General features: G+C 38.4%; 34 protein-coding genes and 1 tRNA gene. 19 read left to right on the plus strand and 16 right to left on the minus strand.

Annotation, left to right across the window (positions count from 1 at the left end):
• Positions 1-104 precede the first annotated feature (104 nt).
• From ilvB to DKM50_08010, 6 genes are all read left to right on the plus strand, one after another.
• Entirely contained in the window at positions 105-1,781 is a 1,677-nt protein-coding gene (ilvB, locus tag DKM50_07985) for a biosynthetic-type acetolactate synthase large subunit (protein ID PZM79634.1), read from the plus strand.
• A complete protein-coding gene (locus DKM50_07990; GenBank protein ID PZM79635.1) occupies positions 1,771-2,061 on the plus strand; it encodes an acetolactate synthase isozyme 1 small subunit in 291 nt (96 codons plus the stop codon). The genes ilvB and DKM50_07990 overlap by 11 nt, the downstream gene beginning before the upstream one ends.
• A 256-nt stretch (positions 2,062-2,317) precedes the next feature.
• On the plus strand, positions 2,318-3,184 hold the full coding sequence (gene prmA, locus DKM50_07995; GenBank protein PZM79636.1) for a 50S ribosomal protein L11 methyltransferase: 867 nt from the start codon (positions 2,318-2,320) through the stop codon (positions 3,182-3,184).
• A 233-nt stretch (positions 3,185-3,417) separates the two neighbouring features.
• Complete coding sequence (locus DKM50_08000; GenBank protein ID PZM79637.1) at positions 3,418-5,841, plus strand: ATP-dependent protease; 2,424 nt, start codon at positions 3,418-3,420, stop codon at positions 5,839-5,841.
• 211 nt (positions 5,842-6,052) lie between these two features.
• Positions 6,053-7,630 (plus strand): hypothetical protein, encoded by a 1,578-nt coding sequence (locus DKM50_08005; GenBank protein PZM79638.1) that lies wholly within the window; start codon positions 6,053-6,055, stop codon positions 7,628-7,630.
• A gap of 14 nt (positions 7,631-7,644) precedes the next feature.
• The gene (locus DKM50_08010) at positions 7,645-8,151 is read left to right on the plus strand and encodes a cysteine methyltransferase (GenBank protein ID PZM79639.1); all 507 of its coding nucleotides are present in this window, start codon (positions 7,645-7,647) and stop codon (positions 8,149-8,151) included.
• A 10-nt stretch (positions 8,152-8,161) separates the two neighbouring features.
• Here the strand turns inward: DKM50_08010 and DKM50_08015 are convergent, their stop codons facing one another.
• Entirely contained in the window at positions 8,162-9,013 is an 852-nt protein-coding gene (locus DKM50_08015) for a hypothetical protein (GenBank protein ID PZM79640.1), read from the minus strand.
• Positions 9,014-9,157: 144 nt separating this feature from the next.
• Positions 9,158-10,093, minus strand: a complete 936-nt coding sequence (locus tag DKM50_08020; protein ID PZM79641.1) for a hypothetical protein — start codon at positions 10,091-10,093, stop codon at positions 9,158-9,160.
• A gap of 344 nt (positions 10,094-10,437) precedes the next feature.
• On the opposite strand from DKM50_08020, the gene DKM50_08025 reads away from it, so the two are divergent.
• From DKM50_08025 to DKM50_08060, 8 genes are all read left to right on the plus strand, one after another.
• Positions 10,438-11,247, plus strand: a complete 810-nt coding sequence (locus DKM50_08025; GenBank protein PZM79642.1) for a TlyA family rRNA (cytidine-2'-O)-methyltransferase — start codon at positions 10,438-10,440, stop codon at positions 11,245-11,247.
• 74 nt (positions 11,248-11,321) lie between these two features.
• Positions 11,322-11,786 carry a hypothetical protein gene (locus DKM50_08030; protein ID PZM79643.1) on the plus strand — a complete coding sequence of 155 codons (465 nt, stop codon included), beginning with the start codon at positions 11,322-11,324 and terminating at the stop codon, positions 11,784-11,786.
• Positions 11,773-12,444 (plus strand): hypothetical protein, encoded by a 672-nt coding sequence (locus DKM50_08035; protein PZM79644.1) that lies wholly within the window; start codon positions 11,773-11,775, stop codon positions 12,442-12,444. Before DKM50_08030 ends, DKM50_08035 begins: the two co-directional genes overlap by 14 nt.
• The gene (locus tag DKM50_08040) at positions 12,402-13,277 is read left to right on the plus strand and encodes an NAD(+) kinase (protein PZM79645.1); all 876 of its coding nucleotides are present in this window, start codon (positions 12,402-12,404) and stop codon (positions 13,275-13,277) included. The genes DKM50_08035 and DKM50_08040 overlap by 43 nt, the downstream gene beginning before the upstream one ends.
• Positions 13,256-14,971, plus strand: a complete 1,716-nt coding sequence (recN, locus tag DKM50_08045) for a DNA repair protein RecN (GenBank protein PZM79646.1) — start codon at positions 13,256-13,258, stop codon at positions 14,969-14,971. Before DKM50_08040 ends, recN begins: the two co-directional genes overlap by 22 nt.
• 4 nt (positions 14,972-14,975) lie before the next feature.
• Positions 14,976-15,947, plus strand: coding sequence for a serine/threonine protein kinase (locus tag DKM50_08050; protein PZM79647.1), 972 nt, complete (start codon positions 14,976-14,978; stop codon positions 15,945-15,947).
• Positions 15,948-16,170: 223 nt separating this feature from the next.
• Complete coding sequence (locus tag DKM50_08055) at positions 16,171-16,923, plus strand: hypothetical protein (GenBank protein ID PZM79648.1); 753 nt, start codon at positions 16,171-16,173, stop codon at positions 16,921-16,923.
• Complete coding sequence (locus DKM50_08060; protein PZM79649.1) at positions 16,924-19,164, plus strand: hypothetical protein; 2,241 nt, start codon at positions 16,924-16,926, stop codon at positions 19,162-19,164.
• Between the two features lie 172 nt (positions 19,165-19,336).
• Here the strand turns inward: DKM50_08060 and DKM50_08065 are convergent.
• From DKM50_08065 to DKM50_08115, 11 genes are all read right to left on the minus strand, one after another.
• Positions 19,337-19,411 (minus strand) — tRNA-Glu (locus DKM50_08065).
• A 51-nt stretch (positions 19,412-19,462) separates the two neighbouring features.
• Positions 19,463-20,464, minus strand: coding sequence for a class II fructose-1,6-bisphosphate aldolase (locus DKM50_08070; protein ID PZM79650.1), 1,002 nt, complete (start codon positions 20,462-20,464; stop codon positions 19,463-19,465).
• A 147-nt stretch (positions 20,465-20,611) separates the two neighbouring features.
• Positions 20,612-21,367: a triose-phosphate isomerase gene (locus tag DKM50_08075; GenBank protein ID PZM79651.1), complete on the minus strand. Its 756-nt coding sequence runs from the start codon at positions 21,365-21,367 to the stop codon at positions 20,612-20,614.
• A 33-nt stretch (positions 21,368-21,400) separates the two neighbouring features.
• A complete protein-coding gene (locus DKM50_08080; GenBank protein PZM79652.1) occupies positions 21,401-23,419 on the minus strand; it encodes a hypothetical protein in 2,019 nt (672 codons plus the stop codon).
• Between the two features lie 135 nt (positions 23,420-23,554).
• A complete protein-coding gene (groL, locus tag DKM50_08085; protein PZM79653.1) occupies positions 23,555-25,210 on the minus strand; it encodes a chaperonin GroEL in 1,656 nt (551 codons plus the stop codon).
• 42 nt (positions 25,211-25,252) lie between these two features.
• On the minus strand, positions 25,253-25,534 hold the full coding sequence (locus tag DKM50_08090; GenBank protein ID PZM79654.1) for a co-chaperone GroES: 282 nt from the start codon (positions 25,532-25,534) through the stop codon (positions 25,253-25,255).
• A 490-nt stretch (positions 25,535-26,024) separates the two neighbouring features.
• On the minus strand, positions 26,025-26,612 hold the full coding sequence (locus DKM50_08095; GenBank protein ID PZM79655.1) for a hypothetical protein: 588 nt from the start codon (positions 26,610-26,612) through the stop codon (positions 26,025-26,027).
• Between the two features lie 105 nt (positions 26,613-26,717).
• The gene (locus tag DKM50_08100) at positions 26,718-27,347 is read right to left on the minus strand and encodes a hypothetical protein (protein PZM79656.1); all 630 of its coding nucleotides are present in this window, start codon (positions 27,345-27,347) and stop codon (positions 26,718-26,720) included.
• The gene (locus DKM50_08105; GenBank protein ID PZM79657.1) at positions 27,332-29,143 is read right to left on the minus strand and encodes a TIGR03960 family B12-binding radical SAM protein; all 1,812 of its coding nucleotides are present in this window, start codon (positions 29,141-29,143) and stop codon (positions 27,332-27,334) included. Before DKM50_08105 ends, DKM50_08100 begins: the two co-directional genes overlap by 16 nt.
• Positions 29,144-29,146: 3 nt before the next feature.
• Positions 29,147-30,361 (minus strand): hypothetical protein, encoded by a 1,215-nt coding sequence (locus DKM50_08110; protein PZM79658.1) that lies wholly within the window; start codon positions 30,359-30,361, stop codon positions 29,147-29,149.
• A gap of 13 nt (positions 30,362-30,374) precedes the next feature.
• Positions 30,375-33,539 carry a hypothetical protein gene (locus tag DKM50_08115; GenBank protein PZM79659.1) on the minus strand — a complete coding sequence of 1,055 codons (3,165 nt, stop codon included), beginning with the start codon at positions 33,537-33,539 and terminating at the stop codon, positions 30,375-30,377.
• A gap of 421 nt (positions 33,540-33,960) precedes the next feature.
• On the opposite strand from DKM50_08115, the gene DKM50_08120 reads away from it, so the two are divergent.
• The 3 genes from DKM50_08120 to DKM50_08130 all read left to right on the plus strand — a co-directional run bounded on the left by DKM50_08120 (position 33,961) and on the right by DKM50_08130 (position 36,412).
• Positions 33,961-34,932, plus strand: coding sequence for an ROK family protein (locus DKM50_08120; protein PZM79660.1), 972 nt, complete (start codon positions 33,961-33,963; stop codon positions 34,930-34,932).
• Positions 34,933-34,974: 42 nt separating this feature from the next.
• On the plus strand, positions 34,975-35,607 hold the full coding sequence (locus DKM50_08125) for an imidazole glycerol phosphate synthase subunit HisH (GenBank protein ID PZM79661.1): 633 nt from the start codon (positions 34,975-34,977) through the stop codon (positions 35,605-35,607).
• A 73-nt stretch (positions 35,608-35,680) separates the two neighbouring features.
• Positions 35,681-36,412: a 1-(5-phosphoribosyl)-5-((5-phosphoribosylamino)methylideneamino)imidazole-4-carboxamide isomerase gene (locus tag DKM50_08130; protein ID PZM79667.1), complete on the plus strand. Its 732-nt coding sequence runs from the start codon at positions 35,681-35,683 to the stop codon at positions 36,410-36,412.
• Between the two features lie 26 nt (positions 36,413-36,438).
• Here DKM50_08130 and DKM50_08135 read toward each other — a convergent pair whose 3' ends face one another.
• Both DKM50_08135 and DKM50_08140 read right to left on the minus strand, forming a co-directional pair.
• Positions 36,439-37,227, minus strand: coding sequence for an adenylyltransferase (locus DKM50_08135; protein PZM79662.1), 789 nt, complete (start codon positions 37,225-37,227; stop codon positions 36,439-36,441).
• 59 nt (positions 37,228-37,286) lie between these two features.
• Positions 37,287-38,516, minus strand: coding sequence for an acetyl-L-homoserine sulfhydrolase (locus DKM50_08140; protein PZM79663.1), 1,230 nt, complete (start codon positions 38,514-38,516; stop codon positions 37,287-37,289).
• Positions 38,517-38,868: 352 nt separating this feature from the next.
• On the opposite strand from DKM50_08140, the gene pdxA reads away from it, so the two are divergent.
• Together pdxA and rsmA are read left to right on the plus strand one after the other, a co-directional pair.
• Positions 38,869-39,870: a 4-hydroxythreonine-4-phosphate dehydrogenase PdxA gene (gene pdxA, locus DKM50_08145; GenBank protein PZM79664.1), complete on the plus strand. Its 1,002-nt coding sequence runs from the start codon at positions 38,869-38,871 to the stop codon at positions 39,868-39,870.
• A 6-nt stretch (positions 39,871-39,876) separates the two neighbouring features.
• Positions 39,877-40,683 (plus strand): ribosomal RNA small subunit methyltransferase A, encoded by an 807-nt coding sequence (gene rsmA, locus DKM50_08150; protein ID PZM79665.1) that lies wholly within the window; start codon positions 39,877-39,879, stop codon positions 40,681-40,683.
• A 47-nt stretch (positions 40,684-40,730) separates the two neighbouring features.
• On the opposite strand, the gene DKM50_08155 is transcribed toward rsmA, so the two are convergent.
• The gene (locus DKM50_08155; GenBank protein PZM79666.1) at positions 40,731-41,636 is read right to left on the minus strand and encodes a hypothetical protein; all 906 of its coding nucleotides are present in this window, start codon (positions 41,634-41,636) and stop codon (positions 40,731-40,733) included.
• Positions 41,637-42,026: the final 390 nt, after the last annotated feature.

The following is a 42,026-nucleotide window of genomic DNA, read 5'->3' on the forward strand; positions in this document are numbered from 1 at the left end:
TATAATATAGGGACTTCTCTTGTTAAATGTTTAGTCTATAGATCAATGCAATATTTGCCGATCTGACTAACCATTCTGAAACGTATTATACGAGGAGAAAACCCATGAAATACTCAGGAGCCGAAATAACAATCAAATTACTAGAACAACAAGGGATTACTACAATTGCCGGAATCCCTGGAGGAACAAACCTGCCACTATACAATGCATTATATAAAAGCAGTATTCGGCATATACTTGCGCGACACGAACAAGGTGCCGGGTATATTGCACAAGGAATTGCCCGGTCATCAGGGAAAACAGCAGTTTGCTTTGCTACATCCGGACCAGGAGCAACAAATCTTCTGACCGCTATTGCTGATGCAAAACTGGATTCTATACCGATAATCGGCATCACAGGGCAAGTTCCGACCTCACTTATCGGTACCGATGCTTTCCAGGAAGTAGATACCTACGGACTTACTTTACCGATCACCAAGCATAACTTTCTGGTCAGATCAGTAAGCGAACTGCTGACGACAATCCCTGAGGCCTTCGAAATCGCCCAAGCCGATCGGCCAGGGCCCGTGGTTATCGATATTCCCAAAGATGTTCAAATGTCAGAAATCGAGATTAATGGCTGGCCAAGTATTTCCTGCGAAAAGAAGCAAAAGTCTATAGACTCCCCTAAGCTTGAACAGATAGCAACAATGATTAACGAATCCAAACGTCCAATTCTTTATATAGGTGGAGGCATAATTCATTCCAGTGCCCATAAAAATCTTTTAGAATTTGCTAATAAAAATTCTATACCTGTAACCTGTACACTTATGGGACTGGGAGCCTTTCCGGCAGACAATTCGCTATACCTTGGCATGCTTGGTATGCACGGCGCACGTCATACTAACTACCTTGTCAAAGAGACCGATCTGCTTCTGGCCTTTGGGGTTAGATTTGATGACAGAGCTACTGGAAATATCAAAAAATTCTGTCCCGAAGCGAACATTATCCATATCGATATCGATCAGTCGGAAATTAACAAAATCAAAGAAACAACACACTCCCTTACAGGAGATATCGATGCCACGATCCAATCCTTGTTACCACTTGTTCACAATGATCGCCGTCACGAATGGATATCCTATGTCGAAAAAATTAAAAATAGAACTCCGGTTAAATTACCACCTGAAGCAGACGAATTCCACCCGATAAATATAATCAAAACTATAGGTAATTTAGCAGAGAGGGACTCTATCATAGTAACTGACGTCGGACAGCATCAAATGTGGGTAGCTCAAACGTATCCCTTCAAGGCTCCCCGTACCCTGCTCACTTCCGGAGGTCTTGGAACAATGGGATTCGGATTACCAACCGCCATCGGTGCTGCCCTGGCTAATCCCGAAAAGCGCATTATCTGCTTCAGCGGTGATGGATCCATTCTCATGAATATCCAGGAACTAGCGACACTCGCTGATCACAACCTTAATGTAACAGTGATCATTATGAATAACGGACACTTGGGACTTGTCCGCCAGCAACAGGAATTATTCTATGAAAAAAATTATATTGCATCAAAATTCCTGTCAAATCCGGATTTTATTACCATTGGTCGTGGATTTGGCATAAAAGGTTATGATTTAAAAGGTTGCCATGATTTGAGAAAGATTTTTGCGCAATCACTCATCGAACCAGGTCCATGTATAGTAAACGCACCAATACATTACTCAGAAAATGTTATGCCGATGGTTCCTCCGGGCGCCGGAAATCATGAAATGATCGGAGGTGAAAGTTATGACTGCTAATATTATTATCGAATTAACTGTCCAGAATCATGCCGGGGTCCTGTCGCATATCACCGGATTGTTCTCCAGACGTGCCTTCAACCTCGAAGGAATTTTATGCGGTCCGGTCGGGGATGGAACAACAAGCAAACTGTACCTGTTGGTAAACAAAGATGCACGGCTCGACCAAATCGTAAACCATCTGAAAAAACTCTACGATGTTATCGAAGTATTGTTAAGGGAAGATTCCGACAATACCCTGCTCAATCAGCTATTTAAATTATTAACTAGCGAAAAGTAGATTATTGTTCCATCTGTAGCTCTTAGTATTTGAGCTACAGATGGTTATAGGAAAGTGGTAAAGTCTATATCCCCATCATCCGTCAACAGGTAAAAATCCGGGTTATAAATTATTGAAAGCGGGAGCAGTGTACTCCAACTTCTCCAATTAACTCAAAGAACTTTTTGATTTATTGAAATACGCATTGTCCGGACAAGATAATCATATATAATAATTATGCTAATTAATACTTTATAAGAAAATAGAGGTACATATAATGTCAGAATTCTATACCGTTACCATTGAGCTTAACCATAGTTTCGAAGAACAAGTGAGTTCCATCCTGGATTTGATATCACCGGAATCCTACGCATACGAATCTCCCTTTCAGAAAGACCGGACATTGGACAGCAGATTCTGTCTCTATTTCGATTCGGAAGAAAAAGCCCGGCAAACAAAAAAAATCCTTAGCCCATTACTAGAACCTATTTCCCCGGAGATGATACTCACAATAGCAGAAGGTGACGATGCCGACTGGCAAAACGAATGGAAAAAATTCTTTCAGCCAATACCAATCGGCGAAAAACTCATAATACTCCCTGCCTGGGAAGAAGTCGATGCTCCTCTGGACAAAGCCGTTGTACTGATCGACCCGGGAATGGCTTTCGGTAATGGTGGTCACGCCACGACAAAAGGCTGTCTCGTCTTTCTCGAAAAACTCATCGAACCGAATATGACCATTCTCGATTTTGGCACTGGATCTGGCATCCTCGCCATTGCGGCACACAAGCTCGGTGCAAATTATGTCGATGCGATTGATAATGATTCTGTAGCGATTGAAATCGCAGCGAAGAACTGTCAACAAAATAGGTGTGAAGATTCCATTCATCTGATGGTCGGAGAATCTGGCATAATTCCGTCCAGACATTATGACCTTATCGTTGCAAACATCACTGCTGATGTGATTATGGAGCATTTCGATAAGCTTATCGACCAGCAGCCAAAACTCCGCCATCTGATCCTCTCAGGCATCATCAAGCATAAGAAACCTGCACTAGACGAATATCTTGCCCAACGAAACATCCACCCATCGGAACTATGGCATGAAAACGGCTGGTTCACATACCTCATTAAAACAAGTTAGTACTAATATTGCAGACAATAAGCTTGGGCTACCTATAGGAAAATAATAATTAATTCCTCTAGCTGTATGCCCCAAGTTATAAAAAAGTATTGCATATAGAGCCCAAAAACCCCGATTGACAACAATATCATAATTAGCTAAAAGAACATTAATTATGTTTAGAGATTAGATACAATTATTTAGTTGTATAAAATTGATACAACTTTAAATATTCACTAATTGGGGGGATCGATATGAATCAAGATAATAATAATAATAATAATAAACGCCTGCTACCCCAGGATCTCATTAAGGAATGTGACCCGAATATATTCGGTTTCGAAACAACTGCTGACACGCAAGGAAATCTGGTAACTATTGGTCAGGACAGGGCACTCAGAGCTATTGACTTTGGCCTAAACATCAAAAATGATAATTTCAACATGTACATTTCCGGAACACCAGGAACAGGAAGGGGTACAACGATAATCGACGAAGTCAACAAACTGGCTGCCAGCGAACCGATTCCCCAGGATATTTGCTATATCAATAATTTTAGAAATCCTGACGAACCAACGTCCCTGGAACTTTCAGCCGGGATAGGGTGTCAGTTTAAAAAAGACATAGAAAAATTAATTGAAAATCTGGGCTCTGAAATTCAACGTGCTTTTACAACAGAACAATACGAAAAAAACAAAGAAAGCATTAAAGACGAACTTGAAAGTGAACGAGCTGAAACAGAAACAGGACTTCAGACTTTTGCAAATGAACGAGAAATGGGAATACAAAGGACTTTGACTGATTTAGTAGTTGTGGCACATCACAACGGTCGTCCGATGACCCTCGAAGAATATGACAAATTACCTCACGAAAAAAAGGAAGAAATTAACAGAAAAAGAAAAGAAGTTACAGAAAAAATTAATGAATACACAAGTAAAGTTAGCAGTTTGCAAAGAGAGTATAAGGAAAAAATAGAGGAACTCAATAAGAAGGTAGTATTGGCTGCTACTGGAGAATTACTCAACGAAATTAAAAATAAATATCAAAGCTATGAAGAAATTATAAAACATATCGATAACATACAAGATGATATTATTGAAAACCTCGATGTGCTCATAAGAGAAGATGAGGCTCAAGCTTCTCCATTTTTCTCAGTTCGTGGATCAAAGGAAGACGTTTATAATAAATACCGGGTTAACCTATTAATTGATAACTGTAATACCAAAGGCGCACCGGTCGTTTTTGAACAGAATCCGACTTACTACAATCTCATCGGATATATCGAATATCGAGTAAGGTTCGGAGCACTCTCCACCGATTTTTCAAAAATAAAAGCTGGCGCTGTTCATAAGGCAAATGGAGGTTATCTGATTGTAGAAGCCTCTCAGTTATTGCGGGATTACTATGCCTGGGATTCTCTAAAAAAAGTTATGAAATATAAGGAGGTAAAAATAGAGGATATTACACAAAGATACGGGTTTTCCCCGACAACCGGACTCAAGCCTCAAGCTGTGCCGGTCAACGTAAAAGTAATAATCATCGGCACGCCCATGATATATCAGCTCTTACATTATTATGACGAAGATTTTGAAAGGCTCTTCAAAGTAAAAGCTGACTTCGACACAGCTACTAAAAAAACAGATGACATCCTGCGGCAATATGCTTCCTTCATTTCTCAAAAATGTAACGATGAAAAGCTGACTCCCTTTAGCAAAAACGCGGTTGCTCAAATAATCAATTACAGCTCAAGACTTGTTTCTCATCAAGAAAAGCTCAGCACTCGGTTTGCAGATATTGTTGACGTTATGAAGTCCGCAGATTACTGGGGACGAAAAGAAAACGCCCAGACTATTGAGGAACAACACGTTAAACAAGCTTTAAAAGAAAAAATATACCGGTCAAACATGATAGAAGAAAAAATTCAGGAAATGATCAGGGAAAACACCATAATGATTGGGGTGGAAGGCACAAAAACCGGTGAAATAAACGGACTATCAGTTCTCAGTGTCGGAGATTATTCCTTTGGTATGCCGTCACGCATTACAGCCAATACCTATCTTGGAGACGGAAGTATTCTGAACATTGAACGCGAGGTAAAAATGAGCGGAAAAATTCATTCAAAAGGAATACTCATACTAAACGGCTACCTTGACCATAAGTATGGACAGGACAAACCATTATCACTCAAAGCAAGCATCTGCTTCGAACAAAGCTACGAAGGGATCGACGGTGATAGCGCATCAAGTACAGAACTTTACTGTATCCTATCAAGTCTTTCTGACTTGCCGCTTAGGCAGGATATCGCAGTTACAGGATCAGTCAATCAAAAAGGAGAAGTCCAGGCTATAGGCGGCGCAAACCAGAAAATAGAAGGATTTTTCGAGATTTGTAAAATTAAAGGGCTTTCTGGAAACCAGGGTGTAATGATCCCAGCCGAAAACATTAAGCATCTAATGCTGAAAGACGAGGTCATTAATGCCGTGAAAGAAAACAAATTCCATATTTATGCGGTACGAACTATCGATGAAGGAATAGAAATTCTAACAGGAAAAGAATCCGGGGTAATGCAAGCAGATGGAAGTTATCCGGAAGGATCGGTTAACCAGCTTGTTAACGCGAAGCTGACCAAATACGCAATGATTACAAAAAGTTTTGGAAAAGACATAAAAGATAGTTAAACTGAGATCCATCGTCACAACAAATGCCTCAAGGTAACCTTCTTGATGAAGGTCAAAAGAATACTGCCGGCAATTTTAATTACGGACAAAATACTTGCCTAATCAAACCGGCTCAGATATCATAAATGAAGGGATATTTCGGAAGAATATCTCCCATCGCTGATGATCGAAATTTCACCGATTAATTAATTCTAATTTCTTGAGGTCACCTATGAACAATAAGATTCCATTCTCTTCGCGGTTAATGATATTCGCATTCTATTTGTTTTCTCTGATGACAATTATCAATTCTTCCCCAACTTTTTCAATGGATAATGAGGATATCAATTTCGCATTAACCTCAGGTGTTAGCTATTCACAGAAAAAAATAGAAACTCTCGACGGACCGGTAATTGCCAACATCCTTACAATTGATCTAAAGAATCCGAATATTTCCGTCAAATCTGCCCTGGGTAGAGATTTTGTTGTGGCTGACGAATACTATAAAGGCAGAGAAAAGCTCGGTGATCTGGCAAGAAGAAAGAACGCTATTGCAGCAATTAACGCCGACTATTTCAGTACTGACGGGGATCCTCTGGGCTTTATGGTCCGCGATGGCGAGCTAATAAGTGAGAGTATGTCCAACAGGGTTGCGTTAGGAATAACCGCGGATGGCCGTATCAAGTTCTCACGAATAGCAACTTCCGGAACGCTAATTGCCAGTGATCAATCTTCATGTCGTCTCGATGGCATTAACCGGATGCTTCCGCCGAATGGTATCGTTATACTTACCCCGGCGTATGGTACGAAACCTATTGTAAACGAACCGGTGTTATTGATGCTCGTGGGAGACATTAACCTTCCGGTAACGTTAGGGAAAGAACTGCAAGGAACAATTAAGTATATTGGATTTTCTGATACCATTAATACTATACCGCAAAATAGCATTGTCCTCGCTGGTAAAGGGCGCGGTGCAAAATGGTTAATAACACATTTGCATGAAGGAGATGGCATAAGATTCCACTACGACGCCAAAACGGTAGCAGCTAATTATCCACGGCCTATGCTCATTACCGATTCAGTGATAGATCCTCCCACCGATAATATTAAAGATGACTGGTCAGATGTCATCCAATCAATCAGCGGAGGTCCATGGCTCGTAAAAAATGGAAGTACACTTATAGACGGAAAAGACCAGGGCTTCAACGAGAATTCTTTCGTTAACGCGAAACATCCCCGCACAGCTATAGGAGTTAACAGCAATGGCGAACTCTTAATTGTGACAGTAGACGGCCGAAAAAAATATAGCGTCGGACTAAGCTTAAAGGAGCTTGCCGAGTACCTGATACAACTTGGCGCAGTTGAAGCTATCAATCTTGATGGTGGCGGATCAACATCAATGGTCGTTAAAGGACTATACGTAAACGGTCCCAGCGAAAACTCCCCTCGACCGATAGCCAATGCCTTGCTGGTTTTCGACAAATCATATTATACTAAGTATCTTTCTAATGACAGCTTCATACCTGATCCGGTCAATCTGCAAATCGGAGAAAATACCCCGTTGACTTTAAGGAACGCAACAGATAAATCAATACCGCTTTGGGGAAGTTATGATGGAAACATATTTATTGACCAGCGCGGAACAGTATATGCCGATCAATTCTGTGGAGGAAATATAGCAGCTATCACAGCAAACAACCACTATAAATATCAATATTTTGTATTTTCAAACCAGACTAATGCTATCCCAAAAAGTATACCGGCATCATCCACGCCCAACATTGCAACTTCACTCTATAACGATAACTAAAAATTTTAGCAATTATGAAAACAACCATTTATTACAATTATTCTAATTTACCACCACTGGGAAATATTTGTCTCGCAGGAACAAATGACCTCCTCTACAAGATCGCTTTGGGAAATAACGCAAATGAAGACGTACAATACTGGTTAAGTTATAATATTTCTGAGCCTGATATCATATTCTCTGACAAATATGGAACACCTTTCTTTGACCAATTAAAAAAGTATTTCGATCACGAGCTCAAACAACCAGAGTATCCATATTTTCTCGAAATGCCTCCGTTTACCCAAAAAGTTCTCCAGGCTGTTGCAAGCATTCCATATGGACAGACTCGAACATACGGAGAGATAGCGCTGATGGCGGATAGTCCAAGAGCCAGTCGAGCCGTTGGAAATGCCTGTCATGCCAATCCTCTCCCGCTTCTTATACCCTGTCATAGAGTAATTTCACAGAAAGATATCGGAGGGTTCGCGCCAGGTATCGGATACAAAAAAACGCTTCTGCAGCTTGAAGCCGGCCATTAGAAAAAGAAGGCTATTTGACGTGGAATATTTCGCTAGGCACGTCATAGGGAGCAGTAGTCACATTAATCTCACTATAACCTTTTGACTGTAATTTGCATTTAATGACGTTACTCGCCAGTTCATGACAATTGCAATCTCTGGATAAATGAGCAAGATGAATATGTTTAGTGCGCCTAAGATGCGGCTCCGGGTGAATAAGCTTAACAAGTGCATCAGCTGCCTGATCGTTAGAAAGATGACCGGTATCACTAAGGTTTCGCTTTATTAGTCCGGCAGGTCGACTCGATATAAGCTGTTGTCCGACATCATGATTTGCCTCGATGACGTAAAGGTCACAGTTATAGTATGGTTCTATCAAATGATGAGGAAAACACCCGATATCGGTAGCAAACCCGACAGTTCTTGTAGTTCCTTTGTCAGTATAGGTAAGCTTAAAACAGGTATGCTCCCCGGCATGGTCAATTCCACTTAACAACCAGCCTCCATGAGGAAAAGGATAGGAATCGACACTAATATCGTCAAAGCGAATAGTCTTTCCGTCATAAAAATTGATTTTTCCCATCAACGCCGCTATACCCTGAAATTCTTTTCTCCGCAAAAGAGCAATCGAAGTACGTTTACTACAAAATATTGGAATATCTGTTTTAGAAATAAAGAGAGGAAGTCCCTTCACGTGATCAGAATGGGCATGAGTTATCAACACTGCTGACAAGCTTTCCAGGGGTATCTGGATTTCATTGAGAGCCTCTTTGATTCGACGGAAACTTATTCCGGCATCGATTAGTATTCTAGTTTTTCTGGTAAACACCAGTGCAGCATTCCCTCGACTGCTACTAGCCAATGTCTTTACAAAGAATCCCATCCTACCCTCGCTCTAATAAGAAATTATTATGAAGATATTTACAGACTACGCCATTAAGCTACCATATCGTTTTATTTTGTGTCAATGGAAACAAATATGCGCCCACATGGACGCTTACAAAAAAAATTGATATCTATAGATAATTTATGATAGGAAGTAACTGTCTTTAATACTCTGGTTAAAAGCTGTCAGACTTTCAGTGGAAGAATTAACCATCCAATTCGCTTCTTTATCGATATTAAATAAGGTTACAATTTTTATTTTATTCATTGATTTGATTGTTTGGAATGCATCTATAACCCATTCTGCTTTATTTCCACCCAGTTCTGCAGTTCCCATGCTCCCGATCATTATAGGCTTTTTAGGATAAGAACTATTCAGGTCATTATAAGTTTCACCGAACAGATCGCCAAAACTACGCCACTCAGACGCCGCATTCTGGGTAGGCCCAAAATTAAGCCCGTCAATAGCAATCCAGTCTACATAATCGTTACCCGGATAATAGTTATGGTAATCATACATAGGATTATCCATTGCCAGATCGCCGGTAACTTCAGGACTCCACACCCACGTGACATTATGAGCACCTTCTTGGTCAAACAATGATCTGATATGTCTGAATGCAGCAACATACCGGGAAGGATCGTTGAAATTATGAGTTCCGTCCCATGGATACCAGAAACCGTTCATTTCCTGTGCCCATCTTAAAAAAAGAGGCTTACCATAGGTTTTAATATCTTGTGCAAAACTAACGAGATACTCGTCATACTTTCCGATAGCTATTTTATCAAGCGTATATTTTGTTGATGAGCGCTCAAAATCCCATGGCTCCCAGGTAAGATGAGGAATAGCGCCGGCAGCGTTAACTTCATTACACCAATGTATTGGAAATTCACTGAGTTTCCCATCTTTTTCCCAGCTTAAATAGGTAACATAGACCGATATATTTTTGCCGAGTAATTGATTAAAGGACGTCATCTCTGCAACTGACGCAAAATATTGTTGTTTCTCAGGTAGTTTGGGACTTATAAAAGCTCCCAAATAACATCCTTGATAATTTCCTTGGAAGATATCTGTCATAGTAAATTCCTCTTGATAGAATATATTAATTATAGCATTAACATCTTAAAATAATAAAGTATAATAAAATTGTTTTTTTGTATTAATACAGCGATTTGATGCTTCTCAAAAACTATTTTGAATTATTCCCACAAAACTTGTTTCTAAAACATAATCTGAATTCCACTGACGTAATAGGGGGAACTTAATATAATATTATAAATTATAACTAAATAGTGTACAATAGGCATAACAATTACAAACCTGCCGATCTAAGTTTGGAATATAAAGATAGTAAGGATGCCCCTTGATTATCAGGTTTTTTGTTTCACAGTCTATTACCAAACTTTGATCAGAAGATTATTATGAATAAAAAAGTTAGAATTGATCATTTACTCGTTGAAAAAGAACTATTCCCGACTAAGCATAAAGCCCAAGCAGCTATCATGTCAGGAAAAATCTTTGTCGACAATAAAAGGATAGATAAATGCGGTACCTTTGTTAAGCCTTCGTCCCCAATCGAGATAACGAAACCGGAATTAACCTACGTAGGAAGAGGCGGCGAAAAGCTGGAAAAGGCTATTCTTACTTTTAACATTGATGTCAGCAGGAAGTCAGCAGCAGATATCGGAGCCTCAACGGGAGGTTTCAGCGACTGCTTACTCCATAACGGATGCGCACTCGTTTATGCGATCGATGTGGGCTACGGACAACTTGATATGGCAATTCGAAAAGACCATCGGGTCATTCCGATCGAACGTACAAATGCCAGACACCTTACCTGGGAAACCTTTCGGGAAATTTCCCTCAAAGCAATAAAAAGCGAAATTAAACAAGGGAAAAATTTAGAAATAACCGAACCAGAGCCTGTTGACCTCATTGTCATGGACGTCTCTTTTATTTCTATCCTAAAAATACTTGAAGCGCTCAAGAATATAATGAAGCCTGAAGCCGACATTGTATCACTCGTCAAACCGCAATTCGAAGCCACCAAAGAACAAGTTGGAAAAGGCGGAGTCATCACTGACCCAAAGGTTCATGGTGAAGTACTTGAGAGAGTAATTAACGGAGCAAAAGAACAAGGATTTGAAACAATTAACTGGTGTGAATCGCCAATTAAAGGTGCTACCGGCAATAAAGAATTCTTCGTTCATTTAAGGCTCAATCAATCTTAATTTTAATCTACAGGTAACAACAGCGCTGTTCAAGCTGCCAGGCAACGGAGTTTAATATCGCTAGGATACTAATCATGGATAAGCTTTCGATCAATATCAATTTAACTATATTAATAATACTTTGTACTGTCATAGTATGTATTATCTACGTCACTGCCAAACTAAGGTCATTAATTCGGTCACACAAATTTTCCCGGCAGAAAATATTATCGCAAAAAGCAGAGATTGCCGGAGCACAGTTGTTACAGGATAAAGGCTTTGAAGTGGTAGAATATCAGTCTGCCAAAAATATATCTATACATGTAAACAATACTGAACATTCATACCGGATTTGCGCAGATTTCCTCGTCCAGAAAGATGAGTACCGGTTTGTTGCTGAGATTAAGAACGGTCTGCAAAATGCAGACATCAGCAATATTCAAACACGCAGGCAATTGCTAGAGTACTATCTTGCTTATGATGTTGATGGTATACTGCTCGTTGATATGCTTAACAGAAATATTAGTTTGATCCAATTTGATTTCGATGCAGATTCTTAACCGTATATATTCATTATTTATAGGTTCAAGGATCATGCTATATACAGCATGTATACAGACCATCGATTGCATTTACGTACTACTCATAAAACCCAAATTTGTCATATACAAAACACTCAGCCTGATTATTGCAATTTTCACCATTCCTTTACTTTGGAGCAAAGAGAAAGATATTGAGACAAACCCTGCATTCACGTACGGTTCAACGCCGGTTTTTTCAGCGTATAATATCCTTAAACAAGCTGGTGCCAAATCCGGCATGACATTCCTTGACCTTGGATCCGGACGGGGAAATCTGGTATTCGTCGCAGCATTAGGGTTTGAAATGAACAGTATCGGGATCGAGATTCAGAATCGGCATTATCGCATATCAAAATTCATTTATAATCTTATGAAAAATTCTAAAGTTACCCTATTAAAGGAAAACTTTCTTACAAGCAAACTTCCAAATGCTGATATAATATTCATTTCAAATACCTGTTTTCCATCTTTTACGGAAATTCTCTTGACAAAAAAATTAGAAAACTTAAAAATAGATACGATACTATTATCAATGTCGGCACCATTACTATCAGAGAAAATTAAGACACAAGCAGTCAGAACATATCTCTTTTCATGGGGAAAAGGTACAGTTTATTTTCAAAGGATAGTCTCATGAATACGATAGCCATATTTTTTAACAACCAGAAAGAAAAAGCTACACAGGCAGCTGAAACGCTTCAAACATGGCTTGAAGAAAATAACTACAAATATATTATTGAAAACGTTACAGCAACAAGCGATAATCGCATAAAAAAAGCAGACTTGATTATATCCCTTGGTGGTGACGGTACTACACTAAGGGCAGCTAGACTTAGCAGTCAGTACAACATCCCGATATTGGGAGTTTCCCTGGGCACATTAGGATTCTTAGCTGAAGTAAGTGTTGATAAGCTCACTGAGGCGATTACCAACATTGCAAATGATAATTACACGATAGATGAGAGATCCATGCTCGTTCTCAAAATATTAGAAAACGGAAAAGAAATCGAGAACGCTTTTGCGCTAAACGAAGTCGTCGTAACTTCTACCCGGACAAGGATGGTCATGCTGGATGTATTCGTCTCAAACAATTATGTTACCTCCTATTCCGCAGATGGATTAATTATCTCAACACCGACAGGGTCAACTGCCTATAACTTGTCTGCGGGAGGGCCAATTCTTTCTCCAAAGCTGGACGCAACTATTATTACGCCTATCTGCGCTCATTCCCTTAATCTAAGATCACTAGTTGTATCTGGGAATGATGAGGTTATAATAAGACCTAGCAACCCTTACCATTTTAGTTCTGCATTAGTCTCACTCGATGGGCAAAAAGATATTAATTTGACGGAATGCAACTATTTATCGATAAAAAAAGCCAAGAAGACCGTCAAATTTATTAGATTTGCTGATTTTTGCTTTTTTGAAGCATTACGATCAAAACTTAAATGGAGCGGCAAAGCACATTAATGCTACAACAATTAATAATTAATAACTATAAGCTTATCGACTCACTCCATATTGATTTCAATAATGGGTTAACCATCCTCACCGGAGAAACAGGTGCCGGAAAATCGATCCTGCTCGATGCAATCAAACTAATACTTGGCGACAGAGGCTCTCCAAGTTTAATTAAGAACAACGAAAGCCCGCTAATTGTTGAAGCACAGTTTTCCACAATTAATAAAGAGGTCATCACTCTACTGGGAACTTATGATATTGAAACAGAAAATAACGAGCTGCATATTTACAGAAAAATCGACAAAGATGGAAAAAATGTTATCCGCATCAACGGACTCCCGGTCAATGTTAAAATACTCAAAGAAATCGGGGAGAACCTTATCGATTTATGCAGTCAGCACCAGCACCAATCATTGTTCTCAAAAAGTAACCATAAGCTTATCCTTGATAACTTCGGAGGACATGAAATCGCATCCCTCAAAGCAGCAGTGGAACAAGAACGCACGCAATATATAATACTAAAAAACAAATACAATGATCTTAACAATAACCTTCAAAATATCGAAAAAGAAAAAGGGTTCATAACCTATCAGATCAACGAAATCGAAGAAGCCGGTCTAAAACCGGATGAAGAAAATTACCTTATTTTAGAAAAGCAGAAACTTGAAAATGCAACCACTCTCTCACAGGAAAGTTCACAAGCCTTAAAAAAACTTTCCGATACAGATGAGTATATAAGAAAATCATTGAGTCACCTTGTAACCTTATCCAAAATTGATGAGAATATAACTTCGGCAAAAAGCCTCTTAGAAACTGCAGTATATTCTATTGAAGAAGTAATCAGAGATCTCAGTGATTATAACGAAAAAATAGAGTACTCTCCAGAAGCACTCATTGAAATCGATGACCGGCTGTTTCTCATTAATAAACTTAAAAGAAAGTACGGTCCTCTATTTTCTGATGTTATGAATACCTACAATCAATTAAAAAGTGATTACGAAAAGTTTACGCTCCCTGAAAACGACCTTGATTACCTGGTTGCCGAACTTAGCAAATTAGAAGCGTCCCTGGCAAAACATGCAACAGAACTCTCCACACAACGAAAAAAGGTTGCAGTCGATATTGAGAAGCTAATTACCCACGAATTAGATAATCTCATGCTCCAGCATTCGACATTTTCTGTTTCTATAATGCACCAGGATGATGAAGACGGTATCAATGTTGGAAGCAGAAAAACAAAACTCTATCCTGATGGAATCGATGATATCGAATTTCTCTTTAGCGCTAACCCCGGGACTCCGCCAGGAGAATTAAAAGACATCGTTTCAGGTGGGGAGCTATCAAGAGTAATGCTTGCTTTAAAAACTATTTTCATTAAATCAGGTACAACACCAACAATAATCTTTGATGAAATTGATACTGGCGTTTCAGGGAACGCAGCAGCTAAAATAGCCCAGAAAATAAAAGAACTATCACGTAATTTCCAAGTCATTTGTGTCACTCATTTAGCAATTATCGCAGCTCAGGGCAATACGCATATATTAGTAAATAAGCTCATCGAAAAAGATCATACAGTTGTAACAACTGAAGTCCTTGAGGAGAAAAACCGGGAAGAAGAAATCGCCAGGCTCCTTGGCGGCACACAATTATCGATTACCTTCAAACACGCACAGGAATTACTAAAAAGCGTAGAAAACTACTAATCCCATGAAAAGCATCTGGAATAATTTGTCTGAAGAAAACATCCTCAATACCGTAGAAGCATTAACTTCCATCCCATTGAACAACTTATGCCTCCAACGAAATAGCTACATAAATCGGGTCTATGAGCTGGAAAAACAAGATCCCAGGGAAAGGCTCATCGTAAAATTTTATAGACCTAATCGATGGACAAAGACTATGATCCTCGAAGAACATAGGTTTGTACAAGAACTTGCGATCAAGGATATTCCGGTCATTCCGCCCTTGATAATCGAAGATAAGACTCTTTTTTCATTTAATAACATTCCGTTTACTATTTTCCCAAAAAAAGGTGGAAGAGCACTGGACGAGCTCGACGATGAAACCTGGATCGCACTCGGAAGACTGATTGCACGCATCCATGTTAGCGGGGCCCAACACAAAAAATCAACTCGTATTACCTGGCGACCATCTGAAGCTACCCAACGCCATCTGGCAATATTACTAGCCCATCCCCATATTCCTGAAGATTTTGTTAATCCGCTAAAAACGATGACAGAATTGTTTATTAAAAAAGCCGATCCGTTATTCAACAAACAAGATTTCATTCTTCTGCATGGAGATTGCCACAAAGGGAATCTTATCCATAGACCAGGAGAAGGAACTTATATTCTTGATTTCGATGATATGTGTTTTGGCCCTCCGATACAGGATCTATGGATGCTCCTCTCAGGACCAATAGAACATGCTCGTCAAGAATTCAATTTAATCTTAGAAGGATATGAAATGTTTCGCGCTTTTCCTTATCAATCCGTTAAAATTGTTCCTTCTCTCCGGGCTATGAGAATCATCCACTTTGCCTCCTGGTGTGCAATCCAAAGCAGCGATCCTGACTTTAATCACCACTTCCCGGAATGGGGTACCCCGAGATATTGGAATGGACTCATAAGAGATCTGCAATCCATAGTGTATTCTGATCTAGAGCAACCAAACATTTAACCCGGATAGCCTTCTATTAATTCCCTGTGTAATCATAATGCACATCTGCTTTCTTTTCATTCAATCAACCTGTTAAGGTACTTTTTGAGTAATCATGATCACATGTTTACCAGACCTGATTTCCGGGTATACTCTGACTAACCTAATAAATACGATTGATTATTACAATAAAATGAAAAAAAAGTTAATACCTTCACATATTAGACAAGAGATGGAGAAATCTATGTCATATTGCTTGACCCCCCATTCCCGTATCAATAACAGAGGCAAATCCGGCACCGAAGAAATGCACATACCACTTTTTGACGTTAACGGATTTGAAAGGGACTTGCCCAGGCTGTATCTTAAATCAACTTCACTTGATGAACTGATAAACAATTTCCAGCTTTTTTATGATACCTATTTCTATCCGGCATCACTGATCAGTCTGGTCCTGATAGATGACCATAATCAACCCGCACAGGTGTTTAATGCCAAAACTTTTACAGACCGTTCAAGGGATCTTGAAGACTGGCAGCTCGATAATCCAAGCAGTATTGCCAGCCATGCCATTTTTCATACAGACCCGGGGACCATTTATAATTTTATTGATGCCAGCAGTGAACGCGTCAATGGTTTTTTTCAAATTCCAGCTGATTTTTTCTCAAAAACCGCCTCTAGAATAGTGGATATTGGCTCAATGCTTAAAAATTGCACCGTCAGATATTCGGATATGCCGAGCATAACTGACTACAACCTGCTTCGTAAGGAAATGTCTGAGTTTATAGACACCCAGGTTTGTTCTGCAATTATAGCTTCTCTTTGGAATGACAAAAAACTTTATGGTGGAATTCTAATAGGCACTGACATTTACCACCTATATACCAGGCAAAAATCCGCCATATTGGGTCCAGAACACCTTATGTTCCTACAGCTGACTTTACAGCACCTTGCAATTTCTCTCGCTAACATCAAAAGTTTGAGTAGGGGAAAATAAATGCAGTTAGAACAAAAAATTATAGCAACAAAAGATAACGTAAACTTTAAAATGTCTGCGGCAGTATATTTTGCAATGGCTACCGGGCACCCTAATCAAATAATGGAACTGATGCTCCCAAAAGAATTTAGCCCGTCAAATATCAAAAACTACCAGAACTCGATTAATAACAACGAGCTGCCCTATATTGTATCCAATGCAAAGAACATAAATGTAATTGCTTTGGATATGGATTTTATGGGCAAGGCAAACCATATTGATGCAATAGGCGCTGAAAAAGTTAAATACAATATTTTGGAAGGTCTTCATAATAAATTCGGCGGGTCTATAATGTTTGCCCAGACCAGTGCCAAGTTCTACGCAATCGTCAGTCTGGATAAACTTCCAGAGCATATCAAGGCTCAGATAACACTATCAGCCGACATTAATAAGGTTATAACACAAGGTGTTAATGAAGTTTTAGGTAACAAAACCGTATTTAATTATTCAGATAAAGAAGGCCGTAACAAAAACATGGCTAATGAGCTTCAAATCCCATTACTTGAGCTTAATCATGCCGCGGTCAGCACACCGGAACAAGGCAAAAATCCAATTGAATTTCTTGATAAATTGATGAAAGAAGCCAAACTTAGCCAACAGGGTGCAAAAACAGTTAACATTAAAGTCCAACCTCAAGATATCAACTCATTCACAGAACCTTACCGTATTGACCTAAGAGTTAAACACAACATTGCTGAACATTTGGAGACGTTTAAAGAAGCACTGCAAAATGCAGAACAAATGTTACCAACGGAATTTGAACAAAAAAAATATGAAGGGTTTACTAACGATACAAGAGAAGTTCTTCGTAATTATAACCTTTCTAAATGGACTCAGTTCAAATTCAACAACGACGAAACATTAGTTTATAACAAACAAGCAGTAATTAAGCTTTTAGACACCCTTAACGCTCTTACCCAGACTAAACTTAAAGATGCTTTAACAATGGAGCAATTAACTCCAGACCAAAAAAAAGATATCATGAATGATCTCAAAAAAGTTGATGGGACCGAACTTAGCTCAGCAGCAAAAACTGTCTTGGGCAAATATACCTATATGATCACAGCAGACGGAGCTGCCATAGGCGCACAGAATTATTCACTGGGCTGGAACAATACTGACAAATTGAATTACACCTTGGTATGCCAACAAATGAATGAAAGGCTGAAAACACTGGGATTTGAAAAAGTAATTGTTGCTGTCACCGGTGGAGATGAATTCTGCTTCCTGGGAATATCAAAAGAGATTCAATCTCCCGAAACCAGAAAAAAAATGGAGCTGGAACTAGCGAGAGTCTACGGAGAAGTACTTTCCAATATTAAATCTTCCATGATAACGGTTACAAAGGAGGATATTGTCCATTCACTACACCCAAACACCGCTATAGCAAATAAGATGTGGGAAATTAATTGCGAATATGCAAAAAAATATGCACAAAGACACAATATCCCTCTTTCAGATCTGCTCCATGACAATTCTATCACTATGAATTCCGGCGCATTCCCAATTCCATATAATAAATGCTACATAAATACCGATGCTTTTAATAGTAATGATCATGGGAAAGAGCTGTTAGGAATTTTACAAAAATACGGTCTGGTACCGGAAAACCCCACCGGTATTTATGAATTAAAGGTTAATTTATCCAAAGAAGAAGTTCCGACGGAATTATTGGACCTATTATTAGCTACAGGTATTATTCGTGTCCGTCAAGGAGTTGACGGATCAGCGTCAGTGAACGGGGAAAACCCAGAGGGATTTGGAACCGCACAGCGTCTAGCCGATGGCGATAATTATACCCAGATAGCCAAAGCCAGAGGACGAAGTGTTTTGCGGCAGGATATAGAAAATGCTATCGACAATAAAAAAGCCACATTAGATTATATAATCAGCACATATTTCAAGCCTACAGCAAACAGCGATATTATCCTGATCAAAGATCGCAATCATGGCAATACAATTAATAGTATTATCAATGATGATAAACTAAAAGGGATGATAACTAAAAGCCAATTAGATAAACTGGTTCAATCATTAAGGAAATCATCAAGTATTATCACCCAGCAGGAATTAAATGCATCAGAAAGCAATAACGGCAGTACTGAACATGATAAACAGGGAATGACTCCAAATAGCATCCCGAACCTTCAAGCTATCCTCTCAAAATATCGGGACTACTTCAAACTGAGCTTCAATGGATAAAATAAACACACAGATTATGCACGTTCTAACATAAAAATCTTTTCATAGTCATCAGGATTTTTCTGAGCTTGTTCAAGGGCTTACACGCAACTTGTTCTATGATGGCGCAAACCTCAGCCATGATTGGGCTGAGGTCGTTTCTATACTGCTTAAAATTGGTGAAAGTGGTGACTGGTACTCCCACGGGGAATCGAACCCCGATTACCGGCTTGAAAAGCCGATGTCCTAACCGTTAGACGATGGGAGCATTAAGGACGAGTATTATATTATCATATCAACAAAAAACTGACAATACTTTTTATGCTCTTCCTGCACTTCCAAGTACATTGGTATTTTTAGCTACAATTAATTTTCTAAGTTCATCCCTTGCAGGTCCAAGATATTTCCTAGGATCGAACTCTTTTGGGTTTGTAGCAAAAACTTCTCGTATTTTTGCAGTAACAACAAGTCTTCCATCGCTATCAATATTAATCTTACAAACTGCAGAGGTCGCTGCCTTCCTTAACTGTTCCTCAGGAATACCGACAGCAGCTTCAAGGTTTCCACCAAATTTGTTAATCATGTCAACATATGCGGGAACGACAGAGCTTGCTCCATGTAATACTATTGGAAAACCTGGAATTCTTTTCTCGATTTCTTCTAAGATATCAAAACGAAGTGGAGGTGGAACGAGTATCCCTTCCGCATTTCGAGTGCACTGTTCAGGCTTGAACTTGTAAGCTCCATGAGAAGTACCGATGGAAATAGCAAGAGAATCAACTCCAGTACGTTTTACGAAGTCTTCTACTTCTGATGGCTGAGTATATATTGACTGCGCAGCAACAACATCATCCTCGATACCGGAAAGCACCCCTAGTTCACCTTCTACAGTTACATCATGAGAATGAGCATATTCCACTACTTTCTTGGTTAATGCAACATTCTCTTCGTATGAATGATGAGAACCATCGATCATTACTGAGGAAAAACCGCTATCAATACAGGATTTACATAACTCAAAGGTATCCCCATGATCTAAATGCAAAGCAACAGGAATATTGGACCCTATTTCTTTTGCCATCTCGACCGAACCCATCGCCATATATCGAAGCAGGGTTTCATTTGCGTATTTCCTTGCACCGCTCGAAACCTGCATAATAACCGGAGACTTAGAATCAACACAACCCATAATTATGGCTTGGAGTTGTTCCATATTGTTGAAGTTGTATGCAGGAATTGCATATTTCCCTTCCATAGCCTTTTTGAACATATCTTTTGTATTAACTAGTCCTAATTCTTTGTAACTTACACTCTTCCCCATATCATTCTCCTTTATAGATTAAATTGTTAACAACCAGTATAATTAACTATCTTATAGAAATCATATTCTTAGTGTTAACCTTAATAATTATTAACGAAATTATTCAAACTAATATTACCTTATTCCAGCTACCATTGGCAATATACGTTATTTTGCACCATTTATTATTCCAACAAAATCTTCAACCTTGAGGCTTGCTCCGCCAACAAGAGCGCCATCAATATCTGGCAATGAAAGAAGCCCTTCAGCATTATCAGGTTTTACGCTTCCCCCATATTGTATGATTACTCCATCTGCGATTTCAGCATTATACATGGACTTAATTTTTGATCGGATATAAGCATGAGTTTCCTGAGCCTGCTCATTAGTCGCAACTTTACCAGTACCAATAGCCCAGACCGGTTCATAGGCAATAACAATTTTTTTCATATCATCCGCACTTATATCGGCTAATCCACCGGTTAACTGTGTATCAAGAACAGTAAATGTTTTATTGTTTTCTCGCTCTTCCAATGTCTCGCCAATACATACTATCGGTTTCAACCCTTTTTTCAGCGCCTGTTTTAGTCTCAGGTTCACGGTCTCATCAGTTTCGCCAAAGTATTGTCGTCGTTCACTGTGTCCAATGATTACAAATTCGACACCGGAAGATAACAACATATCAGCAGAAATCTCACCAGTGAATGCACCGGAATCTTTCCAATAAAGGTTTTGCGCCCCTAATTTAAGCGCAGATCCGGAAACCGCCTTCTTTGCAGATTCCAGACATACAAACGTTGGACAAATAACGATATCACAATTTTCAGTTCCAGTTAGCTTTCCTTTAATACCGTTAATAAGTTCGACGGCCTCATCAATCGTCTTATTCATCTTCCAATTACCTGCTATCATAATTTTTCTCATAGTTATCCCTTCCTTTTAAATATTTATTATTATTTATCCAAATAATGGAGAAATTATCAAAGAAAAAACAAACATTACTTTAATAAGCACATCAATAGATGGCGCGATGGCATCTTTAATCGGTGTACCCAACATACTTGCTATCGTAGAAGATTGGTATGTAGGAGTTCCGACACCGCCAAAATTGCCTGCTTCAATATACTTTTTAACGTTATAGAGCAATCCGCCTGTATTCGTAAAAATGATCACAAGAAGCAACCCGGATACTAACGATCCCAACAGAAACACAAAAAGCATAGCTTTACCATAGACTAACCCAATGACCAAGGGAAACAACAAGGAAAACGCAGAAGGAGCAAAAGTATAGACTTGAGCTTTCCTTAAAACGTTCTTTACAAGACTCTTTATATCGGGAGTTGTCTTATTCTCCATTAAATACGGTATATTTTTTAATTGACCGTATGATTGCTGATATGCCTTGATCGAAGTAGCATTAATTCCTTTTATTATAAAGTATGCAAACAAGTATGGAACGAGTGCGCCGATTATTACAAATACGGCAACATAATCATATCTCATTGAAAAAGAATCTTTTAATTGTAATCCCAAAACCAACAGAATTATAAGTGATGATAAGAAGGATATAATAGAAGAATACCCCAGGCTGACACTATGTGTTGTATCACCAAAACTATCCAGCTTATTGTATTCCCTTACGAGCTCATTAGAGGACTGTCCCATTGAATTCAAAACTTTAGCGTTGTTAATTATAGCTGAATAGACATGCCCTGCAATAATGGTCCCCACAATTGACAGCATCCCGACCCCGGACAAACCGATTGCAAAAGTACCTCCAACCATATTAGCCAGATAGATAACGATCCCTATAGATATGATCGGAATAAACATACTTTTCATTCCAACACGAAACCCGCCTAGAATTGTGTTAACCGGACTATATTGTGATTTTTCTGCAATATCTTTAACCGGTGCATTAGCACTTGAACCATAATATTCAGAGACAATACTAACTATTATTGCACCGATTAAACCCAGAATAACCGACCAGAACACGGAGTACTGATTATTAATTGATATCTTAGTAAGTATTTGCAGCGGGTACATATAATTAACAAGAAAAACCGTTGCCGCGGTTATAATTATAGTTAAATACATTCCCCAGATTATTTTCTGCAGCGGTGTATATGAAAACTGCACAAGACTAAAAGCTATGCCCAAAATTACAGCAAGAATCCCAACACCAAAAAGAATAAATGGGTAATTGATTAACTGTTGAGAAAGAGGCTTCGAAATCTGTTTAAGGGTCGAAAACTGATTAATGACCATTATCGTACCGATAAGAGAAAAAAGATAAGACATTATCATCGATGATATCCGACCACCAACAGAAACAGTACATACCGAGACTCGTTCACCCCAAACAGAAGGATTTCGTTCGTCATTTTCTTTTAATTTATCTGACTCTTTTTTTACAATTTGCGATCCGATTTCAAAGGCTTTTGAAAAAATCCCACCATTGATTTGAGAAAAAACTGCGACCAGACTGCTGCCTAACGCGTAGTGTACCAGGAAGTCTACACCGAAAACACTATAAATGAACAAAACGCCTAGAAAACTTAAGCAAACAGACATAATGCCAACAGTTGCAGCCCCCATGAAAGCTTGATTGAAAATAGTTTTTCCAACCTGCTGCATAATCATTTTTTTCTGTGTGTTTAAAGTAATAAATGTAGCTAAATATATAACAAGAGCAGTAATAATGATACCAGCAATAAAAGCAAACGGAACTTGCCAGGAAATGCTATTATAAAAGCCATAGTAAATGCTTGTGAGTAGCAGAGCAAAAAAAATGCAATAATAGGAAAAAGAATAAACTTGCCAGGTATGGTAAACATTTATTCCGTCTCTTATTAATTCTATTTTATTTAAGAGTGAAACATTTCGTGAATAAGGTTTTGTGCTTGAGAAATAAAAGTAAGCAGCGACAGCCAAACCAATCAGACAACAAGTAAGTGAAAAAATAATTACCATTTATTCCTCCAATTTGTGGAACAGTAAAACTTATAACATATGAACTAAATTACCGTCAAGAATAAAGAAAAAACCACTCACAAAGAAAATCCCCACCCGAAGGTGGGGATTATTAAAATTAATCAGGGGGATGCTTTACATCATACCGCCCATTCCACCCATGCCACCTGGCATGCCGCCCATTCCAGCTTCACCCATAGATGACTTTTCATCTGGTTTTTCAGCTATTAACACTTCAGTCGTTAATAACATAGCAGCAATACTTGCAGCATTTTGAAGAGCAGAACGTGTAACCTTCACAGGATCCACAATTCCAACGCTCTCCATATCGACATACTCAAATGTTTGAGCATTAAAACCGATTCCAGGCTTTTCATTTTTGAGTCTTTCTATAACGACAGATCCTTCATAACCTGCGTTATTTACAATCTGCTTCAAAGGAGCTTCTAGTGATTTTCTAACGATTGAAGCACCGATCTTTTCATCACCTGTTAAGGTTTCTTCAAGCTTTTCAATCGCAGGGATCACATTCACAAGAGTTACACCGCCTCCAGGAACAATACCTTCTTCAACAGCAGCTCTTGTTGCTGATAAAGCATCTTCGATTCTGTGTTTCTTCTCTTTAAGTTCTGTTTCAGTTGCTGCCCCTGCTTTAATAACTGCAACACCGCCAGCTAATTTAGCAAGTCTTTCCTGAAGCTTTTCTTTATCATAATCGGAATCAGATAGCTGTATTTCATTTTTAATCTGAGCGATTCTCTTTTGCAATTCATCTTTCGAACCGGCCCCTTCTACGATTGTGGTTAACTCTTTAGTAATTTTTACTTTTTTTGCTCTGCCTAAGCTTTGAAGTTCTACGCTTTCAAGGGTAAGCCCTTTATCTTCAGTGACCACGATTCCTCCGGTAAGAATTGCAAGGTCCTCAAGCATTTCTTTCCTTCTATCGCCAAATCCTGGAGCTTTTACTGCAACACAGTTAATTGTTCCGCGTAGTTTATTAACAACGATAGTTGCTAAAGCTTCGCCTTCAACATCTTCTGCAATTATTAGCAAAGGTGCTCCGGTTTGAACAACTTTTTCAAGAACTGGAAGAAGATCTTTGATATTCGAAATCTTCTTGTCAGTGAGTAGAATTAAAGCATTATCAAGAATTGCTTCCATTCTGTCTCTATCGGTAATCATGTAAGGAGATGCATATCCTTTGTCAAATTGCATACCTTCAACGATTTCAAGTGAAGTCTCAATACCTTTTGATTCTTCTACAGTGATAACCCCGTCTTTTCCAACTTTGTCCATTGCATCAGCAATGAGTTTACCGATGGTTTCGTCATTGTTAGCTGATATTGCAGCTACCTGAGCAATTGATTCTTTGCTTTCCACTTGTTTTGCTACTTTTTTGATCTCTTTGACTGCTTCTTCTACAGCTTTTTCTATTCCTTTTTTAATTGCCATTGGATGAGCGCCCGATACAACATATTTAAGTCCCTGTTTGAATATTGCCTGACCTAAAATTGTAGCAGTTGTTGTTCCATCTCCGGCAACATCATTAGTTTTTGAAGCTACTTCTTTAAGTAGTTGAGCTCCCATGTTTTCAAACGGATCTTCGAGTTCTATCTCTTTCGCGATAGTTACTCCGTCATTCGTTATTGTTGGTGAACCCCATTTTTTTTCGATAACAACATTGTGGCCACGTGGCCCAAGTGTGATTTTTACAGCATCAGCAACTTTACTGACACCAGCTTCTAAAGCACGCCATGCATTTTCATCAAATATTATTTGTTTTGCTGCCATTACTATCTACCCTCCTTGAGATTTTCTTTTTGGTATAAACAATTATTTCTTAGCTAAAATATCTCTTTCATTCAAAACTATATAATCCTTACCTTCGATAACAACTTCAGTCCCGCCGTATTTTGCATAAAGTACAACGTCCCCTTCAGCTACATCAACCGGTATTCTTTGGCCTTCATCAGTTACTCTACCTGGTCCGACTGCTACTACTTTGCCTTCTTGCGGCTTCTCTTTAGCGCTATCAGGAAGTACAATACCTCCTTTTGTTATTTTCTCTGCTTCTACTGGTTGAATAACAACTCTATCTCCTAAAGGTTTAATCATAAAAACATTCCCTCCTTTCAAAATTATGAATACAAACTTGATCCACTATCTTTAGCACTCTCACAATTAGAGTGCTAACAGGAAATAATACTACAATGAACTAGCCTTTTCATCAATAGGCAATTTTTAAATTTATAGGAACATACAGGATATTTACTCCGAAGACGAATATTTATCAATAAATATGTCAAATTTATCTCTCTATTTCTTTGTTATTCTCTTATATTCTTAAAACTATATTTTATAAAAAGACAAAATTATCCCTTAATTACCATGAAACACCTTAACTACCCTTTTAGAAAAAAAATTAAATAATATCAAATAAATTAAATCTTAGACACATCTATGGAAAAGCTTATCAGATAACAACGAAAGTTATTAATCCGATTATCTTTTGGGATCTTTTTGTTGGTAGTAACATACAAAAAAACATGGCTCTCGAAAAAAGAAACCATGTTTAAATAAAGTATATTATAAAGGGAAATATTTCTTAAGCGACACTATTATTGGAGTCAGAGTTTTCATCGCCTTCAGGAGATAATCCTAATGCTTGATTAAGAATTTTGCTGAGCTCACGAGCCATAACTTTTGGAACTTTAATAGTAAAAAACTCTTCGGCTTCGCTTTTTGCTTCATCTTTTAGCCAATGATTTTTTTCTGACATATATTTAAAGGCAGACTTATTAACTTTTCTTGCTACTTTCCCTGTGCTTTTCGATATGGCTTTTCTCATATCTTCAATTATGTCTTTCTCGTTTTTAATTATTTCTTCGCTATTATCAACCATTTCAGAGGTATCAACATCACTTGCAATGCTATCCTCTTCAACTTTATTTTTTTTGTCAGATTCTTTTTTCAGTATAGTACCGACTTCTACTGCAGATGCAATTAGCAAGCCTTGGGTTGATTCCATTTCCGGCACGTTTTTTATAGTTGAGTTATTGAGTAAGGTCTTATCGTCTAAAATAGCCCCCTCAGCTTGAGGTAAATCTTTTTCCAGTAACTGATCGTTTTTTTTATTGAATCTATCATAATTATTATAATTAACACCAAAAGAATTCATAGGACCTGTCTGCATAATAATCCTCCTCAATTTAAAAACTCCCGATAGTAGTATTGTTCCATCAATAAGCTGATTCTAAACATATTGTTTTCTTATTGAAAAAAGATTAATTATTTGAGGTTAAGCGTGATCAGTATATAATTTTTTTCTGATAATCCTTGTTGGTACAATATTGGGCTGTAATAATGATAAAACTTCGTTTGGCCGGATATTGATCTCATTCCCTGCTTTTACCTCGAAATTAATTGACTCCGGGGAAAAACTGCAATGATAAAGATATTCTTTTAAATCTATTTCCCTGGTCTTTTTCTTTGACTTTTTTTGATATATTAATGTATTTTGAGAAAGCATACTATTTAAATAGCTGCCGTCAACTTCGTCACGGTAATAAGCGACGTATGCCGCAGCAGTAATTTGAGTACTCAAGGAACTAGATTCGATATCAAGAAAACATTTAATAATAGAAATTCCAGTCGGGAGCGCTTGATTTAATTTTGACTTTATAGTTTCAGGCGAAATATGAGCAGAGAGCTCTAACGATGCTAATTCGAGCTCCCCTTCAATACTTACAGGCAGAGGCAAAGCAAAAGACATCTTAATCCTTGGATTAAACCCGGCAGAATATTGCAAAGGAAGATCTGAGCGTCTGAGTGCCCGTTCAAATGTCCGCATCAAGTCCAGATGAGAAATGTAACGCACTTCATAACCTTTAGAAAAAACCAAATTGTACTTCATTAACATACTCCGCATTTCTTACAATTTTGACTGCAAATATCCGTTGTTTCACCACGTGATGATTTCTGTGACTCATTGGCAAGGTGTTTTTTGCTCACTCCTGAACTTATGTGCTCCCATGGCAATATCTCATCGAGGCCTCGTTCCCTATGGGCGTAGAACGAATAATCAATACCTGATTCTTGAAAGGCTTTTGTCCAATTATTAAAATCAAAATGCTCTCGCCAGGCATCAAACTTGCATCCAAGTTTAAAGGCCTTTTCGATTACTTTGGCTAACCGACGATCGCCTCTTGCTAATATTCCTTCAAAAACACTCGTATGAACTTCATGATATTTAAAATCAATTCTCGGATGCCGTAGTTCATTCTTCAGGATTTTCACTTTACGCCATATTTCGTCTTCGGTAATCATAGCAGCCCACTGAAATGGCGTATGGCTTTTTGGAACAAAAAAAGATACATTAACAACGATTCGCTTTAACTTATGACCGGGAATCGTTTTCGAGACATCGATAATCTTACGCGCCAACAGACCGATATCATATATGTCATCATCGGTTTCAAATGGAAGACCAATCATGAAATATAACTTAACTGCTTCTACTCCAACAGAAAAAATAGTACGCACTGCCTGAAGAATTTCTTCTTCCGATAGATTCTTATTAATAATATCCCGTAGTCTCTGACTTCCGGCTTCCGGAGCAATCGTAAATCCGGTTTTTCGGATCATCGTTAACTGCGTTGAAAGGCTTTTGCTAAGATTATCAGCACGAAGCGAAGGAAGAGAAAGCGAAACTTTTTTATTGTCCAGATAACGGGTAAGCTTCACTGCAGCCTCATCTATCGCACTGTAATCAGAACTCGATAAGGAAATAAGAGATAACTCTTCATATCCGGTATTACTCACGAGCTGCTTTGCATATGGAATAACCGCATCAATCGATCTTTCTCTTACAGGTCTTGACGTATAGCCCGCCTGACAAAACCTGCATCCCCGGCTACAGCCCCTCATTATCTCAACAATAGCTCTATCGTGTACAACCTCTACAAAGGGAACTATAGGATTACAAGGATAATTAATGAGGTCCATATTTTCGATATATGTCCGTACTACCTGTTTGCCAGCATTCTCATTGATCGGTTCTATTTCCGAAATTAAACCAGCCTCATCATATGATACGTTATAAAATGATGGAACATATATTCCGTCATATTTCGCTAATGCTTCCAGAATTTCATGTTTCGATTTATTTAATTTTTTTAATTCATTATAGGTCGAGACAATCTTAACAAAAATCTCTTCCCCCTCTCCTATCACAAAAAAATCAAAAAAATCAGCAATCGGCTCAGGGTTAAAAGAACAGGCTCCTCCCCCGAAAATAATCGGGTACGTATCATCTCTATCTTTGGAATAGAATGGGATATTTGAAAGTTCCAGAATATTTAAAACATTAGTATAAATCAATTCTGTCTGCAGGGTTATTGCCAGAAAATCAAAATCCCCGACTGCCCGCTTGGATTCGAGAGAGAATAATGGGATATTCTCATCTCTAAGAAGTTTTTCGCAATCAGCCGCGGGTGAATAAACTCGTTCCATCAATGCGTAATCTAAAGAATTAACAATATGATAGAATATTTGAATTGCCAAATTAGCAGTTCCGATTTCGTAGAGATCAGGATAGCTTATGGCAAGTTTCACGTCAGTTATATCCCAATCTTTGTGGATACTATTCAGTTCATTATTATTATAACGCGCAGGCTTTTCCACAAAAGGAAAAACTTTTTGTTCCAACTTTTCATTTAAAGACATTGATTATTTCTTTCTGATTATTAATTTGGAGGTTGTTTGACTTATATTTTTATTTTTCTCTTGAGCTCTAGCATAAAGGATATTGTTTCCATTATCAAGAGGTATTTGAGCTTCCCATTTTCCAAAATCATCGGCACTAACGCGATCAACCAGAACTTCATTCCGGTATATTGAAATAGTAGCGTTGTCCTGTGCTCTGCCGGATAAAGTATAAAAGGGTTCATCGGTTATAATATAAGGCTTGTTTGTGTCCAAGGTAGGTCTGAATGATTCGCCGCCATGGTAAAAAGAAACTGAAAAATAATGATTATAAGCCGCACCGGGTAACGCAGATAAGTCATCATTATACTCAAAGGCATAATCCAACACTACATTGTCAAAATCAAAGCCGCTCAGCTTGTCAAAGTTGATACCCATACCAAGCATATACGACTTATCTGCAATTCCTGCCTTAAGCAGATATTTATCAATAAATGTATAGCTTGTGCCAAAATAGTTTTTATCCTTTTCAAAATCGCCAAAAATTTTCCATGAAGGAGCAATGCTATACGAAGCGCCAAACCTGTAACGCGATTCAACAACCTCTTCCTCGTTACTTCCGGTCCATTTTAATTTGGATTTGATGATATTAAAACCTACCAATCCGACATCAAGATCATCGAATACAAAACGAGGAATAATGAGTCCCCCATTTACTCCATACCCAAAACGTTGATTGCCATCTACAAACTGATTAATTACTTTTAATCCGGCTCCCAAATAGACCCTTCTTAATATAGTTTCATTGAGCGCAGTTGCCAGACTAATCATAAAAGATCGTTCGCCACTGCTAAAACTAGTTCCAGTCTTGAATATTCTATTTTCTTCAGCAGAAAAATCAGTTTCAGGAATACCATCCATTGAATAACCGGAATATCCTAAGCCGATAACAAAATTATTATATGGAATTGTCCCTCCCAATACGTAATACTGATAATTAGAGAGATAGTTCGAATACATCGTCGTTAACTCTAGGCCCTTAATACTTCCAATAGCTGCAGGATTAGCATAGATGCCAAATATATCTCCGATATCTGAGGTATAGGTCTTCCCCTTTGCAATATTAGATGCCCCTATAATAATCTTGTTTACATCCGGCAATTCTTCTCGCGGACAGGCCACTACATTGTTCATACTCAAAACACAAATAACGATTAATAAAGAAGTTAACTTTTTCACTCAATATCACCTTTTACCATACTGCCAATTTCGTCTTTATCTTGGATTTTATATCTGAACCATTTTCAGCAATTGCATATAAAAGATAAGCACCGGAAGGAATTGAACGATTTGCGCCAACTAATCCATCGTAATCAATAATATTATATCCATAATTAAGGTTATTAACAGTTTTTTCCCAGATGACACCGCCAACTGCATTAACTATATAGAACGTCACATTTGCAGGTGAAAGAAGCGTAAAGCCTATCTTCAATTTAGTTCCGGCCCCAGAATGATAAGGATTCGGGTATACAAGCAAATTACTTATTTTTGGATCAGCATTAGAACCATTACTCACAAGAAAGCTAAAATTAAAATCATCTAACTGATTACCGGCGGTATCTTTAACTTTTAGCTGCAGTATCCCATCCTTATTCCCGATAGTAGAAATAGTTAAGATCCCTGTTGTTTCAGAATATAAAAAATAATTCGTACTGGTCGTATCGTGATTTAGTTCTTCACCATTCAGGATAACTTTAATCAAATTCCCATTAATAGCTTTACCATTATCATTAAATTCTATCTGTAACGAAGAATCATGAAATAAGACTGATTTATCAAAGACTTGAGTGAGAACACCATTAACCAGGCTTTTTATGATTTTAATATAGGCAGGATACGCATAATGTATATCTAGCGGTACCGTAGTATTCCAATGAAAAGCAGTATTTGATGCGGCAGTTAAGGCCCCAACATTATCTTTGTGTCTAGTTATTGTGGAATTAAGCGTTATTACACTGGAGTAATATTTGCAGAAGGCATCGATGATTACATTTCCAGCGGTACGTATTTTAGTAGTGCTTATCTGGAACGATACGGTAGTCGAACTACCGGCATTCAAACTTAAAGGAGCAAATGTGGGAGAGGCCGCATACTCGTAAGAAATATCCTGTCCGGAAATGCTATCCTTATAAAAAACCGGACCAGCCTCATTTATTGTAACAGAAAAAGTGTTATTGTTTTCGATACCGATATTCACATAGTAACTGTGAGAGTTATCAATAACATTTGCAGAAGAATAGACATTTGTAATCTTAACTTTATTATCGATAACGGCAAGTTGAATCGGGCTCTGCGGCCGCGGAAAAATCCCTGATGGAAGAACAAAGCTACTTCCGCTTGAAACAACACTATCTACTTGAAAGTTCATATTTGACTGAGAATCACTCCCAAGCCCAACCACGACAAAATAACGGGTAGGAATATTAGCTTTTAGATTAACACTCGGCAGATTAGTTTTTAGCGTGCTATCGAACTTAATTATCGAGCCTTCCAAAATATCATTTGCATCAAGGACATTGTTGCCATTATCCCGATATAATTTGATGTAAGTAATCCCTTTATTATTATCATAAAAAGCATTCTGATTACTTAACAACTTAACTGCGACATTATTTAAATCTGATTTGCTTTCCAAAGTATACGCAATTAACGGTACTGAATCAGACAATTCAAAAACTTTAGCCGGTGCTATTGATTCAATCTCACTGATAGCTATATTGGTATACTTAACAGGGATAGAAATATTATAGGTATCTTGTTCTCCGCTTAAAAAAACATCCTGGTTTATATAATTCGTTGTTGCCCTCGCATCCTTGATATTAGCAGCCACATCGGAAGACGATGACGGAGCAACAGAAATATCATCACCTAATGAATAAACAAGAAAAAACCGTTCCTGCTTTTCTAATTCATCATCACCATTTGTAGAAGAATAATTTGTTGTCGGGATAAAAAGGTTAAGTCCGGTAACATTAACTCTGTTTGGTAAATTAGATTCACCGTGAACATTCTTTGTCCCTAATTCCCATGCCGTTATCAATTCTTCATTATTTGGACCATTGAAGAAATAATCTCTATCTGTATCTCTATAGAGACTGACAAGGGTTACACCGTTTTTTTGATTTTTTTCTGTGACATAAGGAATACTACCTGAATTTGCAAAGGTTAACTCACTCAATGCCAAAGATATTTCCTGGCCGGAAAGACTAAATCTTGCAACCGGAAAATCATTATCTCCAGCCCCGATATTTCCTGGGGAAAGGATTGAGACAAATTCATCCAATCGCAGACCACCGAGCTTTGCGGCATACCGACTATCATCAGGCTGTACAGGTAGCTGCCCGATCATGCTGACATCGAGTCCACTGGCAACTCCAAGGACTGACAGTGATTTGATTTGAAAAAAAATCTTTTTCCCGTCACCGATACTCGTCTTATTGCCTATATCATAAACAACAAAAAAATTCCGGGTTACACCTTTATCCAGTGTCCCAAAAAGCCCAGTGATTTCAATTGTTGAAGCATTATTAATAATATTGCCATTATCGCCACTTTCTGTACCCGCGATCGGTATATACGCGTCTCCATTACTTTCGTCAGCCTCAAAAACCCCTATATTAGGACCATTGTCTTCGTAAAAATAGATTTTATTTATACCGTCATTAGTCTTATCTTTATCAAAGTTATTTCCATCATTATAGATTTTAAGCTTAAAATCTCCGGTAAAACTCTCACCTCTCGGTTTAATGCTCAGATATGCATAAGGCACCTTCGATTGATTAGGAATTACGATCTTGGGCGTATATGATTTATCAAGCGCCACTTCAATGCCGGATATAGCAAATTGTTTCTCCGGAGGATTGCCGATATTAACGGTATTTCCCTGAGAATCCTGAATAGCTGTTAATTTAAAATTGGCAGTTGACTCTAGTGTGGCATTATTAGCGACAGTATAATAAAAATAAAAAGTCTTTTTATCACCTACTTCAACAAAGGCTATATCTCCAAAAGAAGTGAAGGTACAGCTATTGGCAGGATTAGCATCAAAAGACGTAGAACTAAGAGGCGTGAGGGCTCCGTTATCAACCTGATACTCTAGCTCTACCTTTGAAATTCCAGACGAACTAAAAGCAACAGAGCCATTATTTGTAATTGTAATTGAAGATATTTTAGCATCCTCAAGCGTCCCTTCCAGTGTAAACGTATAAACCAATGCCTTTTGATAGCCTCGGGGAAGCGCATTACTTGCTGTTGCAAAGCCACTAAAATTAGCGCTGACAGTATCAGCGTTTACAGAGAAATGCGCGAATGTAAAAAATACAAATAATAATGAAAATAATTTGATATAACGCATATTATTACCTTTTATAATTATACATAATTTAGAATTGTCTTAATTTTTAAATTTCATCAAAAGATATCAATTTGGAGGCATGTAAATTTTATTATATCATAGAGTATTCTCATTTAACATATCATTATTGGGTTAGCGATGCGATATGTCAGTTATTAATCAGCAAAAACGCTGCACTATTGCGAACGGTTGCAAAAGAAAGAAAAATCACAGAGAATAAAGCCAATTATTGTCCGATAGAAAGCTCTACCCAGTTAGATTAGCAATCACTAAAAAAAATATTGCAAAATATCTAAAGTAATCATACAATTCAGTGTGGATTTATGAATAAATTTTGTGTATTTCTTATCTACGTCCGACATGGTTTAACTCAGCAGATATTTGCTAGAATATTTGACTATTAAAAAGGAGTTTTTTTCTTATGACAGATAAATATATTGTTGGAGTAGACCTTGGTGGCACAAAAATTGCGACTGCGGTAGCGACAAAAGAAGGAAAAGTACTAAATCAACTAAACATCCCAACTCTTGCTGAAAAAGGACCGGATGTTGTTATTTCAAGAATAGTTAATTCTATCGAAAATCTCCTCTCTGACCTTAAGATTGAAAAAAGCCAGATCAGTTCTCTTTGTATCGGAGTTCCGGGTCATGTAAACGCTGAGAAAGGCAAAGTCTATAAAGCTCCGAATCTAGCAGATTGGAATAATATACCACTTAAGAAAATACTAAAAACCCATTTTGATACAAATATTATTATTGAAAATGACGCAAACGCAGCAGCTTTAGGAGAGTTCAAACTGGGCGCAGGCAAAGGCAGCTCCAATATGTTTTTTATTACAATAAGTACAGGCGTCGGAGCAGGAATTATTCTAAATAACAAACTCTATCATGGTTCTAACAATAGCGCAGGTGAAGTAGGTCATATGACCTTCAATCCCGAGGGACCAAGATGCGGATGCGGAAATACAGGCTGCTTTGAGGCGTATGCATCCGGTCCGGCCATGGCAGCCAGGGCTATCGGCAAATTAAAAAAATCAGCAAAGCTAACGGCCGAAGCCAAAATTCTGATTGATCTGGTTGATGGCGAACTTGATAAAATAGACGCAAAAACTTTAAGCGAAGCAGCAAAAAAAGGAGATAAGTTTTCTTTAGAGCAGATAAAAGAGAATGCTTATTATATTGGGATTGGCCTTGTGAACATTATTAATATACTCGATCCGGAATTAATCGTTATAGGCGGCGGCGTATCACAAATAGGTGAAATACTTTTTGATGAAATCAGGAATGCTATAAATAAACGTTGTACGATGAATGTTGATAGCATTGCTCCAGTTGTACCGGCACAACTAGGGACCGATGCAGGAATCCTGGGCGCTATTTCATTAGGGATGTAACATACGGATAAAAATGGAGCGATTAATTAATAAAGGAAGCCGATGAACAAAAACTATATAGCAATAATTGATTATGGGATGGGAAACCTGAGAAGTGTATACAAAGCATTAGAAATCCTGGGGCATCCGGCTATAATAACCGACTCCCCTGAAATAATAGAAAAGTCATCTGGGATCATACTCCCTGGAGTTGGAGCTTTTGGTGCTCTTATGGACAATATGAAAACCAAAGGATTAATAAAACCGCTCCTTGAACAAATCGAAGCTGGCAAGCAATATCTTGGCATATGCGTAGGGTTGCAGATCTTATTTGAAAAAGGCTATGAAAAAGGAACTCACCAGGGCCTGGGAATTTTTCCCGGGGATGTCATACACTTCCACAATTTGCCAGCAAACCTTAAAGTGCCGCACATGGGCTGGAATTCAGTATCACTCAAAAAAGATAATAAACTTTTTTGTGGAATACAAAATGAGGACATGTTCTATTTCGTCCATTCATACCATGCGGCAACATCCAATGAAGATATCATTTCAGCAACAACTAATTACGGCTATGAGTTTGTATCAGGTGTGCATCATGACAACATTCACGGAATACAGTTTCATCCTGAGAAAAGCGGGCGGCTAGGGCAGAGAATCCTCAACAATTTCGCTATTAACTGTTTAATGGGGTAAATAAGAAATGGTTTGCCCGCTCTTTAAAAAAAATAGTATCGATGAAATTAAGAGTACTGAAGGGACCAAAATTATGAATGACTTCGAAATTATTCCGGCGATAGACCTCCTAGATGGCAAATGTGTTCGCCTGATCCAAGGGGATTACGAAAAAAAAACGGTATTTGATAATAACCCGGTAAGTGTCGCGCAAAAATGGGAAAATCAAGGTGCGACAAGAATTCATATCGTCGATCTTGACGGTGCAAAAGCAGGTCATCCTGCTAACACGGAAATTATAAAAAAAATAGCTAACAGCATCAATATACCAGTCCAGGTCGGAGGCGGTATCCGAACAAGAGAAGACATAACAAAAACACTAGATGCCGGGGCTCAAAGAGTAATTCTGGGAACATCACTTATCAAAGACCCGAAATTTGCAAAAAAAGCACTCGAAGAATTCAGCAAGCAGATTATCATAGGTCTCGACACTAGAGACGGAAAAATATCCATTTCAGGATGGACAGACATTACGACAATAAGCGCCCTCCAGGTAGCGCAAACCATGGAAAAATATGGCGCCCAACGAATCATATATACTGACATAGCCAAAGACGGCATGTTGAGCGGTCCTAATTATGAAGCGTTACAAGATCTCGCGCAGCGGCTCTCAATCAAAGTGATCGCTTCCGGTGGAGTAGCCACGATTGAACATATCACAGCGCTTACCAAACTTAATTTGGATAATCTCGAAGGCTGTATAGTGGGAAAAGCCCTTTATACTAACCAGCTCTCGTTACCTGATGCACTTGCAAGCGTACGCTAACCGTCTTATTAAATTTGCCAGCTTTTTTAATAATCGATAAGAGTAGTAATTGTCGGATGCTTGCTGCAAATCGGACAATTCCTATTTCTAGGTACTGAAGCGGACCGGAATCTCATGTCGAGCGCATCAAAAGTCATCAAGGTGTTCGTGAGTAGTTTTCCAACTCCGAGAACATACTTCAAAGCCTCAGTAGCCTGAATTGTACCGAGCATTCCGGCGATTGGCCCGAGAACGCCGGATTCCCTGCAATTAAGTACCGCATCAGGTAACGGTGGATGCAGGAAGACACACCGGTAACAGGTTGTCTCTCCCGGAAGCACTGTCATTGTCTGTCCCTGGAACTGGAGAATACCGCCATGCGAATAAGGCTTTCCTGCGAGAACACAAGCATCGTTTATAAGGAACTTTGAAGGGAAATTATCTGTCCCATCAATGATAAAATCATATTCATTTATAACATCGATAATGTTACTGGAAGTTACTCTAGTATTATATTTTATAACCTTAACATCAGGATTAATTGCCTTGATTGTCTCTTCTGCCGAATCTACTTTTGATCTTCCTATATCAGTAGTTGAATGTATTATCTGACGATGTAAGTTCGAACAATCGACAACGTCGCCATCAACAATCCCTAACGTTCCAACACCAGCCGCTGCCAGATACATCGCGATAGGAGAACCGAGCCCGCCAGTCCCAATAATCAATATCTTGGACGCCAATATCGTTTTCTGACCTTTTACCCCGACATTTGGCAATAAGATATGCCTGCGATAACGTTCTAATTGCTCGTCACTTAAACCTACATCGACCATAACTGCCTCCATCATTACTTCAATAAGCCCCATAAATATCAAATACTTTAATTATCTTCTTAGCAAAGAGCTTGACCTATATCGTAAATAATGTCTTCACGATCTTCAATTCCGATAGATAAGCGAATAACCTTATCATCAATACCCAAAAGTTTCTTTTCTTCATCGGAACAATCAACATAGATAGTTGAATGTGGATGTATTGCCAGAGATGCATTATCACCAAGATTTGTGGCACGCTTAATAATAGTTAGTTTATTCAAAAATTTGAAGCATGCATCTTTACTATCAAGCTCAAAAGTAAAAACAGCGCCAAATAATCCTCGGAATTGCCTCTTCGCCAGTTCGTGGAAGGGTGATGACGTGAGTCCTGGATAATTTACACGGTTAACCTGCTCATGTGACTCAAGGTATCGCGCAACATCAAAAGCATTATTGCAACAGCGTTCAACTCTGAGCGATAAAGTTTCCAGACCAATACTTTGCAAAAAAGCACTCTGTGGAGATAAACAGGATCCCAGGTCTTTATATATCTCCTTCCTTAATTTGGAAATAAAGGCCCATTCCTTTAGCTGACAGAATTTTCCAAGGCCTTGGTATTTCGTCCAATTATAGGTCCCTAGATCAACTATGACTCCGCCGATACTGGTAGCGCCGCCGGAGATGAACTTAGTACTGGAATGGATTACAACATCAACGCCATAATTTTTAGCTTGAAATAAGTATGGCGAGGTAAGAGAGCTATCCGCTATGACAACAAGATTATTGGCATGTGCGATATCCGCAATAGCCTGAATATCCGGAATATTCATTTTAGGATTAGCTATAGTTTCAAAAAAAATAACTTTTGTTTTCTCATCGATCAAAGCTTTGATGCTATCAAGGTCATTGATATCAACAAAACTGGTAGTGATCCCAAGTCGCGGCAAAGTATTCTTAAGCAACGAATATGTTCCCGCAAAAAGTCCGTTTGAGGCAATAATCTTGTCGCCTTGCTGGAGTAAAGCAAAAAAAGTATTGGTAATAGCAGCCATACCTGAAGCAACAGCAATCGAAGCGAATCCGTCCTCAAGCGCAGTCATCTTCAGCTCAAACGCTTCAACAGTGGGATTAGTTACTCGAGTATAAGCGTGTGCCTGTTTCTGACCTCTAAATACAGCTTCTATTTCTTCTGCGCTCTCGAATGCATACGCTGCGCTTGCATATATCGGATATTTAATAGAATTATGAATATCCTTCTTATTTATTTTTCCATGGACCGCTTTCGTATTAAAATTCAGTTCTTTCATATATCGCTCCGTTTAGTAATAGTAGTACATTATTCGAAAGCCCCCGGTCATAAAGTACAAGAACTCTATTTGGTCACTTTGTTTTATTAATGTACTCGAAAAAGCATTCTTGATTATAATAAATATTGGTCCAATAAAGTCACAATTCCATACTATCCCCACCCATTTTGTATGCTATGCCAATATAATACATCACCGGGAATTTCCCATCAATGTATTAAAAGCCATCTTCAAAAAAAAACCTAAAAACAGTTATTATATTTCTGAGTAACTTTTATGCTTAAACATATCAACCATGCAAAATAGAACGAATCATGATAAAATGATCTAAAATTAAGGAATAGAGAGTATTATGACTCAAGCTTCATCGAAAAAAATTATTGGAATAACTATGGGCGACGGCGCTGGAATTGGTCCGGAGGTCATCGTCAAAACCTTTAACCGGGCAGATACCTTCAAAGACTGTATTCCTGTTGTTATTGGCGATTACCAGGTAATCGAGAAGGCAATTGATAAATTCCTCCGCGTACCAATTGCTGTTCATAGTGTAAAATCGATTTATGATATTTCCCAAAAACCTTACGTTCTCAACATCCTCGATCTTGAGAACCTGAAGAACTCTTCCATAGTTTTTGGTCAGATCAACTCCGAAACTGGAAAAGCTTCGGTAGAATACGTCATCAAAGCGATTGAACTTGCCTTAGCAGGTGATATTGACGCCATTGTAACTGCACCGATATCAAAGTACGCAATCCAAAAAGCCGGGTTTAAATATGACGGGCATACAGAGATCCTTGCCGAGAAAACAAAGACAGCCAATTACGCAATGGCCTTCTTCTCCGAAAAAATCAACGTGACCCTCGTCACGACGCATATTCCTTTAATCAAAGTAGCGGAACAGATAAACAAAAATCTGCTATTCGATAAAATATATCTCGCATACAACGCATTATTGAACCTTGGGATCAAAACCCCCAAAATTGCAGTTGCAGGCTTGAACCCGCATGCCGGAGAAAGTGGCCTTTTCGGAAAAGAAGAAGAGGAAAGTATTGTACCGGCAATAAAACAGGCACAGCATCTCGGCATCAAAATTTCCGGTCCTTTTCCAGCCGACACCTTGTTCACTGCCAATAATCTCAAATATTATGATATGTTTATTGCAATGTACCATGATCAGGGATTAATACCCGTCAAAATGCTCGCCTTTGACAGTGCAGTCAATGTAACCTTAGGACTTCCAATCATCAGGACTTCTGTCGATCATGGAACGGCCTTCGATATAGCAGGAAAAGGCATTGCCAATCCGTCAAGCATGATAGAAGCACTCAAATTGGCAACACGGTTTAAAAAGTAGATAACTATGGCATTCGCAAAAAAACGATATGGTCAAAATTTTTTAATAGATAAAAATATTTTAAAGAAAATTGTCACTTCAGCAAAAATATCGCCACAAGAACATGTCATAGAGATTGGTACCGGGAGAGGCGCCCTAACAAGAGAGATTGATAAATTTGCCCATTCCGTAATCAGTTACGAAATTGATAAAGATGTTTATTCCGAAAACAAAATCAGGCTTGTACCGGAGCTCAGGAATACGACACTTATCGAAGGTGACTTCATGTTGTTGCCGTTCCCAATCCCTGAGGAAGACATAAAGTTCAAAGTTATCGCAAATATACCTTACTATATTACCACGCCAATTATAGAAAAATTAATTGACCATAAAGACAAGGTTTCCGACATCTATCTCATGGTTCAAAAAGAGGTAGCAGATAGATTGGTAGCCTCCCCTGGCAATAAAACTTATGGCTCGTTCACAATTTTCGCCGACTACCATTTCGAAGTAAAAAAACTATTTAACGTGAGCAGAAATTGTTTCAGGCCAGTGCCTAATGTCGAGTCAGCTTTCATCCAATTAACTCCCCGTTCTTTGCCGAAAGTCAAAGTCGCCGATGAAACTCTTTTTTTTGACCTCGTCCATGCATCTTTCTGGGGAAGACGAAAAACTATACTCACCGCCGTCAAAAATTATCAAAAAACCGGCAAATTAGCTGAGATTTTTAAGCGGGCCTTGGAAGCTTATGATATTTCTCCGACAATTAGAGGTGAACGGCTTTCTGTTAAAGAATTCGGAATGCTCGCGAACTATATTTCCCAAAATCAATGACAGTGTAGTATCAATCTACTATATTGCAACACTTCAAAATTCACGGATCAGTCTCGCTCCCTTTTGACTTCATTGAACATATCATCTACTTGTTTAAGCAGATGATTAAACAATTCCGTTTTTTTCTCATTCGTCCAGGTAAGCGAAGCCCCTAACTTCAACGCCATTTTAAAATAACTGATATCCAGCTGAGCAGCAACGGATTTCATCGTTGACTCATCAGCCCAGCCCTTTGCCTTAACATCTGATAAAGTTTTATCCAATTCAGCAAATTTATCATCTGGCAGCCCTTTTAATGCTTTTTTGAAGCCTTGCAATTCTGAATCACTGAATTCCTTATCTTTTATATCGGCATCATTGGTGCCGGGAGGTACAGGATCAACGACAGAAGGCGCTTCTTTTTTCTTATCGTCTGTTCTAGCTGGTGATTGTGAAAAAAAGTTAACTATGGACCCTATAACACCATCACCCCACGAAATAGCTTTACGTACAAAGTCAGTTACAGGCTTCAATGTGCTTGCCAGAGTACCTAGAACTGGAGCAACTTTCGATTTTATCTGACCCCAAAGTTTATCAAGGGCCGGTTTGACAACCGGGCTGTTAAGAATGAAAGTGAAAGGTAAAAACATGGCTCGGAGAGCACCTTTTATATACGATGGTTTTGTTGTTTCTTCAGGCTTTTTGGGTTTAGGTTCAGAGGTTGTAATTTGCACTTTAATAGAAGCCGTTTCGTTAATTATAGCCGAGGAGGCATTTTCAGCTTTTGCACAAAATTCATCGACATCCACTGCGGAAATATTAAATGGCCTCCGGTAATAATCCAACATAGACACAATATCCTGCTTATTTATCTGACAAGGGACATTCGCAGTGTCTTTCTTTTCGGATTTTGCTGATACATTTTTCTCAATTTCATCACCTTGTCCGGCTGCTTTGCAATTATAAAGCAACATATTCTTACAAGAGTTATAAGCTCCGCTAATTGTACTCAGGATAAACACCCCCTGCTAATTATTTTATTGATTATATTTATTATTCCTCATCTAACAGGTTTTGAAACAATTTCCCTGCATTACATTTCTTATCGGGATTTATGGAAAATAATTTGCATTTTTATTTTTAAATGTTCCGATATTTTTGCTAAGTGGAAATTTTAAAAGGAATTTCAAGTAAATTCATAATTCATATTTATAGAAGAAATGGCGTGTCAAATCAAATTAAAACCTGACCGAAAATAGCAATCCAGCAGTTCTAATTATGAGTTTTAGCGCTGATAAACATTGAGTTCAGGCAATAAAGTATCCCTATTGGGATGATTATAATAGGGACGAGTCGCTCCCTAT

Source organism: Candidatus Margulisiibacteriota bacterium (genome assembly GCA_003242895.1).
GTDB lineage: Bacteria > Margulisbacteria > Riflemargulisbacteria > GWF2-39-127 > GWF2-39-127 > GWF2-39-127.

Coding starts and splice junctions, on each gene's coding strand:
- recN (PZM79646.1), top strand. CDS start 13,256: ATGGAGCGGCAAAGCACATTAATGCTACAACAATTAATAATTAATAAC.
- DKM50_08050 (PZM79647.1), top strand. CDS start 14,976: ATGAAAAGCATCTGGAATAATTTGTCTGAAGAAAACATCCTCAATACC.
- DKM50_08115 (PZM79659.1), bottom strand. CDS start 33,539: ATGCGTTATATCAAATTATTTTCATTATTATTTGTATTTTTTACATTC.
- DKM50_08090 (PZM79654.1), bottom strand. CDS start 25,534: ATGATTAAACCTTTAGGAGATAGAGTTGTTATTCAACCAGTAGAAGCA.
- DKM50_08120 (PZM79660.1), top strand. CDS start 33,961: ATGACAGATAAATATATTGTTGGAGTAGACCTTGGTGGCACAAAAATT.
- DKM50_08025 (PZM79642.1), top strand. CDS start 10,438: ATGAATAAAAAAGTTAGAATTGATCATTTACTCGTTGAAAAAGAACTA.
- rsmA (PZM79665.1), top strand. CDS start 39,877: ATGGCATTCGCAAAAAAACGATATGGTCAAAATTTTTTAATAGATAAA.
- groL (PZM79653.1), bottom strand. CDS start 25,210: ATGGCAGCAAAACAAATAATATTTGATGAAAATGCATGGCGTGCTTTA.
- DKM50_08095 (PZM79655.1), bottom strand. CDS start 26,612: ATGCAGACAGGTCCTATGAATTCTTTTGGTGTTAATTATAATAATTAT.
- DKM50_08155 (PZM79666.1), bottom strand. CDS start 41,636: ATGTTGCTTTATAATTGCAAAGCAGCCGGACAAGGTGATGAAATTGAG.
- DKM50_07990 (PZM79635.1), top strand. CDS start 1,771: ATGACTGCTAATATTATTATCGAATTAACTGTCCAGAATCATGCCGGG.
- DKM50_08035 (PZM79644.1), top strand. CDS start 11,773: ATGCAGATTCTTAACCGTATATATTCATTATTTATAGGTTCAAGGATC.
- prmA (PZM79636.1), top strand. CDS start 2,318: ATGTCAGAATTCTATACCGTTACCATTGAGCTTAACCATAGTTTCGAA.
- DKM50_08060 (PZM79649.1), top strand. CDS start 16,924: ATGCAGTTAGAACAAAAAATTATAGCAACAAAAGATAACGTAAACTTT.
- DKM50_08005 (PZM79638.1), top strand. CDS start 6,053: ATGAACAATAAGATTCCATTCTCTTCGCGGTTAATGATATTCGCATTC.
- DKM50_08130 (PZM79667.1), top strand. CDS start 35,681: ATGAATGACTTCGAAATTATTCCGGCGATAGACCTCCTAGATGGCAAA.
- DKM50_08015 (PZM79640.1), bottom strand. CDS start 9,013: ATGGGATTCTTTGTAAAGACATTGGCTAGTAGCAGTCGAGGGAATGCT.
- DKM50_08135 (PZM79662.1), bottom strand. CDS start 37,227: ATGGTCGATGTAGGTTTAAGTGACGAGCAATTAGAACGTTATCGCAGG.
- pdxA (PZM79664.1), top strand. CDS start 38,869: ATGACTCAAGCTTCATCGAAAAAAATTATTGGAATAACTATGGGCGAC.
- DKM50_08040 (PZM79645.1), top strand. CDS start 12,402: ATGGGGAAAAGGTACAGTTTATTTTCAAAGGATAGTCTCATGAATACG.
- ilvB (PZM79634.1), top strand. CDS start 105: ATGAAATACTCAGGAGCCGAAATAACAATCAAATTACTAGAACAACAA.
- DKM50_08055 (PZM79648.1), top strand. CDS start 16,171: ATGTCATATTGCTTGACCCCCCATTCCCGTATCAATAACAGAGGCAAA.
- DKM50_08070 (PZM79650.1), bottom strand. CDS start 20,464: ATGGGGAAGAGTGTAAGTTACAAAGAATTAGGACTAGTTAATACAAAA.
- DKM50_08125 (PZM79661.1), top strand. CDS start 34,975: ATGAACAAAAACTATATAGCAATAATTGATTATGGGATGGGAAACCTG.
- DKM50_08030 (PZM79643.1), top strand. CDS start 11,322: ATGGATAAGCTTTCGATCAATATCAATTTAACTATATTAATAATACTT.
- DKM50_08140 (PZM79663.1), bottom strand. CDS start 38,516: ATGAAAGAACTGAATTTTAATACGAAAGCGGTCCATGGAAAAATAAAT.
- DKM50_08075 (PZM79651.1), bottom strand. CDS start 21,367: ATGAGAAAAATTATGATAGCAGGTAATTGGAAGATGAATAAGACGATT.
- DKM50_08000 (PZM79637.1), top strand. CDS start 3,418: ATGAATCAAGATAATAATAATAATAATAATAAACGCCTGCTACCCCAG.
- DKM50_08080 (PZM79652.1), bottom strand. CDS start 23,419: ATGGTAATTATTTTTTCACTTACTTGTTGTCTGATTGGTTTGGCTGTC.
- DKM50_08100 (PZM79656.1), bottom strand. CDS start 27,347: ATGCGGAGTATGTTAATGAAGTACAATTTGGTTTTTTCTAAAGGTTAT.
- DKM50_08010 (PZM79639.1), top strand. CDS start 7,645: ATGAAAACAACCATTTATTACAATTATTCTAATTTACCACCACTGGGA.
- DKM50_08105 (PZM79657.1), bottom strand. CDS start 29,143: ATGTCTTTAAATGAAAAGTTGGAACAAAAAGTTTTTCCTTTTGTGGAA.
- DKM50_08020 (PZM79641.1), bottom strand. CDS start 10,093: ATGACAGATATCTTCCAAGGAAATTATCAAGGATGTTATTTGGGAGCT.